This is a genomic window from Pectobacterium betavasculorum (assembly GCF_000749845.1).
GTDB classification, from domain to species: Bacteria; Pseudomonadota; Gammaproteobacteria; order Enterobacterales; family Enterobacteriaceae; genus Pectobacterium; species Pectobacterium betavasculorum.
In genome coordinates, this window is sequence record NZ_JQHM01000003.1 from 346,029 (window position 1) to 403,699 (window position 57,671).

At 51.4% G+C, this 57,671-nt stretch carries 52 protein-coding genes and 2 pseudogenes (2 of these 54 cut by a window edge); 29 read left to right on the forward strand and 25 right to left on the reverse strand.

The genetic code is table 11. The annotated features are described in order from the left end of the window. Positions 1-977, reverse strand: the 5' portion of a protein-coding gene (locus KP22_RS11570; RefSeq protein WP_039324382.1) for an MFS transporter. Its footprint begins 232 nt before the window's first position; only the first 977 of its 1,209 coding nucleotides appear in the window; its start codon is at positions 975-977; its stop codon lies beyond the left edge, outside the window. Positions 978-1,080: 103 nt separating this feature from the next. Here KP22_RS11570 and KP22_RS11575 point away from each other — a divergent pair, with 103 nt between their 5' ends. After that, a complete protein-coding gene (locus KP22_RS11575) occupies positions 1,081-1,998 on the forward strand; it encodes a LysR family transcriptional regulator (protein ID WP_039324385.1) in 918 nt (305 codons plus the stop codon). A 192-nt stretch (positions 1,999-2,190) separates the two neighbouring features. On the opposite strand, the gene KP22_RS11580 is transcribed toward KP22_RS11575, so the two are convergent. The 7 genes from KP22_RS11580 to KP22_RS11610 all read right to left on the reverse strand — a co-directional run bounded on the left by KP22_RS11580 (position 2,191) and on the right by KP22_RS11610 (position 6,949). Then, positions 2,191-2,454: a type II toxin-antitoxin system ParD family antitoxin gene (locus KP22_RS11580; RefSeq protein WP_231566886.1), complete on the reverse strand. Its 264-nt coding sequence runs from the start codon at positions 2,452-2,454 to the stop codon at positions 2,191-2,193. A gap of 227 nt (positions 2,455-2,681) precedes the next feature. Continuing rightward, entirely contained in the window at positions 2,682-3,821 is a 1,140-nt protein-coding gene (hemW, locus tag KP22_RS11585; protein ID WP_039306540.1) for a radical SAM family heme chaperone HemW, read from the reverse strand. Then, positions 3,814-4,407, reverse strand: a complete 594-nt coding sequence (gene rdgB, locus KP22_RS11590) for an RdgB/HAM1 family non-canonical purine NTP pyrophosphatase (protein ID WP_039324388.1) — start codon at positions 4,405-4,407, stop codon at positions 3,814-3,816. The genes hemW and rdgB overlap by 8 nt, the downstream gene beginning before the upstream one ends. Before the next feature lie 17 nt (positions 4,408-4,424). Beyond that, the gene (yggU, locus tag KP22_RS11595; protein WP_039306544.1) at positions 4,425-4,715 is read right to left on the reverse strand and encodes a DUF167 family protein YggU; all 291 of its coding nucleotides are present in this window, start codon (positions 4,713-4,715) and stop codon (positions 4,425-4,427) included. After that, complete coding sequence (locus tag KP22_RS11600; RefSeq protein ID WP_010295003.1) at positions 4,712-5,266, reverse strand: YggT family protein; 555 nt, start codon at positions 5,264-5,266, stop codon at positions 4,712-4,714. Before KP22_RS11600 ends, yggU begins: the two co-directional genes overlap by 4 nt. A 50-nt stretch (positions 5,267-5,316) precedes the next feature. Then, a complete protein-coding gene (gene proC, locus KP22_RS11605; RefSeq protein WP_039306759.1) occupies positions 5,317-6,138 on the reverse strand; it encodes a pyrroline-5-carboxylate reductase in 822 nt (273 codons plus the stop codon). Positions 6,139-6,235: 97 nt separating this feature from the next. Next, positions 6,236-6,949: a YggS family pyridoxal phosphate-dependent enzyme gene (locus KP22_RS11610; RefSeq protein WP_039306545.1), complete on the reverse strand. Its 714-nt coding sequence runs from the start codon at positions 6,947-6,949 to the stop codon at positions 6,236-6,238. 21 nt (positions 6,950-6,970) lie between these two features. Between KP22_RS11610 and KP22_RS11615 the strand changes: the two genes are divergently transcribed. Further along, positions 6,971-7,987: a type IV pilus twitching motility protein PilT gene (locus KP22_RS11615; protein ID WP_039324391.1), complete on the forward strand. Its 1,017-nt coding sequence runs from the start codon at positions 6,971-6,973 to the stop codon at positions 7,985-7,987. On the opposite strand, the gene KP22_RS11620 is transcribed toward KP22_RS11615, so the two are convergent. Together KP22_RS11620 and KP22_RS22765 are read right to left on the reverse strand one after the other, a co-directional pair. Continuing rightward, positions 7,956-9,788 (reverse strand): sensor domain-containing diguanylate cyclase, encoded by a 1,833-nt coding sequence (locus KP22_RS11620; protein WP_039306548.1) that lies wholly within the window; start codon positions 9,786-9,788, stop codon positions 7,956-7,958. The two genes, KP22_RS11615 and KP22_RS11620, sit on opposite strands and share 32 nt — an antisense overlap. A 521-nt stretch (positions 9,789-10,309) precedes the next feature. Continuing rightward, positions 10,310-10,486 (reverse strand): annotated as a pseudogene (locus KP22_RS22765) (methyl-accepting chemotaxis protein); the annotation flags it as partial. On the opposite strand from KP22_RS22765, the gene KP22_RS22890 reads away from it, so the two are divergent. From KP22_RS22890 to KP22_RS11645, 5 genes are all read left to right on the forward strand, one after another. Next, on the forward strand, positions 10,421-10,552 hold the full coding sequence (locus KP22_RS22890) for a hypothetical protein (protein ID WP_280513137.1): 132 nt from the start codon (positions 10,421-10,423) through the stop codon (positions 10,550-10,552). The pseudogene KP22_RS22765 and the gene KP22_RS22890 overlap by 66 nt on opposite strands. Positions 10,553-10,877: 325 nt before the next feature. After that, entirely contained in the window at positions 10,878-11,303 is a 426-nt protein-coding gene (nsrR, locus tag KP22_RS11630; RefSeq protein ID WP_005974824.1) for a nitric oxide-sensing transcriptional repressor NsrR, read from the forward strand. A 41-nt stretch (positions 11,304-11,344) separates the two neighbouring features. Continuing rightward, positions 11,345-13,801, forward strand: a complete 2,457-nt coding sequence (gene rnr, locus KP22_RS11635; protein WP_039306549.1) for a ribonuclease R — start codon at positions 11,345-11,347, stop codon at positions 13,799-13,801. A gap of 100 nt (positions 13,802-13,901) precedes the next feature. Further along, entirely contained in the window at positions 13,902-14,636 is a 735-nt protein-coding gene (gene rlmB / locus KP22_RS11640; RefSeq protein WP_039324399.1) for a 23S rRNA (guanosine(2251)-2'-O)-methyltransferase RlmB, read from the forward strand. A gap of 23 nt (positions 14,637-14,659) precedes the next feature. Then, positions 14,660-15,058: a DUF350 domain-containing protein gene (locus tag KP22_RS11645; RefSeq protein ID WP_039306553.1), complete on the forward strand. Its 399-nt coding sequence runs from the start codon at positions 14,660-14,662 to the stop codon at positions 15,056-15,058. A gap of 63 nt (positions 15,059-15,121) precedes the next feature. Here KP22_RS11645 and bsmA read toward each other — a convergent pair whose 3' ends face one another. Further along, the gene (bsmA, locus tag KP22_RS11650; protein ID WP_039306555.1) at positions 15,122-15,430 is read right to left on the reverse strand and encodes a biofilm peroxide resistance protein BsmA; all 309 of its coding nucleotides are present in this window, start codon (positions 15,428-15,430) and stop codon (positions 15,122-15,124) included. A 197-nt stretch (positions 15,431-15,627) separates the two neighbouring features. Next, a pseudogene (locus KP22_RS22775) lies at positions 15,628-15,827 on the reverse strand (RNA ligase RtcB family protein); the annotation flags it as partial. A gap of 374 nt (positions 15,828-16,201) precedes the next feature. On the opposite strand from KP22_RS22775, the gene yjfP reads away from it, so the two are divergent. The 6 genes from yjfP (at position 16,202) to KP22_RS11675 (ending at position 19,072) form a co-directional block, all read left to right on the forward strand. Next, a complete protein-coding gene (yjfP, locus tag KP22_RS11655; protein ID WP_039324401.1) occupies positions 16,202-16,954 on the forward strand; it encodes an esterase in 753 nt (250 codons plus the stop codon). Positions 16,955-17,135: 181 nt separating this feature from the next. Then, positions 17,136-17,528 (forward strand): 30S ribosomal protein S6, encoded by a 393-nt coding sequence (rpsF, locus tag KP22_RS11660; protein WP_005974793.1) that lies wholly within the window; start codon positions 17,136-17,138, stop codon positions 17,526-17,528. 5 nt (positions 17,529-17,533) lie between these two features. Beyond that, positions 17,534-17,854, forward strand: a complete 321-nt coding sequence (gene priB / locus KP22_RS21735) for a primosomal replication protein N (protein WP_015841576.1) — start codon at positions 17,534-17,536, stop codon at positions 17,852-17,854. Positions 17,855-17,858: 4 nt separating this feature from the next. Then, complete coding sequence (gene rpsR, locus KP22_RS11665; protein ID WP_005974788.1) at positions 17,859-18,086, forward strand: 30S ribosomal protein S18; 228 nt, start codon at positions 17,859-17,861, stop codon at positions 18,084-18,086. A 41-nt stretch (positions 18,087-18,127) separates the two neighbouring features. Next, the gene (gene rplI, locus KP22_RS11670; protein ID WP_039306559.1) at positions 18,128-18,580 is read left to right on the forward strand and encodes a 50S ribosomal protein L9; all 453 of its coding nucleotides are present in this window, start codon (positions 18,128-18,130) and stop codon (positions 18,578-18,580) included. Positions 18,581-18,709: 129 nt separating this feature from the next. Continuing rightward, entirely contained in the window at positions 18,710-19,072 is a 363-nt protein-coding gene (locus KP22_RS11675) for a DUF488 domain-containing protein (protein WP_039306562.1), read from the forward strand. On the opposite strand, the gene KP22_RS11680 is transcribed toward KP22_RS11675, so the two are convergent. After that, the gene (locus tag KP22_RS11680) at positions 19,069-19,782 is read right to left on the reverse strand and encodes a LysM-like peptidoglycan-binding domain-containing protein (protein WP_039306564.1); all 714 of its coding nucleotides are present in this window, start codon (positions 19,780-19,782) and stop codon (positions 19,069-19,071) included. The genes KP22_RS11675 and KP22_RS11680 overlap by 4 nt on opposite strands. A 401-nt stretch (positions 19,783-20,183) precedes the next feature. Between KP22_RS11680 and bamJ the strand changes: the two genes are divergently transcribed. Beyond that, on the forward strand, positions 20,184-20,804 hold the full coding sequence (bamJ, locus tag KP22_RS11685) for a BamJ family beta-barrel-assembly machinery protein (RefSeq protein ID WP_039306565.1): 621 nt from the start codon (positions 20,184-20,186) through the stop codon (positions 20,802-20,804). Between the two features lie 89 nt (positions 20,805-20,893). On the opposite strand, the gene ytfE is transcribed toward bamJ, so the two are convergent. After that, complete coding sequence (gene ytfE / locus KP22_RS11690) at positions 20,894-21,559, reverse strand: iron-sulfur cluster repair protein YtfE (RefSeq protein ID WP_039306566.1); 666 nt, start codon at positions 21,557-21,559, stop codon at positions 20,894-20,896. Between the two features lie 102 nt (positions 21,560-21,661). After that, on the reverse strand, positions 21,662-23,329 hold the full coding sequence (gene ipdC / locus KP22_RS11695) for an indolepyruvate decarboxylase (protein ID WP_039324403.1): 1,668 nt from the start codon (positions 23,327-23,329) through the stop codon (positions 21,662-21,664). 294 nt (positions 23,330-23,623) lie between these two features. Between ipdC and KP22_RS11700 the strand changes: the two genes are divergently transcribed. Then, positions 23,624-24,046, forward strand: a complete 423-nt coding sequence (locus KP22_RS11700; RefSeq protein WP_039306569.1) for a DUF2502 domain-containing protein — start codon at positions 23,624-23,626, stop codon at positions 24,044-24,046. Between the two features lie 171 nt (positions 24,047-24,217). Here the strand turns inward: KP22_RS11700 and KP22_RS11705 are convergent, their stop codons facing one another. After that, positions 24,218-26,170 (reverse strand): bifunctional 2',3'-cyclic-nucleotide 2'-phosphodiesterase/3'-nucleotidase, encoded by a 1,953-nt coding sequence (locus KP22_RS11705; protein ID WP_039324406.1) that lies wholly within the window; start codon positions 26,168-26,170, stop codon positions 24,218-24,220. Positions 26,171-26,498: 328 nt separating this feature from the next. On the opposite strand from KP22_RS11705, the gene cysQ reads away from it, so the two are divergent. After that, positions 26,499-27,239 carry a 3'(2'),5'-bisphosphate nucleotidase CysQ gene (gene cysQ, locus KP22_RS11710; protein WP_039306575.1) on the forward strand — a complete coding sequence of 247 codons (741 nt, stop codon included), beginning with the start codon at positions 26,499-26,501 and terminating at the stop codon, positions 27,237-27,239. A 4-nt stretch (positions 27,240-27,243) separates the two neighbouring features. Here cysQ and KP22_RS11715 read toward each other — a convergent pair whose 3' ends face one another. Further along, entirely contained in the window at positions 27,244-27,822 is a 579-nt protein-coding gene (locus tag KP22_RS11715; protein ID WP_039324409.1) for a YtfJ family protein, read from the reverse strand. A gap of 348 nt (positions 27,823-28,170) precedes the next feature. Here KP22_RS11715 and KP22_RS11720 point away from each other — a divergent pair, with 348 nt between their 5' ends. Continuing rightward, positions 28,171-28,377, forward strand: a complete 207-nt coding sequence (locus tag KP22_RS11720) for a DUF1107 domain-containing protein (protein ID WP_005974755.1) — start codon at positions 28,171-28,173, stop codon at positions 28,375-28,377. A gap of 64 nt (positions 28,378-28,441) precedes the next feature. Here the strand turns inward: KP22_RS11720 and paeA are convergent, their stop codons facing one another. Both paeA and msrA read right to left on the reverse strand, forming a co-directional pair. Next, a complete protein-coding gene (gene paeA, locus KP22_RS11725; protein ID WP_039306579.1) occupies positions 28,442-29,767 on the reverse strand; it encodes a polyamine export protein PaeA in 1,326 nt (441 codons plus the stop codon). 170 nt (positions 29,768-29,937) lie between these two features. Next, positions 29,938-30,576 carry a peptide-methionine (S)-S-oxide reductase MsrA gene (msrA, locus tag KP22_RS11730; RefSeq protein WP_039324411.1) on the reverse strand — a complete coding sequence of 213 codons (639 nt, stop codon included), beginning with the start codon at positions 30,574-30,576 and terminating at the stop codon, positions 29,938-29,940. A gap of 476 nt (positions 30,577-31,052) precedes the next feature. Here msrA and tamA point away from each other — a divergent pair, with 476 nt between their 5' ends. From tamA to KP22_RS11745, 3 genes are read left to right on the forward strand one after another with little or no spacing between them, the layout of a single operon-like run. After that, positions 31,053-32,768, forward strand: coding sequence for an autotransporter assembly complex protein TamA (tamA, locus tag KP22_RS11735; protein WP_039306762.1), 1,716 nt, complete (start codon positions 31,053-31,055; stop codon positions 32,766-32,768). Continuing rightward, positions 32,765-36,802, forward strand: a complete 4,038-nt coding sequence (tamB, locus tag KP22_RS11740) for an autotransporter assembly complex protein TamB (protein ID WP_039324413.1) — start codon at positions 32,765-32,767, stop codon at positions 36,800-36,802. The genes tamA and tamB overlap by 4 nt, the downstream gene beginning before the upstream one ends. Positions 36,803-36,804: 2 nt before the next feature. Next, positions 36,805-37,155 carry a gamma-glutamylcyclotransferase family protein gene (locus tag KP22_RS11745; protein ID WP_039306588.1) on the forward strand — a complete coding sequence of 117 codons (351 nt, stop codon included), beginning with the start codon at positions 36,805-36,807 and terminating at the stop codon, positions 37,153-37,155. Between the two features lie 131 nt (positions 37,156-37,286). On the opposite strand, the gene ppa is transcribed toward KP22_RS11745, so the two are convergent. After that, positions 37,287-37,817, reverse strand: a complete 531-nt coding sequence (ppa, locus tag KP22_RS11750) for an inorganic diphosphatase (RefSeq protein WP_039306591.1) — start codon at positions 37,815-37,817, stop codon at positions 37,287-37,289. Between the two features lie 248 nt (positions 37,818-38,065). Here ppa and KP22_RS11755 point away from each other — a divergent pair, with 248 nt between their 5' ends. Beyond that, entirely contained in the window at positions 38,066-39,652 is a 1,587-nt protein-coding gene (locus KP22_RS11755) for a methyl-accepting chemotaxis protein (protein ID WP_039306594.1), read from the forward strand. Positions 39,653-39,946: 294 nt separating this feature from the next. Here KP22_RS11755 and plsY read toward each other — a convergent pair whose 3' ends face one another. Beyond that, on the reverse strand, positions 39,947-40,582 hold the full coding sequence (gene plsY, locus KP22_RS11760) for a glycerol-3-phosphate 1-O-acyltransferase PlsY (protein WP_039306597.1): 636 nt from the start codon (positions 40,580-40,582) through the stop codon (positions 39,947-39,949). A gap of 107 nt (positions 40,583-40,689) precedes the next feature. On the opposite strand from plsY, the gene folB reads away from it, so the two are divergent. Together folB and bacA are read left to right on the forward strand one after the other, a co-directional pair. Continuing rightward, entirely contained in the window at positions 40,690-41,043 is a 354-nt protein-coding gene (gene folB / locus KP22_RS11765) for a bifunctional dihydroneopterin aldolase/7,8-dihydroneopterin epimerase (protein ID WP_039306599.1), read from the forward strand. Between the two features lie 349 nt (positions 41,044-41,392). Then, positions 41,393-42,211: an undecaprenyl-diphosphate phosphatase gene (gene bacA / locus KP22_RS11770; RefSeq protein WP_039306601.1), complete on the forward strand. Its 819-nt coding sequence runs from the start codon at positions 41,393-41,395 to the stop codon at positions 42,209-42,211. Between the two features lie 46 nt (positions 42,212-42,257). Here bacA and KP22_RS11775 read toward each other — a convergent pair whose 3' ends face one another. Beyond that, positions 42,258-43,502 (reverse strand): multifunctional CCA addition/repair protein, encoded by a 1,245-nt coding sequence (locus tag KP22_RS11775; RefSeq protein ID WP_039306603.1) that lies wholly within the window; start codon positions 43,500-43,502, stop codon positions 42,258-42,260. Between the two features lie 108 nt (positions 43,503-43,610). Then, positions 43,611-44,231, reverse strand: a complete 621-nt coding sequence (locus KP22_RS11780; protein WP_039306607.1) for a TIGR04211 family SH3 domain-containing protein — start codon at positions 44,229-44,231, stop codon at positions 43,611-43,613. Positions 44,232-44,551: 320 nt separating this feature from the next. On the opposite strand from KP22_RS11780, the gene KP22_RS11785 reads away from it, so the two are divergent. The 5 genes from KP22_RS11785 to KP22_RS11805 all read left to right on the forward strand — a co-directional run bounded on the left by KP22_RS11785 (position 44,552) and on the right by KP22_RS11805 (position 52,873). Next, the gene (locus tag KP22_RS11785; protein WP_039324415.1) at positions 44,552-45,889 is read left to right on the forward strand and encodes a CYTH domain-containing protein; all 1,338 of its coding nucleotides are present in this window, start codon (positions 44,552-44,554) and stop codon (positions 45,887-45,889) included. Between the two features lie 52 nt (positions 45,890-45,941). Then, positions 45,942-48,797 (forward strand): bifunctional [glutamate--ammonia ligase]-adenylyl-L-tyrosine phosphorylase/[glutamate--ammonia-ligase] adenylyltransferase, encoded by a 2,856-nt coding sequence (glnE, locus tag KP22_RS11790; protein WP_039324418.1) that lies wholly within the window; start codon positions 45,942-45,944, stop codon positions 48,795-48,797. A gap of 114 nt (positions 48,798-48,911) precedes the next feature. Next, on the forward strand, positions 48,912-50,348 hold the full coding sequence (hldE, locus tag KP22_RS11795) for a bifunctional D-glycero-beta-D-manno-heptose-7-phosphate kinase/D-glycero-beta-D-manno-heptose 1-phosphate adenylyltransferase HldE (RefSeq protein ID WP_039306616.1): 1,437 nt from the start codon (positions 48,912-48,914) through the stop codon (positions 50,346-50,348). 136 nt (positions 50,349-50,484) lie between these two features. Beyond that, positions 50,485-52,557 (forward strand): NAD-dependent DNA ligase LigA, encoded by a 2,073-nt coding sequence (gene ligA, locus KP22_RS11800; protein ID WP_072012576.1) that lies wholly within the window; start codon positions 50,485-50,487, stop codon positions 52,555-52,557. A 100-nt stretch (positions 52,558-52,657) separates the two neighbouring features. Then, entirely contained in the window at positions 52,658-52,873 is a 216-nt protein-coding gene (locus tag KP22_RS11805) for a DUF3820 family protein (RefSeq protein WP_039306618.1), read from the forward strand. A gap of 120 nt (positions 52,874-52,993) precedes the next feature. On the opposite strand, the gene KP22_RS11810 is transcribed toward KP22_RS11805, so the two are convergent. After that, positions 52,994-54,529 carry a methyl-accepting chemotaxis protein gene (locus tag KP22_RS11810; protein ID WP_039324473.1) on the reverse strand — a complete coding sequence of 512 codons (1,536 nt, stop codon included), beginning with the start codon at positions 54,527-54,529 and terminating at the stop codon, positions 52,994-52,996. 663 nt (positions 54,530-55,192) lie between these two features. Beyond that, positions 55,193-56,767, reverse strand: a complete 1,575-nt coding sequence (garD, locus tag KP22_RS11815; protein ID WP_039306621.1) for a galactarate dehydratase — start codon at positions 56,765-56,767, stop codon at positions 55,193-55,195. A 541-nt stretch (positions 56,768-57,308) separates the two neighbouring features. On the opposite strand from garD, the gene KP22_RS11820 reads away from it, so the two are divergent. After that, positions 57,309-57,671, forward strand: the beginning of a protein-coding gene (locus tag KP22_RS11820; protein WP_039306624.1) for an MFS transporter. It continues 987 nt past the right edge of the window; the window shows 363 of its 1,350 coding nt (coding positions 1-363); its start codon is at positions 57,309-57,311; its stop codon lies off the right edge, out of view.

Below are 57,671 nucleotides of genomic sequence, written 5' to 3' on the forward strand. Positions count from 1 at the left end.
TCATCCTCAGGATACTGGACAGCAACCGACGAAGCGGAAACAAGTCGGCTATATGAGGCTCCAAGAAATAAGCTTATAAATAGAACGGCATTATGATAGCCCATTGCCGGAATCAGCAAACTTGCTATAAAGAATAGCGTTGAAATTGTTGCCAACATCAGAGCAGATAAATGCGATGTCAGAACACCTGTTATTTTTGTAGACAGATAACCTGCAATTCCCCCACTTAAGAACAATAAGGGTAATAGGTTTTGTTGTGCTCCCATATACTGCAACATTAATGGAGTCAAAATGGGAATAATGAGCATTGGACTAAATTGTACCAGTGCAGTACAAGAGGCGAAAAGTAAGGTTTGAGCATCAATAGATAGTTTGGCTTTCACGCCTGATTGAACCGTATCCTTGGGAATAATAAATACTATCAACGGTAAAGACAGCAGGCAAAGTGAACTGATTAACCACAGCGCAGTATGCCAACCATAGTGTGTGCACAAAAATAATATAGCTGGCATTCCGACGATACTTACCATCGAAAATGATGCAATCACCGTTGCCAGTATTTTTCCTCGCAAGTTTGCTGGGGCACAATTTATCAAAATACTCGTACCCACACCCATTGTCGTACCACCAACCAATCCTGCGCAAAATCGTAGTACCAGAAGCGTGCCAAAATGAGTAGTGAGTGTGGACAAAAATGTTAGTGCTCCCAGGAGCACCATATTCTTGATCAAGAATTGTTTTTTATTAAACAGGTCGATCCAATAAAAAGCAACAATTCCAGAAAGGACAGCACCCAGTGTGTACATACCAGAGACATAACCAGAAAATGATACAGGAACCGAAAACTCGTCTGCCATAAAAGCAAAAACAGGCGTTAACGCCATGTACTCCAGCGCATTAGTGAACTGGATAAAAGCCATTACAATAGCTATCCGCATGAGGGCTTTATGATTAAACGTTTGTGTGACCAGTGGCATAGCAAGCAACCTGTGGATGAAAGATATCCGAGTTTAATCGATATCAATGGCGCGCATTACATGGTAAAAATGGTGCTCATTATTATCATATATGGGATAGTTGATGCGTCCGGCTCTTGATTTTAATACCCTGAAAGTGTTCACGGCTGTGGTTGAAAGAGAAAGTTTTGTTGGGGCATCGAAAGTCCTTGAAATGCCGGCATCAAATGTTAGTCGTTGTATTTCTCAGTTAGAAGAAAAATTGAATCTTCAGCTCATTGAGCGCAGCACTCGACATATGAAACTCACCCAAGCGGGGCACTTACTCTATACCCGAGCGAAGCCATTACTGGAGGCGCTTGAGCAAACTGAGACAGAATTAACGTTGCGGCAAATGCAACTCAAGGGCCCATTACGTATCTGTATTCCCAATGAAATAGGTCCTGCATTGCTGGGTTCTGTTGTTGCCGATTTTGCCTGTCAGTACCCGGATCTGGAGATCAGCTGTGTCACAAATTTGTCTGGTTTCGAATCCCTGCGGGATGATCTGGATTTAGCTATCATTATTACCCGTGGTCAGATGGATGACAGTGACTACATAGCCCGTCATCTGGTGACTATTCCTTGCACCATTGTTGCAGCCCCCTCCGTTATTCAGCGTTATGGCACCCCTTCTCATATCCAGCAATTTGAAGAATTACCCTGTATTACAACGGTAAGTGCACTGAAAGGCGCTCCCTGGCAGTTTGTCAATACAAAGGGGGGATTCGAGATAATTAAGGTTAAAGGGCATTATCGGGTAAATAGCGGAGAGATGGCAGGACGGGCTGCGGTATCAGGTGTCGGTTTTGCCATTCTATCGAAACAAGCCTGCCAACCCTACATTGACGATGGACGGTTAATCGAGGTTGAGTTTGAACAATCGGTAGCCCCATTACAATTGTTCGCAATTTATTCAGATCGGAGTTACTTGCCCGCCAAAACAAGATCGCTCATTGATTTCATACATCAGAAATTGAGCAATATATCCTTAGCAACATAAAGCAGCATTGAATCGCCACAGAGAGTACAGTTGTCACAATGAATCCCTACTTAACACAAAACGCCCGCTGTTCGCTCATTACGGCCTGTCAAATTTGATTGTGCTCTGTCCCGAAAATTGTTGTGCCTAATAGCGATAAACGCGTGTTCGTTGGCTTCCAGATCGCGCTGTGCTTGAGGTGTTAGCTTGGTTTTATCGGGTGGCTATTCGCGTTCTGTTTCTGATTTTTCGCAAGAACTCATCTTTATCCCACTCCTGTGGTTCTCCGCTGTTTTTCCCTTCAGCGATTAAGTGGCGCAGCGTTTGTAGATCTGACTCTGCCTGTTTTTCCCGTAGCATTCTCAGCGCTTCCCGAATAACTTCACTTTGCGTGCGGTAATCGCCTGATTCCACCAGCGATGCCACGTAATGGCGAAGTTCATCGCCAAGGTCAATTGTCATGGTTCTGGCCATCATGCCTCCGGTTCTCAGATGTAAGATTTATTCTTATCATAAGCGAGTAGCGTACTTAAAGATGAAATCGTCTCCTAGCGTCTAGTACAAGGAAAAAGGATTTCCGCACCGCGTACAAGCGGCGTTTGATGGGAAAGGGAGTCGGTTCGCAATAAGCGTTGTAAGACGAAAAATAGGAAGAGAAAGCGGTGGGCTGGTTTACCAGAGAAAAAAAGCCCACTGAATTGTTGCTACTCTTCCGCCAAAAACAGCTCCAGCAGAGAGTTCAGAAACAGTTTACCGTGTTCGGTGATTTGCCAGTGGGTTGCGGTTTCCGTGAGGTAGCCTTGTGCCAACGCCTGATTCAACTGCGGGCGAATGCTGTGCTCTTCCAGACCGGTGTACGCCGTGAAATTCGCACGTGGGGCGGCTTCCAGCAGGCGAAAGCGGTTCATGAAAAACTCAAAAGGCCGATCGTCGTTGGCGACATCGTGCTGCTTATCCATATACGTGCCCTGCATATAGCCACGCGGATGGCGGACTTTTACTGTGCGCAGGATGCGGCCATCGCTGAAAGTCAGCTTGCCGTGTGCCCCACAGCCAATCCCCAGATAGTCACCGAAGCGCCAGTAATTCAGATTGTGCTGGCACTGGTAGCCCGGTTTGGCATAGGCGGAGGTTTCATATTGCTCATAACCCGCTGCGCTCAGTAGCGCGTGACCCTGCTCGTAGATGTCCCACAGTGCATCATCGTCCGGCAGTGTAGGCGGGCGCGAGCTAAACAGGGTGTTGGGCTCGATGGTCAACTGATACCACGATAAATGCGGCGGGTTGAGCGCAATGGCCTGACGCAGATCGTCCAGCGCTTCGTCTAGCGATTGATCCGGCAGGCCGTGCATCAGATCCAGATTAAAGCTGCGCAATTTCAGACCGGTCGCTAGCTGTGCCGCGCGTTTCGCCTCATCCGGGCCGTGAATACGCCCAAGACGCGTCAGCTTTTGCGGATCGAAACTCTGCACGCCGATGGAGATACGGTTAATCCCCGCGCGCTGATAACCGCTAAAACGGTCGGCTTCGACTGTTCCGGGATTGGCTTCCATCGTAATTTCAGCATCTGGCGTTAACGGGATTCGCGCCCGAACACCATCGAGCAGCGCCTGCATCGCTTCCGCGCTTAGCAGGCTAGGCGTTCCGCCGCCGATAAAAATCGAGTGCAGTGTGCGGCCCCCCGCCAGCGGCAAATCGGCATCCAGATCCGCCAACAGATGATCGACATATTCCTGATGCGGCACATCGCCTTTCAACGCATGCGAGTTGAAGTCGCAATACGGGCATTTCTGTACGCACCACGGAATATGAATGTACAGGCTGAGCGGGGGAAGCTTAAGCATTGCGTAGCGTTTCCAACAGCAGGCGTAGTGCCTGACCACGATGGGACTGCGCGTTCTTCTCTTCACGCGTTAATTCTGCCGCCGTTTTACCCAGCTCAGGGACGAAGAAGATAGGATCATAACCAAAGCCACCGCTGCCAGAGGCTTGGTGTGTCAGCACACCCTGCCAACTGCCGTGGCAGACAATCGGTGTCGGGTCTTCAGCATGGCGCAGATACACCAGCACGCAATGGAAGCTGGAGCGGCGTTGTTCATCCGGTACATCTTTTACTGTTAGCAGTAGCTTATCCAGATTTTGCTGGTCGCTGGCCTCTGCGCCCGCGTAGCGTGCCGAGTAAATGCCTGGTGCGCCGCCCAGCGCATCGACAGCCAGCCCTGAGTCATCGGCAATGGCCGGTAACCCGGTGATTTGCGCCGCATGACGTGCTTTCAGGATGGCATTTTCGATGAAGGTCAGGCCCGTTTCTTCGGCAGAATCCACGCCCAGCTCGGTTTGAGCCACAATATCCAGACCGAAATCGGCCAGCAAGCTGGCGAGCTCGCGCACTTTACCGGGGTTTCCGGTAGCCAAAACCACTTTTTGCATCGTCTTGTCCTGCGTATTTATTCAATGAATTCCGCGACGTCAGCCGGGATGTGCTGCGGATGGGTAATTCTAATCTGTTTATGGCGCCCGAGTTCTCCTTTTTCAATCACAACCAGACTCTTGGCGACTTTAAACTGTTTGGCGAGGAATTTGGTTAGATGGGCATTGGCTTGCCCATCAACCGGTGGAGCGGTGATGGCGACTTTCAATTCGTCGCCATGCAAACCCACGATCTGATCGCGGCTGGCTTTCGGCTGAATATAGAGCCGAATCACCAGTGCATCGCCGTGGCGGGTAATTGCACTCACAGCAGGAACCACAGCCCCGGAAACAGGTCCATGCCCAGATAGTTGAGCATATACAGAATCAGAATGACGGCCATGGCAGAGAAATCAATGCCGCCCATAACAGGAATAATGCGGCGGAGCGGTGCCATTAGCGGCTCGGTCAACTGATGCAGCAGATACTCAATGGGGCTACGACCCTGGCTGACCCAGCTCATGATGGAACGGATAATGATGACCCAGAAGACCAGATAGCCAGCGGATTTAATCAGCGAAATGAGCCCGACCAGCAGGTTCATCGGGCTAAGGGAAATCGCGCCAACCTGAATCAACAGCAGTAACGGATATTTGATCGTCGTAAGGATAAAGGCCAGCAGCAATGAGGCGCTGTCAATCGGCCCCAGCGACGGCAGAATCCGGCGCAACGGCCCGACAATTGGCTGGGTGATTTTGACGACAAACTGCGACAGTGGATTATAGAAATCACTGCGTGACCACTGCATCCAAATGCGTAGCAGCAGGACCATTACATAAAGGTCGACCAGCGTTTTGACCAGAAAAGTCAGGGTGAGCATAAGTACGTCTTTTCCTTAATAAGATAAAGAATCGGGGATGCCGCTTTTGATTAAAAAAGCGTTTCCATTTCCTGTGCGCGAGCAATTGCCGCCTGCATGGCCTCGGCCACGGTTTGCGTCAAGTGCTGTTCATTAAACACTCGCAGGGCTTCTGCCGTGGTGCCGCCCTTGGAGGTGACATTTTCTCGCAGCGCCGACAGTGGTGTATCGGGATTGGCTTCAACCAGCGCGGCAGCGCCCGAGGCGGCCTGTTGCACCAGCAGGCGAGCGGTTTCCTGATCGAACCCTTGGCGAATGGCTTCCTGCTGCATCGCTTCCATAAACAGGAAGAAATAGGCCGGTGCGCTTCCCGCTGCGGCGATCACGCTATTAATACCTTGCTCACTATCCACCCAGCAAATTTTACCGACGCTTTGCATCAGCTGTGCGGTGAAGTCTTTATCGGCCTGACTGACGGACGCGGAGGCATACATTCCGCTCATCCCTTTTCCGACCAGAGACGGTGTATTGGGCATAATGCGCACGATATTTAGCGGCTCACCCAGCAGCGCCTGAAAACGGGCGATGTTGATTCCCGCTGCAATCGAGAGCACTAGCTTACCCGCGAAATTGACCTGTTGATGTAACGGTTCACAAACTGTCGCCATCATTTGCGGTTTGACGGCCAGAACAATGACGTCTGCTTCCTGAGCGCAGCGTGCATTATCTGCGCTGCTGATGACGCCATATTGTGCAGCCAGCGCATCGCGGTTTTTACCAGAAGGCGCGCAAACGCTGATGTGTTGAGCGGGATAACCGCCGTTGACCAACCCGGCGATAATGGCCTGCGCCATATTTCCGGCACCAATAAACGCTATTTTACGTTGTTGCATCTGCATTATCGCTGATCACCTGTTCCGTTTGTATTCTGTCTAAAGATGACGTGCTGTTCAGGGCGTGCCTGCTGTTTATGCGCTCTTGACTGACTGCTTATGCTTTTGGGGATGAATAGTCTCGCGCGCCAAAGACTGCCGTACCGATGCGCACCAGCGTGCTGCCTGCGGTAATCGCCGCACGCATGTCATCCGTCATCCCCATAGAGAGTGTATCAATATGCGGATAATTTACTGACAATGTTTGGAACAGTGCTGTCATTTGTTTAAACACAGCAAGCTGCCGCTCGTGATCGGTTTCCGGTGCCGGAATAGCCATTAACCCGCGCAGGCGCAGGTTAGGCAAGGCGGCGACGCTGGCGGCGAGTTCCGTAAGTTCATCCACCATAATGCCGGATTTACTCTGTTCGTTGCTGATATTAATCTGCAACAGAACATTTAATGGCGGCAACGTGACCGGGCGTTGTTCACTCAGACGCTGCGCGATACGCAGGCGATCCACGGTGTGAAACCAGTCAAAATTCTCAGCCACCAGTCGACTTTTATTGGACTGTAATGGGCCGATAAAGTGCCATTCCAACGGCGTGTCCGATTGGTTTTCCTGGAAATAATGAATCTTCTCCACGCCTTCCTGGACATAATTTTCGCCGAACGCACGCTGACCTGCCGCGATAGCTTCTTCGATCGCGCTCACAGGTTTGGTTTTACTGACTGCAAGTAGCGTAATTTCTTCTGGTGCCCGTGCGCATTGCTGCGCGGTGGCTGCGATTTGCTGCCGGATGTCCTGTAGATTCTGCTGGATTGTCGTCATGGTTATTCAGGAGGTTAATCTATGGAATTGGATGAATGGGTGGTGCGTAGTGTAAAACATAATGCCTCGGATCTGCACCTTTGTAGCGGGCATCCACCAGTGTTACGTGTGGATGGGCGGCTACAGCCTGAAAATACCTTACCATGTTTAACGCCGAAGCAGGTGGCACAATGGTGCGATGCCTGGCTAGAACCGACTCAGCAAGAGCAGCTACGGCTGGTAGGGCAGGTAGACGGCGCGTTAATGTTGCCAGGCGGCCAGCGCCTGCGGGTAAATGTGTTTCGCCAGCGAGAGGGGTTGTCTGCGGCTTTACGCATTATCCCGTCCGTTCAGCCTTCATTGGATGAATTACATGCTCCACCCGTGCTCTCGACGCTACTGGAGAAACCGAACGGGCTGATCTTGATTACCGGCGCGACGGGCAGCGGTAAATCCACGACGCTGGCGGCGATGGTCGGGGCGTTAAACGACAGCAGCGATCGCCACGTGATTACGCTGGAGGATCCGATCGAGTTTATTCATGTCAGCCGACGTTGCCTGATTCAACAGCGGGAGATCGGTGCGCACAGTGCTTCTTTTGCGCAGGCGCTACGGGCGGCATTGCGGGAAGATCCTGATGTCATTCTGCTGGGGGAATTGCGCGATACGGAGACGATTCGGCTGGCGCTGACAGCAGCGGAAACGGGCCACTTGGTGCTATCAACGCTACATACGCGCAGTGCATCACAGGCGGTCGACCGTTTGATTGATGTCTTTCCCGGAGAAGAGAAAGCCTATGTTCGCAGTCAGTTAGCAACCTGTTTGCAGGCGGTGGCAACGCAAAAGCTATTGCCCGCAGCGCAAGGTGGTCGCATCGCACTTTATGAAGTGCTGACCGCCACAGCGGCAGTCAGCAACCTGATTCGTGAGGGAAAAACGCACCAGCTTCCTGGCCTGATTCAAACCGGAGCCGGTGCGGGGATGCAAACGTTCGAACAAAGCTACCAGCAGCGCTGTCGGGATAGGCTTATTTCACACAGTTGCGCCCTTGCCGTTTAGCTGCGTAGAGATTTTCATCGGCTAACTGAATCCAGTCTTCAACGGAAGCAAGATCGGAACGGTAAGCCGCGATCCCTGCACTGATCGTGAAATGCAGATTCTGGCGATCGTATTCCAGCGTATGTTGCTCAATCGCTTTACGAATACGCTCGATAGCCATGACGGCGGTTTGATAAGGGACATCTTTTAGCAGGATGATGAATTCCTCTCCCCCAATACGGGCGACCAGATCTTCCTGACGTAATGACATACGCATCAGCATCGCCAGCTCTTTGAGAACGGCATCGCCAGCCAGATGGCCGAATTGGTCATTAATGCTTTTGAATAAATCGATATCGATAATCGCCAGACAGCTTTTATCTGCGTGCGGGCTTTGCTGCCTGAGTTGGAAAAACGCGCGGGCTTGCTCGAAGAAACTGCTGCGATTCGGCAGTCCAGTGAGAAAATCATGGCCTGCGTTAAAGCGGAGAGACGCTTCTATCTGCGTGCGTTCATCCTCAAGTGAACGTGCGTGAATAATGATACCGAGTGTTTTTACCAGCGGTGCCAGTAGCTCGATCATTGTTTGATCGTAACCTTCCTGACGGTTGGCTAGTGCGATCATCCCGATTGCTTTGCCGTTGTGGGTGATAGGAATGCCGAGCAGGGAATACAGCGCAGGATGTATGGGGGGAAGATCCCGACCAGCCTTTTGCCTCAATAGATTATTGGTGCACACCACCGTGTTGTGAGTCACTACATGGCCAAACAGGTTATCAAGTTTACGCAGCCTCAGGCCGCCGTGAGTTCTGCGCTGGTGTCTGTACCAGATTAGGGTTTCTTCATCCCAGGCAAGGTTGGAAATCGCAGGAAGATAGAGCGACTGGCCGTCTTCATCTTCCTGCAACGTGGCGATAAAACCGAAGTTGCTGTTGGTCACGTCAAGCAATCGTTCAAAGACTTTATCGCAGGCTGAAGGCAGATTATGGTCGAGCAGAAAGCTGTCATGAACGGATAGCAGGATATCGAGAATGATGCCTTGCTGATGGGCTTTCTTTTCGGTTTCGACATTTTGTGTGATGTTGTGGGCATATTTAATGATTTTTCTCACATTCCCTTCACTATCCATGACCGGACTGTAAGTTGCCTGTATCCAGAATGAATGGTTTCCTTTACCCAGTCGGTGGAAGCGCCCGCTGACAGGGTGGCCGCGATGCAAGGTTTCCCAAAATGTTTGATAGTCGGCCTGTTCGGTATAAATGGGATCGCAGAGTGATTTGTGATGCAGACCGAGAATTTCCTTTGCTTCATAGCCTGTCAGTATCAGGTAGTGTTTATTAACGTGGGTGATATAGCCGTCTTTATCAAATTCGATCACGCCTTGCGCATTTTCAATCGCATCCAGCTGTGCCCGATGTTCCGACATCAGACGCTTTTCCTGAGTAATATCAAGCGCCAGTTTTATTACACCAATTCGACGACCGGAATGATCAATAATGGGCGTATAAGCGGCGTGGAGCCAAATGATGTCTCCTTTTTGGGTTTTTCGTTGAAATTCCCCCGCATTAATATTTCCTTTGATGACATCGTGCCAGAAATGATCATGTTTTTGACGTTGTGCTTCTGGCAGAAAAAGTGTGTGACTTTTCTGAATAATGTCTTCTTTTTTATAGCCCAGCATTTTGCAAAAAAGAGGATTGGCTTCAATTAGCTTCCCTGCCAGGTCGAATTCGGCGATGGCATAGACGGAATCGAGCGCGTGTAGTTTGGCTTCATTGTCAAACCTGGTAATCAAATCAACATCAACTGACTGATTATTCATGTTTATCTCTGCCTATATTCTTTCTGTCTTTACCCTTGATTCGCTGTTGTCAGAGGCATTCGTTTTACCATGATGCCGTCTGCGGTGGTATCGGGTGATTGGCGGTCCCCCTTTTTCTGTGCGCTGAAATCAATGGGCTGAATTAATAAAATAGCGTGATATTAATTAATGTAATAAATATATTATAAATAAGTAATTAATGGTCTGAAACGCATAGCTAATGCTAGCAATAAGGGCTTTGTCTTTTTATTCAAAATGTTGATGAGATTATTCTGGTCACATTTATGCCGAAACCCTATTTATATGCTTATGTATAAAAACAGAGAATAGCGGTAAAAAAATAATACTCAAATTATTTGAAAGTATAACGTGTGAAATGGGTTTTTTTTAAAGTACTTTTCTGCCTGCTCTCATTATTTATTCGGCTTTTTAGGAGATGCACGAGAAAAGAAACGGGAAACGGGAGCTATTCTGCGTCATGCTGGTGGTCAGTATGGGAGTTGACCACCAGCGGTGCAAGATTAGGAAAGGCGAGGCTCTACCTGAAACAGCGCCATGGACCGCATCAACTGTTGAGGCTGTTGCTCTAACGATTGCGTGGTCGCGGATGAGGCTTTGATGAGTTGCGCATTGTGCTGAGCCACTTTGTCAATCTGCGTGAAGGCGACGTTCACCAGCTCGATACCGCGATGCTGTTTTGGCTGGTCAAATTCGTTCCCGACGAATTTGTCCTTCTCTTGTCGCGTTACGATGCTGATCGCTGAGCATCGCCCTAAAGAGCCAACGCGTTGCGTTGTTCAAAACGTTAACGTTTTGTCCTGCAACTCGAATTACTTGGGGGTATAGATTTGGTGGGTGCAACGAAAGAGAATACGTTATCTGTGTTGCGGTGAGATAAAATTAAAAAGATATGGCAGATGTAAAAGGGGGGAGTGAGCAGGATACGGCCCGACAACCTCTCGTAACGCAAAGGGTATAAATAATTAGCCGTAGTGTTTGTGCCTGGTTTATTATCTGACAATAGCGTTGGTTTTTCAGGGGCGAACTCAATGCGCCTGTCAATGATACCCAGAGGTATCCGAGGTTTATGTGCAGTTAACAAGTTTTACGGATTATGGCTTGCGGGCGCTGATTTACATGGCGTCACTGCCGAGCGGGAAAATGACCAGCATTTCGGAGGTAACGGAAGTGTATGGCGTGTCTCGTAATCATATGGTCAAAATTATCAATCAACTTAGTCGTGCTGGGTTGGTGATGGCCGTGCGCGGTAAGAATGGCGGTATCCGCCTCGGAAAACCGGCAGAAACAATCCGAATTGGCGATGTCGTGCGCGAGTTGGAACCGCTCACGTTGGTCAACTGTAGCCATGAGTTTTGCCACATTACGCCAGCCTGTCGCTTGAAACAGGTGCTTCAACAGGCGGTACAAAATTTCCTGCATGAGCTGGATCAATACACGCTGGCTGATATGGTCAAAGAAAACCCGCCGCTTTATAAATTATTGTTGGTTGAATGAATTTCGTTCAGCCTCCTGCTGATGACAACGGAGGAACCACAATGTCACAAGATCCATTCCTGGAACGAGAAGCAGAAAAATACGAATCCCCCATCCCCAGTCGTGAATATATTTTGGCGCACATCGCCAAGCGCGATACCCCGATTAGCCGGGAAGAATTAGCCGCCGATCTGCAATTAACCGGAGAAGAAGCCCTCGAAGCGCTGCGCCGTCGTCTGCGTGCAATGGAGCGTGACGGTCAGCTTATTTTTACCCGCCGCCAATGCTATGCGTTGCCGGAGAAGCTCGATTTGCTGCGTGGCACGGTGATTGGTCACCGCGATGGCTTCGGCTTCCTGCGTGTAGAAGGCCGTAAAGACGATCTTTATCTGTCGGCTGAAGAGATGAAACGGGCGATTCACGGCGATGTGGTGCTGGCACAGCCGCTGGGTGCCGATCGTAAAGGTCGTCGCGAAGGGCGCATTGTACGCGTGCTGGAACCACGTACCGGACAAATTGTCGGCCGCTATTTTGTCGATGCCGGTGTCGGGTTCGTGGTACCGGATGATAGCCGCCTGAGCTTTGATATCCTAATCCCGAAAGAAGAAATTAACGGTGCTCGCATGGGCTTCGTTGTGGTGGTTGAACTGACGCAACGTGCAACGCGCCGCACGAAAGCGGTCGGTAAGATTGTCGAGATCCTCGGTGACAACATGGGCACCGGGCTGGCGGTAGATATCGCCCTGCGTACCCACGATATTCCGCACACCTGGCCATCGCAAGTGGAAGAGCAGGTGAAGGATCTTTCCGAAGAGGTGCCGGAAGCCGCGAAAAAAGGCCGTGTGGATCTGCGTAAGCTGCCGCTGGTCACGATTGACGGCGAAGATGCCCGCGATTTCGATGACGCCGTGTACTGTGAGCAGAAACGTGGCGGTGGCTGGCGCTTATGGGTTGCGATTGCGGACGTGAGTTATTACGTTCGGCCGAATACGCCGCTCGACCATGAAGCGCGGGCGCGTGGCACGTCGGTATATTTCCCGTCGCAGGTGGTACCGATGCTGCCGGAAGTGTTGTCGAACGGATTGTGTTCGCTCAACCCGCAGGTCGATCGCCTGTGCATGGTCTGTGAAATGACCGTCTCCTCGCAGGGCAAGCTGTCGTCTTACAAGTTTTATGAAGCGGTGATGAGCTCACACGCGCGTCTGACCTACACCAAGGTGTGGAATATTCTGCAAGGCGATGCTGAGCTACGTGAGCACTACAAGCCGCTGGTGGGCGGGCTGGAAGAGCTACACCACATGTACAAAGCGCTTGAACATGCGCGTGAAGTACGTGGCGGCATCGCGTTTGAAACCGAAGAAGCGAAGTTTATTTTCAATGCCGAACGCCGTATCGACCGTGTGGAAGCGGTGGTGCGTAACGATGCGCACAAGCTGATTGAAGAGTGCATGATTCTGGCGAATATCTCCGCTGCGAAATTTGTGGAGAAGAACGAAGAGCCCGCACTGTTCCGCGTACACGATCAACCGAGCGAAGACCATGTATTAGCCCTGCGCAGCGTGCTGGGCGAGCTGGGTCTGACGCTGAAAGGCGGAATGAAGCCACAGCCGAAAGATTACGCAGAATTGATGAATGAGTTGGCTGACCGTCCCGATCGGGAAATGCTGCAAACTATGCTGCTGCGTTCAATGAAACAGGCGATTTATGACCCGGAAAACCGGGGACACTTCGGACTGGCATTAACGTCTTACGGCCACTTCACGTCGCCAATTCGTCGTTATCCTGACCTGTCGCTGCACCGTGCTATTAAGTATCTGTTGAGCGACCGTCATGAGCGCTGGACGTCAACGGGCGGCTGGCATAGCGACATTAACGAGATGCTACAGCTAGGCATGCACTGCTCGATGACGGAGCGTCGTGCGGATGAAGCAACGCGTGACGTCGCGGATTGGCTGAAGTGCGACTTTATGCAGGATCACGTTGGCGAAGTCTTTACGGGGATTATCGCCAGTGTGACCGGTTTTGGTTTCTTCGTGCGCCTGAAAGATCTGTTTATCGATGGGCTGGTGCATGTTTCCACGCTGGATAATGACTACTATCGCTACGATAATATCGGTCAGCGACTGATTGGCGAATCGCGTGGGCAGGTTTATCGCCTGGGGGATGAAGTGGAAATCCGCGTTGAAGCCGTGCATATGGACGAGCGCAACATTGATTTTGCGTTGATCTCCAGTACTCGTAAGGTGCGCGGTGAAGGTAAAACGGCACGTGATCGTACGAAGAAGCCAGATTCGCGTGAGGCTAAGCCAAGCCGACGCCGTCGTAGCCCAAGCAAAGCTGCCGCAAACTTTGAGCCGGATGCCGCATTCCGCAAAGAAGGCGATCGCAACGCGACGTCGGATAAACCAAAAGTGAAGCCGAAAAAGAACCGCGATAAAGCGCAAAAGAACGCGGAAAAAACGCGTAAAATCGCCGCTGCTACCAAGGCTAAACGCGCGAAGAAAAAGTCCGCTGAGTAAGGTTAGCTAACCCCACGTCTCCTCGGTGAAGAGGGGACGTGGGTAACCTCTATCTCTAATGAACAGGTTCTGCCTGTTATGGTTAATTTGAAGAGTATTAATGAGCGAAATTATTTACGGTATCCACGCGGTTAAGGCACTGCTTGAGCGTGATCCACAGCGTTTTCTGGAAGTCTTTGTTCTGAAGGGACGTGACGATCGTCGCCTTCAACCCGTCATTGCCGAGCTGGAAGCACAGGGCATCGTTATTCAAGTGGCCAATCGGCAATGGCTGGATAAGCAGGCTGAAGACGCGGTGCATCAGGGGATCGTAGCGAAGGTCAAAGAAGGGCGGAAATATCAGGAAAACGATCTGCCTGCTATGTTAGACCATCTTGAAACGCCTTTCCTGTTGATATTGGACGGCGTGACCGATCCACATAACCTGGGCGCTTGCCTGCGTAATGCGGATGGCGCCGGCGTACATGCGGTGATTGTGCCGCGCGATCGTTCTGCGCAGTTGAATGCGACGGTGAAGAAAGTGGCCTGTGGCGCGGCAGAAACCGTACCGGTTATCTGCGTGACCAATCTGGCTCGTACGATGCGCCTGTTGCAGGAGCGTAATATCTGGATCGTCGGCACGGCGGGTGAAGCGGATCATACACTGTACCAAAGTAAACTGATCGGGCCGTTGGCGCTGGTGATGGGCGCGGAAGGGGAAGGGATGCGTCGTCTGACCCGTGAGCACTGTGACGAATTAATCAGCATTCCGATGGCGGGCAGCGTGACTTCATTGAATGTGTCTGTTGCTACTGGCGTGTGTTTGTTTGAAGCCGTTCGCCAGCGTGGCGGATGAATTTTATCTATTAAGAGGAACTTATGCCGATACTCAATGCGTTGTTAGCGTTTGCATCCTATTTCTTTATCGGGTTTGCCATGGTGCTAGCCTTTTTATTTATCTACACCCGCGTTACGCCGCATGATGAATGGGCGTTAATTAAAAAAAACAACGGCACAGCAGCGATTGGGTTTGGTGGGGCGTTGATTGGCTATGTGATCCCACTTTCCAGTGCGGCGATTAATTCGGTGAGTCTGGTGGATTACATCACCTGGGGTGCGGTTGCGCTGGTGGTCCAATTGCTGATCTATTTTGCTGTGCGTCTGTATATGCCGCGTCTCAGCCAGCATATCCAGAATAACGATATTGCCTCTGGTGCCTTCCTTTGTGCCGCTTCGCTTAGCGGTGGGATCCTGAATGCGGCGTGTATGTCGTATTAATCTGTCTCAGCATGATGATACCGGGAATCTTCCCGGTATTTTTTTACATTATATCCTGCGGATTCAACGATACAGCACGGCTCGTGCGGACCACAAACCAGGGAGTGTTGCGGCCTCGGATTTCAGTACAATCACATAATAGTGCGCGCCAGAGGTATCAGCTTTTTGTTGAATGGCTCGCTCTGCGTCGTCCCCATTCCCGCGTACGGTAGCGGAGATCGTACCCATTTTTTCTAACTGGCTGGTTTGCGCGTAACGAATTTCGAGTGCGTGCTCCGCAGGTGGAGGTGCCGCGACAGGCTTCCCTTGTATGAGCTGACAGCCAGACAGTATCAGTATTAAAGGTAAGAAAAGTATCCGCACGATATTCATCGCTTCAGCCAGATAGGAATAGGTAGCGAGAGTGTATCGCTATCATTGGGATGACGGCACTCTCTTTAGTAAGAGGGAAACTAACAGCAGGCAATGAGATGCCCACCCGTTAGTTGAGGTTAACGCGAGGTGACTGGCGTAAAATCTTCGCCCTTGAAAACTTTTACCGGATTGCTGCGTTCTATCTGATGATGGAACGCCGGATAGAAGCGCTGTTGTGAAAAAAGCGGCACCGATGGGGTAACCACGACCCGGATGCAAATCTGGCATACCGGCCACACGTACCATATCGGGAAGTTGTGATGTAATTTGGAGCTGTTGCTTTATCTTCAATCCAGGTATTTTCCGTCGCGATCACACTGACGCGCGCCGAAATCGAGCGAATAGCATTGCCTATAGATCATCCTGCTGATCAATTTAAAAATAGGGTGAGGCAGGCTACAACTGGGGGGATAACGCAAAGCGGAAAAGAATGCGGAATTATCCCGAGGTGTCCTGCAAAGAATCAGAGTAATTGTTGTCATGATGTCGTCTCCTTTGTCAGTGGGGTGGGGGAAACGCCGGCATAATACTCAAGTGATGGCCACAGCGTAATACGCTTGTCTTGCGGGAAGTATGCCTTTACCTATCCGCAACGGCACTATGTTTCAATGTGCAATCACAAAGTACAAATATTCATTTCTGTTATTTGCATTGAACAACGTTATTTTTGTGTTTTCATAGAATAAAGAATGAGCTCAGATGAGGTGACTCGTATCTAAGGAGGGGCTGATGGTTGAAATGTCACTGGATAAACTCGGCAGCGGTATTGAAGCGATCCACGCGGCGCCTGTGGGAAGAAGGGAACAGCCTCTACCGACGATTTTTTTCTACCATGGTTACATGTCGTCTAAAGAGGTGTACTCGTATTTTGGCTATGCGCTGGCTCAGGCTGGGTTTCGGGTGATTTTGACCGATGCGGCAATGCATGGTGCAAGATATGACGGGGATGAAGCGCACCGGCTGCGTCATTTCTGGGACATTCTGCAATCGAACATTGGAGAACTTCCTGGCTATGTCGAGGAATATCGGCAGCGCGGCCTGATCGACGGCGAACGTGTTGGCGTTTGCGGTGCGTCGCTTGGGGGAATGAGCGCGCTCGGGTGCATGGCTCGCTATCCCTGGATTACTGCGGTGGCTGCATTTATGGGCTCCGGCTATTTCTCCACGTTGTCATCAACGCTATTTCCTCCGGTTCCGGCCGATCGTGAGGAAAATAAGGCGGTATTGCAGGCATTAGCGACCAAACTGGCTGATTATGATGTCATCACGCGTCTGGATGCGCTGTCCAATCGGCCGCTGCTTGTGTGGCATGGCGAGGCGGATGATGTCGTGCCAGCGGCAGAAAGTGCACGTCTCCATCAGGCACTACAGGCGCGCGGTACACTCGCCAATCTGACGTTTCTGACCGAGCCGGGTGTGGCGCATCGTATTACGCCGACGGCGTTGCAGGCGGGAGCTGATTTCTTCAAGCGGACGCTGTAATTCCACGTTGATTCTGTAAATATCACAACGTAGAAAACTCCTGTGTTTCTTCCTTGTGTTCTTTAATGTCGGGCACTATACTTACGCGTCATTTTTTCAGCCGCACACATACACGTTCCTTGCCTCCACGGGCCGCGGTTGACCCAGACAGGAGGCTGAATAATCCGTAAGGAGCAATTCGATGCGTCATTACGAAATCGTATTTATGGTTCATCCTGACCAGAGCGAACAGGTTCCGGGCATGATCGAGCGCTACACTGCTACCATCACTGGTGCGCAGGGCACGATCCACCGTCTGGAAGACTGGGGCCGCCGTCAGCTGGCTTACCCGATCAACAAACTGCACAAAGCTCACTACGTTCTGCTGAACGTTGAAGCGCCGCAGGAAGCGATCGATGAGCTGGAAACAAACTTCCGCTTTAACGATGCCGTTATCCGCAGCATGGTTATGCGCGTTAAGCACGCGGTAACTGAAGCATCTCCAATGGTGAAAGCGAAAGACGAACGCCGTGAGCGTCGTGAAGATTTCGCTGAAGCTGGCGATGATGTGGATGCAGGGGATTCTGAAGAGTAATTGTTGTGGTGACGGTGAATCGTCTGGTGTTGTCCGGCACAGTGTGTAAGACGCCCATTCGTAAAGTCAGTCCGTCAGGTATTCCTCACTGTCAGTTTGTGCTTGAGCACCGCTCGACACAGGAGGAAGCCGGATTAAGTCGGCAAGCATGGTGTCGTATGCCCGTGATTGTCAGTGGACTCTCGTCACAAGCAGTTACCCACAGTATAACGGTCGGCACGCAACTTACCGTGCATGGATTCATTAGCTGCCATCAAGGGCGCAATGGTCTGAGCAAGATAGTGTTACATGCCGAGCAGATTGAATTGATAGATTCTGGAGACTAGCCACATGGCACGTTATTTCCGTCGTCGCAAATTCTGCCGTTTCACCGCGGAAGGCGTTGTAGAGATTGATTATAAAGATATCGCTACGCTGAAAAACTATATCACTGAAAGCGGCAAGATTGTTCCGAGCCGTATCACCGGTACTCGTGCAAAATACCAGCGTCAGCTGGCCCGCGCTATCAAGCGTGCGCGTTACTTGTCTTTGTTGCCGTACACTGATCGTCATCAGTAATCGGCCACTGTCCATTAACGAGACTTTGAGAGGATAAAGTAATGCAAGTTATTCTGCTTGATAAAGTAGCAAACCTGGGCAGCCTGGGTGATCAGGTAAACGTTAAAGCGGGCTATGCTCGTAACTTCCTGGTGCCACAGGGCAAAGCTGTCCCGGCAACCAAGAAAAACGTTGAGTTCTTCGAAGCACGGCGTGCTGAACTGGAAGCCAAACTGGCTGACGTTCTGGCTGCTGCTGAAGCTCGCGCTGCCAAGATCAAAGAACTGGGTAGCGTTACCATCGCGTCTAAAGCAGGCGACGAAGGTAAACTGTTTGGTTCCATCGGTACTCGCGATATCGCTGATGCGGTAACGGCTGCCGGTGTTGACATTGCTAAGAGCGACGTTCGCCTGCCGAACGGCGTTCTGCGTACTCTGGGTGAGCACGTAGTAAGCTTCCAGGTACACAGCGATGTCTTTGCTGAACTGAATGTCGTTGTTGTTGCTGAAGCGTAATTCACCTTTATCGTTGAATTAACACTTTAGTTAACATGTGAAACGCTGGCCTTGTGCCAGCGTTTTGCATTTTAGGGATCGGGAAATGACCTATCATTACCTATACCTAAAAAGCAGGCCGGAGGCCGCATGTCTGACTTGATTCATCTCACCCGTGTTTATGACGCTCACGCCCCTTTCTCTTCCCCCACTTTTCTGATTGACCGTCTGTGGCCGCGTGGGATCAGCAAAGCGCGTCTGGAGGGCGTTGAGTGGTTTAAAGACATCGCGCCGAGCAACGAGTTGCGGAAATGGTTTCACGCCGAACCTGAACGCTGGTCGGAATTTGTGGATTATTATCGTAATGAGTTAACGCAGGGCTCGGCGTGCGGCAGGCTGTTGGCGTTACTTGAACAGAAGCAGGCAATCACGCTGCTTTATGGCAGCAAAGACGCGCAGCACAACCATGCTATCGTCCTGCGCGACTTTCTATTGGAACGACTGGCTTGTTAGCGTGTGCGGGTGAACGCGCCATCCGCACCGCGGGTGAACCGAATCGTCTGGTTTGCCGTCGTTTCGATTTCCAGCTCCGCGATCATGCCTTGTGCATTCAACTGTAATTTGACTTCCTGACCCGCCCGTAAATTGCTGAGTGGCTTATCCCTGCCTTCCACTTGTGCCATAGCGAACACATCGCTGACGGGCAGATTATTATCACGAAAGAGCTGCGCCAGTGTTTGCCCCGCGGCGATCTCATACTGCCGCCATGGCGCGGATGACTGCGTCGGAGGCGGGGGCGTGACAGACTGATGCTGTGGTGTTGAAGGCTGGTTTTCAATAATCACGGCCTGCATCGCCGCTTGATTATCCGCCTGGGTAAGAGGAACCGGTGTGGTATGGGCTGGCTGCGAATGTTGCGCACTGTAAGGCCAGAGCAGCACGATCAACAGCAGAGCGATGACGATTAAAATCCAGCGACGATGGAGGGGAGGCAACGGTTCCATCCAATGGTAGCCGTCAGGCAGATGCCAGACTTTTCGTAGCGAGACACCAATACGCTCACGCAGGGAAGGGGGAGACTGACGCTCCTGCTCTTCGTGCTCCTCGTCGTTTTCTACCGCTACAGCATTTGAGGGCTGCCGCTGGATAATTCGCTGGCAGAAGCGTACTAGCGTTTGATAATCCCAGGTGGTTTTCCGCTTCCTGGGCGCAATTCTGCCCATGGTGACCTCTCTTACTACAATTCAGAATAAAAACAGTCAGAATAAAAACATCAGCATAAAGAACAGTGCCAGTGTAAAAACTGCATCAGATAAAAATGATGCGATTACCATGCTATACCAAACCACGCTAGACCAGTAACCAGGCCGCGTCGGCATAAAAACCGTATCAGGATAATAACGCAATCCAGTATACCGATAATCTGCATTAACTGACCAGTTAACGCGTTGATGATTAAGGCAAGCCGTACGCCAGAAACATCAGAACTATCAGTATAGGCCAGCTTCCCGTAATGGTTTGGCTGGCGTGCGGTTAACGTGATTACCTGCACACAGGATTTTACCCCAATCCCTGTCGCTGTTATGCTGCGCTTTCAGTTTTTTACAGATTAAAAGGAACATCCATGACAACTCCTTCTTTTGATAGCGTCGAAGCGCAGGCAAGTTACGGCATCGGCTTACAAGTTGGTCAACAGTTACAGGAATCAGGTCTTGAAGGTCTGATCCCAGAAGCTCTGCTTGCGGGTCTGCGCGATGCGCTGGAAGGTAATGCGCCAGCGGTGCCTGTGGATGTGGTTCATCGTGCGCTGCGTGAAATTCATGAGCGTGCTGATGCGGTGCGTCGCGATCGTCAGCAAGAGCTGGCGGTAGAAGGCCAACAGTTCCTGGCTGAAAACGCACAAAAAGAAGGAGTGAACAGCACGGAATCTGGTTTGCAATTCCGCGTGTTGACTCAGGGTGAAGGTGCGATCCCGGCTCGTCAGGATCGTGTGCGTGTACATTATACTGGTCGCCTGACTGACGGCAGCGTGTTTGATAGCTCCGTACAGCGTGGGCAACCTGCTGAATTCCCGGTAAGCGGCGTGATCCCAGGCTGGATTGAGGCGTTAACGCTGATGCCGGTCGGTTCCAAATGGGAGCTCTATATTCCACATAATCTGGCGTATGGTGAACGTGGTGCGGGTGCTTCCATTCCGCCGTTCAGCGCACTGATTTTTGAAGTGGAACTGCTGGAAATTCTGTAAGTTACAGACAGAAAAAGGCGCTCATTGAGCGCCTTTGTTGTTTTTACTGAATGGTTTTACTGACTTTCTTATTTGTTATCGAAACGACATTACTCACCGCGCAGCGCACGTGGGAACAGCAAATTATTTTCCAGATGGATGTGTTCCATCAGATCGGTAATGAATTCGTTGATACCAGAATACAGTGCACGCCAGGTGTTGCAGGCACCTTCCGGCGGTATGACGCCGTTGGTCAGCTCTTTAATCACTTCCACATCACGCCCGGCGTCATCGTGCTCATGCTCCATCACTGAAATCGGTGCGGCAGCATTCGCGCCCATTCCCTGACCGATCATTGGGAAGAGAATACGCTCTTCTTTCATCATGTGCTGAGACAGCTCGTTATAGATGGTGGTCAGTTGATTTGCGAGACCGTGCGGACAGTCTGCTTTGTCTTGATGCACGCGCTCGACTTTTTTTGCCATCAGAATCAGTTCCGGCAGTTGTTCACGGTGGCGGTCATGAAAACGGGGGATGATGTGCGCGATAATGTCAGCCAGCGGTGCTTCACGCCAGTCTCGTGCGTCAGAAGGCTGTGCGGCTAGTCTTTCTAACTGCGCTTCCAGCTCATCGATATTCAGATCTTTTTTGCCCGCAGCGCGGCTTAGCGTTTGTTTTCCGCCGCAGCAGAAATCCAGATTCAGTTCACGAAAGAGTTTGGTTGCGCGCGGAATAGCGATAGCCAGCTCACCCAGAGATTGATCGCGGTATGCCATGATGATGCCTCTCAACGAATGCAGTTTATAAATTGTATTTTAAATGCATCTTTAATCGTTGAATATACCGCTTACGAGGTAGGCGGTAAAAAGTATGCCGTTCTACTGCACGGTATTGCGGGTCTCAAGCGACTGCGCGATGGTGTGTAAGAGCGCGGGAATATCCATTCTCGGCAATACCACCTCAATGAGCGAGAAGCGAGACGCGGCGTTCACCTGCTCAAGCACCTGCGCGAGTGCTGCCGGTGAGCACACCTGTTCACAGAGTATCTCGTTTTCATCCGCGCCCAGCGCGGCGGGAAGCTGTGTCCAGTTCCAGGCCGCAATATCGTTATAGCGCTGTTCCGGCCCGTGAATAGCGCGTTCGACGGTGTAGCCTTGGTTATTCAGCACCATAATGACCATATTCAAGCGATCCCGAATGATAGAACCGAGCTCTTGTACAGTGAGCTGAAGCGAACCATCGCCGATCAACAGAACCACGCGTCTTTCTGGTTCGGCAATCTGTGCGCCGAATGCGGCTGGTAAAGAATAGCCTATCGATCCCCACAGCGGTTGGACGATGAAATGACAACCCGCAGGTAGCCGGAGCATCGCGGCACCAAAACAAGAGGTACCTTGATCGGTCACGAGGATATCGTCAGGGCGGAGGAAACGTTGCATCTGTTGCCAAAATTCGCGCTGGCTGAGTGCGCTTTTATATTCCGATTGCGGTAAAGCCGGAGGCGTAATGATGCGGTGATCCCAACGGGCAGCGAGTGTCTCGGTGATTTTTTCCAGCGCTGCTACAGCGTCTGACATCGGAATGGAGGGGAAAACCTGATTCCCTACGCGAGCCAACGTTGGCTGAATATCGATATTTTTTTCGATCGGAATCTGATGGCTAAAACCGCTGGTGGTCGTATCGGTATAGCGAACGCCGATACTGATTATGGCATCGGCATCTTCAATGTTCGCTCGGATCGCTTCGTGACTGCCACCGCCTGAGTAGGTTCCGGTAAAACTACGGTGCTGTTCGTTTAGCGTACCTTTGCCCATCAGCAAGGTGGCGTGGGGAAGCGGTGTTTTATCAAGCCAGTGCTGAATTTGCCTCGCGACGCTAAAGCGCTGAGCCAGAAAATCTGCCAGCAACGAGACTGATTTTGCCTGACTCAGCATATGAGTGGCTGCGGTGGTAAAGGCGTGTAGTGAATCATCAGAGCGTAATGGTTCAGGGATAACGAGCGGATAGGGGCGTGCGCTGACAGATGCTGCCGCTACGTCCACTGGCAGAAACAGGTATACCGGTTTCTGTTGGGCGAGCGCTTCTCCAATGACTCTGTCGATCTCTACGGTTGCGTTTTCGGCGGTGAGGCTGGCTTGGGCAACGGTGACTTCTGCCGCCATGCGGGAAAAGTGGTGAAAGTCACCGTCTCCCAATGTGTGATGGAGTAATTCGCCATTACGCTGCGAAGCGAGACAGGGCACAGCGGCAATATGAATGACGGGTAGGCATTCCGCGTAGCTGCCTGCAATACCGTTAATCGCACTGAGTTCACCGACGCCGAAGGTGGTGAGCAGCGCCGCAGCCTGGCGACATCGCGCATAGCCATCGGCGGCGTAGGCTGCGTTTAACTCGTTCGCGCAGCCAACCCATGTAATATCTGGGTTCCTAATGACATGATCGAGAAAATGTAGGTTGTAATCACCCGGTACGCCAAAGAGATGCTGGATACCGATCTGTGTCAGGCGATCCAGTAAATAATCGCCTACCGTATAGTTTTTGCTCATTGCTGTTCCCTCTATGAATATGAATGACGGATGTTCTAAGATTAAGTATTAGCCTTAAGGTGAATGTTTCTAATATTTATTCCCTATGGCTAATACTTGACTCTGTGATTTTTGGGGTTTTTATATTAAATTTATTAATGAATAAATGACGCGCTGATGAATAGCGTGCATGAGCGTTAGCGAAACGTTAAGAACGGTAAAATCAGGAAAATGCGTATTTATCTGATAGTGGCACCCAGGAATTCCCGGTATATCTTTGCCAGGCCGCAGTCGCGGTGAGCAAGGAGTTAGCCTATGTTTAAGCCACTCATCATCAGTACGCTGTTTGTGGGAATGTTTGCGATAATGCCGGTAGCAGAAGCGGATGGTATCAGTATTGATTTGATGCCTGGAGTGACTCTGAATATCGGCGATCGTGACAGGCGAGGTAATTACTGGGATGGCTATGACTGGCGCAGCGAGCGCTGGTGGCAGGAGCACCGGGGTTACCACCGTGGTGAACGTAATCGACACGGTTACTATTGGGATGGCTGGCGCTGGCGCGATGCCCGATGGTGGCGTGAGAGCCAGCGCGACAGACGTGATTATGACAAGCGCCGTTTTGATCGCCCTCGTTACGTTGACGATCGCGGTCCGCGTCGCGGTGATTGGGATAGACGTGGACATGAGCGAGGAAATGGAGACTATCGCAATGGGCGAGGGTCTTTCCGCGACTAGCCAGATAAAAAATGCGCCGCGCTATCCCTGGCGCGGACGCTTTACTCTTCTATTCCGTTACTCTCGTTTTCATTCAGTAAATAGGTTTGTCAATGGTCTGAGCGCCGCGAAAGGGCGGCGCTTTTCAGGCTCCCACCAAAGCAGGAGCCTGCGCTAAATAGCGTTTAACACTTATTTAGCGTGTTGCAGGTCGAGGCGGTAAACCGCAAAGCCCGTTTCATCATTACCGAGGGATGTCATTGGATACTGCGCTTTCTCTTTAATGAACGCGGTGGCTTTCTCTGACGGTGATGTTTCAAAGCGGATGTCCAGCGGTGTATCGCTGACGATAGGTGCCAGATGCCAGTTGTTGTCCGCCTGCGGCTTCACTTCTCCCGACTTTTGCGTTTCTGCACTGATGTAAGCCGCCAGCACGGAACGGTTTTCATCCGGCGATGCAAAGGCCACATACTTTTCACCCGTACCGGCAAATTTCTCGCCGTAGGCGCGATAGTTATTGGTGGCGATCAGGAAGGTTGCTTTGGGATCGATCGGTTTGCCGTTAAACGTGAGCGCTTTGATACGGCGCGATTTATCGTTGATTAACGCGCACTCGCTGTCATAGCGGGCAGGTTGCGTGACATCAATCTGATAACTGACGCCATCGATCACGTCGAAGTTATAGGTACGGAAGCCGTCCCAGTTGAGTAGGAATTGCGGTTCACGCTTGCTCGGATCGATTTGTCTGAACTGACCCGCAGAGCACTCCAGCCACTCCTGTACCTGCTGTCCGTTGACTTTCACCACCACCAGCGTATTCGGGTAGAGGTACAAATCGGCGGCGTTGCGAAAAGTGAGCTGGCCTTTTTCTACTTCAACATAGCTGGACGGATCGTTTTTGCGTCCACCGGCTTTAAACGGCGCAGCGGCAGAAAGTACTGGCAGATCGGCCAGATCGGGATCGCCCTGAATAAAGTGCTCAACATAGGCACGCTGAGCGTTGTTGACGATCTGCACGGTTGGATCGTCCTGAATCAGCGACAGGTAGCTATACATGTTGTCAGCAGATTTACCGATTGGCTTGCTGACGAACTCGCGCGTGTCCTTATGCGCAGCGGAGAGCACTTTCACCAGCTTGTCGTCTTCCGCAGCCAGTGATTTCTTCTGCGCTTTGTCATAGATTGGTCTGGCTTCTGCTTTCGCATGTTCCACCTTCCACGCGCCGCTGTCGTTATTCAGCGTGAAATCGACGACGCCGAGATGGTCACCCCACTGTCCCGGCATTACGGCAGGCACGCCGTTAAGCGTTCCCTGTTTGATATCCGCGCCTTTGATGTTGGCAAAGTCACTGCTGGGGAAAACGGCGTGAGCATGGCCGAACATGATGGCATCAACCCCAGGAATTTGGCTGAGGTAATAAACAGAGTTTTCTGCCATGGCTTTATACGGTTCGGCGGACAGGCCGGAGTGGGGGATAACAATCACCAGATCGGCACCTTGTTTACGCATTTCCGGCACCCATTTTTTGGCACTCTCCGTGATGTCTTCCACGGTGACTTTTCCCGTCAGATTGGCTTTATCCCATACCATCACTTGCGGTGGGACGAAGCCAATATAGCCGATGCGCAGGGTATGCTGTTTGCCATCGCGATCTTTAACCGATTTGTTTTCAATGTGATAAGGCGTAAACAGCGGTGTACCTGTTTTGGCATCCAGCACGTTAGCATTCACATACGGGAATTTCGCGCCTGACAGCGCCTTGTGCAGATAGTCCAAGCCATAGTTGAATTCGTGGTTACCGATATTGCCGACGGAATAATCCAGCGTGTTCATCGCCTGATAAACCGGGTGTACATCGCCAGCCTTTAGTCCCTTTGCTGCCATGTAGTCGCCTAGCGGACTGCCTTGGATCAAATCGCCGTTATCGACCAGCACGCTGTTGGTGGCCTGTTCGCGCGCGGCGTGAATCAGGCTGGCGGTGCGTACCAGACCAAATTTATCGGTTGGCGTATCCTTGTAGTAATCGAAATCCATCATATTGCTGTGCAGATCGGTGGTTTCCAATACCCGTAAATCAACGGTAGCGGCATGAACGGTCGTGGCGACCAGCGTAGCAAGCAGGCTGAGTGCCAGTGAATGCTTCATTGCGTAACTCCTTGTGCGGTAATTGTCGACGCGTGAGGCGATCGGGGTGTCTTTCATATCATGATGAAGTTAAAGTGATTATCGTCTCTAAATTCTGAGGATGACATCTGTAATGGCGATAATCGTAGATTGCCTCACAGATGTATACCCGTAATACTTCAAGCTGCATGTGCGTTGGCTGCGTTCACTCACCCGAATCACTTACTTGAGTAAGCTCATCGGGATTCCCTCTCTTGCCGCCTTCCTGCAACTCGAATTATTTGGGGTATATAATGAATGACAGAGATGAAGTCTGCATTACGCGCAACCGATAACGACGAGGTAGATTATGCTAGAACCTATTTGCCAACTGGCCCGTGACGCCGGTGCTGCTATTATGCAGGTTTACGATGGCCAGCATCCTGTGGATGTTGCGCACAAGGAAGATGATTCGCCAGTGACCGCCGCCGATCTGGCGGCTCATCGCGTCATTAAGAACGGGCTGGCGGCAGAGTTTCCTGATATTCCTTTGCTGTCAGAGGAGGATCCGCCTGAGTGGGAGGTTCGACGGCACTGGCAGCGCTATTGGCTGGTCGATCCACTGGATGGTACTAAAGAGTTCCTCAACCGCAACGGCGAATTTACGGTCAATATTGCGCTGATCGAAAACGGCCAGGCCGTGCTAGGGGTGGTTTATGTGCCAGTCACGGGCGTGATGTATTCCGCGGCGGATGGCAAAGCCTGGAAAGAAGAAAACGGCCAGCGTCGGCAAATTTCGGTGAAGCAGGCGCATCCACCGCTGGTGGTGGTCAGCCGCTCTCATGCCGATAGTGAACTAAAAGATTATCTTAGCCAACTGGGCGAGCATCAGACGGTGGCAATCGGGTCATCGCTAAAATTTTGTCTGGTGGCAGAAGGCGGCGCGCAGCTTTACCCCCGCTTCGGGCCAACTAACATTTGGGATACGGCGGCGGGCCATGCGGTGGCGGTAGCCGCCGGGGCACAGATTCACGATTGGCAGGGGCAACCTCTGTCTTATACGCCACGTGAATCCTTCCTCAACCCCGGTTTTCGCGTTTCCCTGTTCTAGCCCGTTATTTCTCTTCCAGCAACTGACGCAGCAGGGACATGACCTGCTGCACGTCTTGCCCGCTCAACGCGCCATCTTTCACGAAACGGATTTTCCCTTGTTTGTCGAGCACCGTGATAGCCGAGCTTTGCGGCTGTAACTGCCAGGCTTTGCGCACGTTGCCGTTGCTATCGACAATAAATTGCGACCACGGAAAGGCTTTCTTATTGTCCTCTAGGCTACTGCGCACAAACATGCTGGTGCCGATGATGGAATCGTCGGTATTCACGATTGTCGTCGTTTGGTAATAATCATGCGGTAGGTTAGCGGCCTTCAGCGCGGAGATGAGGGGATCATTCATCTCCTTTGCCGAGGTGCGGCCAGCGATGTGTTGTATCACCCGAACTTTTCCGGGCAATTGCGCGCTGTTCCAGTTTTTATAACTAAACTGATTATTAAGGTACTGAAGTTCTCCTCTGTCCGCGACACCGACCGGTGGAACCGATTGGTTGAGTACCAGCGTATGTGCCGAGGCGGGGAGCGAAATAAGCCCCAATAAGGGAGTGATAGAGAGCGCGAGGAGCAGGTGGCGTATTTTTATCATGGTGTTTCCTTCAGTGTGGGTGGCCTGATGCGATGTCTATTATGAAAAATGTCAGGCCATGGAGTAAGCGTAGATTCAGGAAACTGGTCTGTCCTGCTGCGTGATAAAACGGTTTGTGCCCGAGTGCACAAAACCCTTATTTTTGAAGGTTTATACTGATGATTAAGGGTTTACTTAAACACTGTTCTGTAAAAATCTGTAAAAGCAGTTAAGAATACTGAATAGTGGGGAACTAAATGCCGTTTTACAGTACTAACTAGCAGTATCCGTTATCTCATTAGCGCTCCAGAACCTCAGCCATGTTGGCAAAAGGGTGAGCGTAGAAAAATAAAACGGGAGAGTAAAACGATGAGGATTTTCGAACGTTACAATCCTTTGAAAGTCGCCAAATATGTGAAAACTCTGTTTCGCGGGCGGCTGTACATAAAAGGGGTTGGTGCTTTTGAGTTCGACTACGGCAAAATTCTATTGCCAAAGAAACAGGATAAGCAGCATCTTCTGGTGATGTCCGAAGTGAATCGCCAGGTCATCCGGCTTCAAGCTGAGATGGGATAAGCGATAAAGAAACGGCCCATAGCGGGCCGTTCTGGTTTGTTAGCATGCTTTGCCAGAGTAACGGTTAGTCTGTGCTATCAACCTTCGTGCTTGATGCGATAATCGGACGATCTTCCAGACGTGTCACCAGCAACTGATCAATCTTGTAGCTGTCGATATCCACCACCTCAAATTTATAGCCTGAGAAGCGCACGGCATCGGTACGTTTCGGGATTTTCCGTAGCGTATACATCATGAATCCGCCGATGGTTTCGTAGTTGCCGGAGTGTGGGAAATCATCAATATTCAGCGCTCGCATCACGTCTTCTATTGGCGTACCGCCTTCAACCAGCCATGAATTCTCATCACGCGCCACAATCTGCTCTTCCATTCCCTGACCGACGAGATCGCCCATCAGTGTCGTCATCACATCATTAAGGGTGATGATGCCGACGATCAGCGCGTATTCGTTCAGGATCACCGCGAAATCTTCGCCCGCTGTTTTGAAACTTTCCAACGCTTCGGACAGCGTCAGCGTATCCGGTACGATCAGCGCTGGACGAATCTGCACGCCGCTGCTCAGCGTCAGGCTCTGGTTTCCCAGCACTCTAATTAGCAGGTCTTTGGAATCCACGTAGCCGACGATCTGATCAATCGTGCCATCGCAAACCAGAAACTTTGAGTGTGGCTGCTGGGCAATTTTTTCCTTAATGCTGTCTTCGTGCTCGCGCAGATCGAAGTAAACCACACTTTCACGCGAGGTCATGGAAGAAGGCACGGTGCGGGATTCCAGCTCAAACACGTTCTCGATCAGTTCATGTTCCTGCTTACGCAGTACGCCAGCTAGCGCACCGGCTTCCACCACAGCGTAAATGTCATCGGACGTGATGTCATCCTTACGCACCATCGGCAGCTTGAGCAGGCGAAAAATGACGTTAGCCAAGCCATTAAATACCCAGACCAGTGGGCGGAAAAGGAACAGGCAGAAGCGCATGGGGTTGATTATGCGGACCGCTACGGTTTCCGGCGCAATCATACCAATGCGTTTCGGGGTGAGATCGCCAAACAGAATGAACAGGCTAGTGACAAGGACAAATGAGCAGATGAAACTGACTTTATCTGCGGATTCGGGTGACATAAAGCGTTCAAACAGTATGGAGAAGGTAGGAGAAAAGGCCGCATCGCCGATGATACCAGCCAGAATAGCGACAGCGTTGACGCCAATTTGAATCACGGTAAAGAAGATGCCCGGCGTTTCCTGCAACTTGAGCACCAGATTGGCGTTGATATTTCCCTCATCAGCCATCAGTTTGAGTTTAATTTTACGAGACGCCGCCAGCGAGATCTCCGACATCGAGAAAAACGCACTGATGGCAATAAGAAAAAGAATCAGTAATAGACTGTTTAACATAGTTTTTACTTTAGGTAAGTTTTCGCATGAGCCGAGATTGACGCAGCGATCCTCAGAAAGGTGAACACATAAAAGTGAACACATTATGATCATTATTGAAGGTCAAAACCGGGCGAGGATTGGCCCGGTTCGGGGCATTATAGCAGGAGCGGTGAAATTACCGCCAGTGGTCAACGCTGAGGTGGCAGACAGACACCGATGCCGCCTAACCCACAGTAGCCGTTCGGGTTCTTGTACAGGTATTGTTGGTGCTCGTCTTCCGCATAATAGAACGGGCCGGCAGACTCGATTTCTGTGCTGATGGCGCGACCGTCGCCGTTATCTCTCATCGCCAACTGAAAGCGCTGAAGACTCTCCTGCGCGGCCTGTTCCTGCTCGGGTGTGAGTGTGTAAATGGCTGAGCGATACTGGCTACCGATATCACCGCCCTGACGCATGCCCTGCGCGGGGTCGTGATTTTCCCAGAACAGTTGCAGCAACTGACCGTAGCTGATAATCGCAGGGTCAAAAACGACACGTACTGCTTCGGCGTGGTCGGTTTGCCCACTGCACACTTCACGGTAGGTCGGATTGGGCGTGTAGCCACCGATATAACCCGCCGCGGTGCTGTAGATGCCCGGCTGTTGCCAGAACAAACGCTCTGCGCCCCAGAAGCAGCCCATCGCAAAAATAGCGACAGACATGTGGTCTGGCACATGCGTCATGGAATGTTCATGCACGACATGCAGCCTGGCGACCGGCATGGGGGTGGTACGCCCCGGTAAAGCATCGGATTGCGTAATCCGATGCGTCTTATCAATCGAATTCATCACGTTGTTAACTCCAGCCAGACTGGGTAAATAACCCGCTTTCATGGAAAGCATAACCAAGAAGACTCGGGCTGTCTTTATATCTTAATGGTGTTTAATGTTAAGGTAATGTTCATCTGTAATGCAGCACTTTGATTTTTACAGGTGAAAATCTATTTTTAAGATAGAAAATTAGTATTTATCACTAATATCATGCAAAGTTGATTGGAGATTTCAGCGCTACGTGACGGATTGTCAGGTAAGCGTACAAAAACTGCCGTCAACGCGGCAGGCGAAGTAATAAAAGCCATGCTATAGGTTTTAGGCGACAGATCGATTTATCAGGGAGCTCAGTGACTATTTTCATTGCAAAAAGACGTTTCACTTCAAAGAACAGTCTCATTGGAAAAAAAAGCGTTACCGGGCAAAAAGGCATAGCAGGACAAAAAAGCAGTTTTGCTGGCTACGGTGCGCCACGATACCGTTTTCTTGGCCTGATGTGCGCTCTGCTCATGCTGTCTCCGGAGAGTCAGGCGGCGAATGTGCGTCTGCAAGTCATGGGGCTTGAAGGGCCGCTACAAAAAAATGTGCGAGCACGTTTATCCACGATTGCGGTCGATGAGGTTAATGCCGACGGACGCTTCCGCTCGCGCGTCGATGAAGCAATCCGTCAGGGGTTGCGTGCGCTCGGCTATTACGATCCCCAGATTGGTTTTGAATTCCGGCCTGCGGTTAATGGCGGACGTCCTGTTTTGATTGCCACGGTTACGCCCGGTGAACCGGTAAAAATTGCCGGAGTGAACATTACCCTGCGCGGTGGTGCGCACGACGATAAAGACTATCAACAACTGGTTAAAGACGATCGCCCCGAAATGGGTTCTGTGTTAAATCATAGTGATTATGATCGCTTTAAAAGTGGTTTGAACGGTTTGTCGCTACGTAAAGGCTATTTCGATGCGCGCTTTCAGCAAAGCCAGCTCGGTGTGATGCGGGAAGAGAGAGAGGCATTTTGGGATATCGATTTTGATAGCGGGGAACGTTATCGCTTCGGCGCCGTTCATTTTCAGGGGGCACAAATCCGTGATGACTATTTGCAAAATCTGGTGCCGTTTCATGAGGGCGATGCTTATACCAGCGAGGATCTCGGTGAGTTAAACCGCCGTCTGTCCGCGACGGGGTGGTTTAATTCTGTTGTCGTGTCGCCCAATTTCGAACAGTCAAAAAGCAGCAAAATTTTGCCGCTGGATGCAGTGGTGACGCCGCGGACTCGCAATCGCATTGAAACCGGGGTGGGGTATGCCACGGATGTTGGCCCACGTTTTAAAACCACGTGGAATAAGCCTTGGGTGAATTCACGAGGCCATAGTCTGGAAAGTAGCCTGAGCGTGTCTGCGCCAGAGCAATCACTCGACTTTAGCTACAAAATCCCCTTGCTGAAGAACCCGCTTGAGCAGTATTACCTGTTGCAAGGCGGTTTTAAACGCGAAGATCTCAACGATACCAAATCCGATGGTACGACGCTAAACGTCGCTCGCTACTGGGATCTCTCCAGCGGCTGGCAACGGGCGATTAACCTGCGTTGGAGTCTCGATCACTTTACTCAAGCGAGCGTGACGGATACCACGATGCTGATCTATCCAGGCGTCAGTATTAACCGAACTCGTCAACGCGGCGGGTTGATGCCGGTATGGGGTGATACGCAGCGTTACTCTATCGATATTTCCGACACGACCTGGGGGTCGGACATCGATTTTGCCGTGGTTCAGGCGCAGAACGTCTGGATTCGCACGCTGGCGGATAAACACCGCTTTGTTGCGCGTGGCAATCTGGGCTGGATTGAGACTAATAATTTCTCCCGTGTCCCTCCCTCACTGCGTTTCTTTGCCGGTGGCGATCGCAGCATCCGTGGGTATAAATACAAATCTATTTCGCCTCGCGACAGCGACGGCAAACTGATCGGTGCGTCCAAGCTGGCGACCGGTTCGCTAGAATACCAATACAATGTGACGGGAAAATGGTGGGGCGCGGTTTTTGTTGATTCAGGTGAAGCAGTGAATGATATCAAACAGAGTAACTTCAAGACCGGCACGGGCGTTGGTGTACGCTGGGCCTCGCCGATTGGCCCAGTGAAACTCGATGTTGCCATGCCGATCGGCGATGAAGAGAAGAAGAACGATGTTCAGTTCTATATCGCACTGGGACCTGAATTATGATGGATGATAAAAACGAAAAGAGAGCACAGGATCCGGTGACAGAGGAAAACGTCACGCAGGATAACGCGCCGACAACGCCGGCGCGGCAAGGGCGCTGGTGGAAAAAGATAGGTATTGGGATCGTCGCCTTCTTATTGCTGCTCGTTATTGGGTTGGGGCTACTGGTGGGAACCACGCCGGGCCTGCATCTGTTGCTTAATACCGCCGCGCGTGTGGTGCCGGGACTCGACATTGCCAGCGTGAGCGGTGGTTGGCGCGATCTAACGCTGAAAAATGTCAGCTACGAAATGCCGGGCGTGACGGTAAAGAGTGATGAATTTCATTTGTCGCTCGCGCTGGGATGTTTACGCAAAAGCCAGTTGTGCATTAATGATCTCTCGGCGAACCGCATTGATGTCGTTGTGGATACCAAAGCCCTGCCAGCGGCGGCTGAACCACCACCGCCCTCAGAGCCAGTCACCGAAATCTCAGCTCCTTTCCCTATTTCTCTGCGTCAATTGGTGCTCAACAGTGTTCAGGTTACCGTTGATGACACAGCGATTTCTCTGGGTGAATTCCGTACGGGAATGCAGTGGGAAGGACGTGCGCTGACGCTGTTGCCGACCAAAATTAGTGCGCTGTTGGTGGCCTTGCCGAAAACCCCTGTAGACGTACTGGAAGATGGCAAAGTGACGGCGGCAGAAATGGCATCTGTCATCAAAGAAACGGCGGCGAACGTACGTGAGGCGGCGGAGCAAGGCTCTTCGCAAACGCTTCAAATCGATAAAGTGCTAGAGGCAAATAACACGGTCGCGTCAGCCACGGCGACAACACCCATACCGACAGCATCGACGCCAAAAACGGATAGCACATCTGACAAGCCAGCAGAGCCTGAGCAGCCACTGGGTGAGCGCCTGAGCGAATTGTTCTCTAAACCGCTGCTGCCAGATTTGCCACAGTTCACGTTGCCGCTGGATCTGAACATCGTTGAAATTCATGGCGAACAACTGCGGCTGACGGGCGATCAGGATATTTTGATTAATAACCTGTTCGTGCAGGCATCGACTCAACAACAGCATTTGCGTTTGGACAAGCTGATCGTGCAATCGCCACAGGGCGGACTGAATGTGCACGGCGAGGCGACGCTTAGTGATAACTGGCCCGTCTCGCTGACGGCGAACGGCGTGTTGAACGTCGATCCCCTTAAGGGCGAAAAGCTGAAACTGTCGGTCGACGGCGGCCTGCGCGAACAGCTGAATGTGGCGTTGAATCTCTCGGGGCCGCAGCGTGCGCAGTTAGATCTACAAACTCAACTGGCGGAAGCCGGACTGCCGCTGGCATTAACGCTGAAAACCGAGCGCGTGCGCTGGCCTCTGACGGGAGCAACACAGTATCAGGCTAGCAACGTCAGGCTGCGTTTTAATGGCAAAGCGACCGACTATGCGCTGTCGCTGCGCGGCGATCTCAGCGGTGCGGACATTCCCCCCGCGACGCTGTTGCTGGATGGAAAAGGCAACGAGCAGCAGTTTACACTGAGTCGCTTGCGGCTGGCAGTGTTGCAGGGCAACGCCGATCTGAGTGCGCTTATTGATTGGAGTAAAGCGATCAGCTGGCGCAGTGAGTTGCTGTTGAACGGGATCAACACCGCGAAACAGTGGCCCGAATGGCCTGCGAAAATAGACGGAAAAATGACGACTCGCGGTAGCGTCTATGGCGGTAGCTGGCAATTGCAGGTGCCTGAACTGCGTCTGGACGGTAACGTGAAAGCGAATAAGCTCACGGCCAGAGGTGAACTGCGCGGTAACGCGGCGGGCCAGTGGACAATACCTGGGCTGAATCTGGCGTTAGGTCGTAACCAATTGAACGTTAAAGGCGACCTGAGCGACAAATGGCAGTTGGATGCGGACATCAATGCACCGTCTTTGGATGGTATGTTGCCCGGCCTGGCGGGGCGAGTCATCGGCACACTAAAACTACGCGGCAATCTGAGTGAACCGCAGATGTTAGCGGATATCACGGCTTCCGGGCTGCGCTGGCAGGCTATCACGATTAGCCGGGTGAAGGTGGAAGGCGATGTACGCTCTGAGCAGCAGATTCAGGGCAAACTTGAGGTGCGTCTTGACGAGCTGAAGCAAGATGGCCTGAATATTAGACTGTTAACGCTGGATGCCAGCGGTAATGAGAAACAGCACCAGCTCCGGCTGAACATGCAGGGTGAACCAGTCGCAGGGCAGTTAGCGCTCTCAGGCAGCTTCGATCGTCAGGAGCAACGCTGGCGTGGCACGCTCAACAATACCCGCTTCGACACCCCTGTGGGGGAATGGCGTCTGACGCAGGATATGGCGCTGGATTACCAGAATACGCAACAGAAAATCACGATTGGAACGCACTGCTGGCGTAATCCGAACGCAGAACTTTGTGTACCGAAAGCAATTGAGGCTGGGCCGAGCGGACAGGCGAGTGTTCGACTAAACCGTTTCGATCTTGCCATGTTGAAACCTTTTCTGACGGAAGATACGGTGCTGGCCGGGACGTTCACCGGCGGGGCTGATGTCAGCTGGCAGGCGGGACAAGGTTTACCGCAGGCGAAGGTATCGCTGGTAGGGAACGGCATAAGCGTTCGCCAACAAGTTCAGGGCAATACGCTGCCGATTGATTTCGACACCTTTACGCTGAATGCCGGGCTCGATCGTGGTCGGGCACAGCTTGGTTGGCTGATGGCGATTCGGGAAAATGGGCGCTTCAGTGGTGATATTCAAGTGACCGATCCACAAGGGCGACGCAATCTCGGTGGCAGCGTCACGATCAACAATATTTCACTGGCGTTGCTTAACCCTGCGTTGAGTAAAGGAGAAAAAGTCGCAGGGATACTGAAGGCGAACCTGCGTCTCGCGGGCGATGTCGCTCGCCCTCAGTTATTCGGCCAAATGGTGCTGGAACGGCTGGATATTGATGGCAACTGGATGCCCGTTGACCTGATCAATGGGCGATTGGCGGTGAACTTCAGCGGGATGTCGTCAACGTTGCAAGGTTTCCTGAAAACGGACAACGGGCAGTTGAACCTCGGTGGCAACGCGGACTGGTCGCGGCCTGATGCCTGGCGGGCGCGAATTGCCGCGAAAGGCCAGAAGTTGCGGGTAACGATTCCGCCTATGGCGCGATTAGATGTTTCACCGGATATTGTTTTCGAGGCCACGCCGCAGCTGTTTGCGTTAAACGGATCGGTCAGTATTCCGTGGGCGCGTATTGTCGTCAATGACATGCCAGAAAGTGCGGTGGCCGTGTCATCCGACGAGGTTATGCTAGATGCCCAGCGCCAGCCGTTGAAGCAAGCCAGCGCTGCGATCCCGATTAATAGCAATCTGATGATTCGCGTTGGTAATGATGTTCGGCTGGAAGCATTCGGATTGGCTGCTCGTCTACAGGGCGATCTAAAAATGGTTCAGGACGAGCGCGGACTGGGGCTGAACGGGCAGATCGATATTCCGTCCGGCCGCTTTAAAGCCTATGGGCAGGATTTGATCGTTCGTAAAGGGCTGATTTTGTTCTCCGGTCCGCCGGATCAGCCGATCCTGAATATCGAAGCCGTTCGTAACCCTGACAACACGGCTGATGATGTTACCGCGGGGGTGCGCGTCACCGGCATGGCCGCCACGCCTAAGCTGGAAGTGTTCTCCGATCCGACCATGTCGCAGCAGGAAGCGCTTTCTTATCTGTTGCGTGGGGAAGGTTTGGACAGCGGTGGAGCAGATAGCGCGGCAATGACCTCAATGTTAGTTGGTTTAGGGGTTGCGCAAAGTGGTCAAGTTGTGGGTAAAATCGGCGAGGCCTTTGGCGTAAGTAATTTAGCTCTGGATACACAGGGGGTTGGCGATAATTCTCAGGTTGTCGTCAGCGGCTACGTCCTTCCGGGTCTGCAAGTGAAATATGGTGTTGGCATATTCGATTCTTTGGCAACGTTAACGCTGCGCTATCGTCTGATGCCAAAGCTATACTTGGAAGCGGTGTCTGGTGTCAGCCAGGCACTAGATGTGCTCTATCAGTTTGAGTTCTAGCGATGCGAATTATTGTTTACGGCAGTTTACGACGCAAACAGGGAAATAGTCATTGGATGACGAATGCGCAATGGTTAGGGGATTGTCAGCTCGCGGGGTTTGAGCTGTACGATCTCGGCCATTATCCGGCAGTCGTACCCGGTAATGGAGAAATCCATTGTGAGGTCTATCGTATTAGTTCGTCGATTCTGACGGAATTGGATGCCCTAAAACGGGATGGTCACGAATACCAACGTGAGTTGATTCCTACCCCTCTGGGCAATGCATGGATCTATTTGTACAAACACTCTGTTGTAGGGTTAACGCGTATTGCCAGCGGCGATTGGCTGACGCGCAATGAAGAAGATGCTTGAGGCCGAGTCCAATCAAGTGATTATCTCCAGAAGTAAAAATCCACCTCTTGAAGAGGTGGTTTAAAGCTGACAATAAAAACACCGCATAAAGCGGTGTTTTTGATCGTACGGAATATAGGCTCGCGTAGCGCTTATTTGTTTTTCGCGCGCTCGAAAGAAGCAACGATTTCAGTTTTTGCCGCCGCAGCGTTATCCCAACCTTCAACTTTTACCCATTTACCTTTTTCCAAATCTTTGTAGTGTTCAAAGAAGTGGCCGATCTGTGCACGCAGCAGTTCAGGCAGGTCGTTGACGTCTTTAATGTGATCGTATTCTTTGGTCAGTTTGCTGTGCGGAACGGCAACCAGCTTGGCATCTTCGCCTGCTTCGTCGCTCATTTTCAGCACGCCAACAGGACGGCAGCGGATTACTGAGCCAGGCTGCAACGGATATGGGGTTGGAACCAGTACGTCAACCGGGTCGCCATCCAGAGACAGCGTGTGGTTGATGTAGCCATAGTTGCATGGGTAGAACATAGCTGTAGACATGAAACGGTCTACAAACAGCGCACCGGTATCTTTATCAATTTCATATTTGATGGGATCGGCATTCGCGGGAATTTCAATCACTACATAGATATCTTCTGGCAGATCTTTACCTGCTGGAACATCGTTCAGACTCATGTCAGTTTCCTTCTCTTAAAACCTGAAATAGCGTGGCCGTCATTATAGCCAAAAAGCGTTTAATGTCCCTGACTTTTAGCGCACTGAGGTGCCATACGTTAGCGTGAGCAGTTTAAGTAATAATACTTTCATTACTAAAGTTTCTTTAAAGAAAGCAGGCTTGCTACCGATAGGAGCATGATCGAGATCACGTTATGTGGAGCATTTCTCCGCATTTACTTACTAGTTGTAATCCTAGGGAAACGAAAATGTTAAGAAACATCACAATCAAGACGAGCTTGATTGCTTTGTTAGGAACGATGGTACTGCTTTTATTGCTGGTTTGCGGAATTGGCATCACTTCAATCAATCAGGGAATCACTTCGCTTACGACAATCGACAAGATTCAGGGCAAAGAGGTCACCGCGCTGGCTGGGAGCTATACCGCCTCGCTGCGTGCAAGAACAGGGGCTGCTCTGGCTGCTCGTCAGATGGAAAACGGACTGACCGATCTTGCAAATGCATCTGTAGCACGAGCGGAAGCCTATACGGCGCTCTCCCATAAAGAAATGGCGCGCTTTCTTTCCTACGGCACCGTAACGGAGCGCGGTGCCAAAATGGCCGCAGAGGTTAAAAGCAACTACGAGCAATACATGAATCTTGGCGTTCAGCCAATGGTTGATGCGCTGAAACGCGGCGATGTGGCTGCTTATTACGTGTTATTGCAAGACGTACTACCACCGCTGAGCGTTAAGATGGATAAGGTAGCGAATGAGTTCCGCGACTTTGGGCTGGACGTTGGGGAAAATATGCTCACAGAAGCAGAACGCTTTGCGTTTGAACGTCTGGTGATCATCGGTATTGTTTGTGTTGTCGTTCTGCTGCTGGTATTGGCTGCCTGGATTGCACTGAAGCGTTCCATTTTGTCTCCGCTTGAAGAGACTGTCGCCCAGTTGGAATTTATTGCCCATGGCGATCTAACCCAGCGTATTGACGATGGCGGCAATAATGAAATTGGCCGCCTGATTCAAGCGATGAAGGCAATGCAGCATTCGTTGGCAACTGCCGTTGGCCGCGTCCGCGATGCGGGGATGCAGATTGACGTTGGTACTCGCGAACTCTCATCCGGTAATACTCATCTGGCTGCTCGCACGGAAGAGTCGGCATCATCGCTGGAAGAAACCGCAGCCAGTATGGAGCAGTTGACCGCTACGGTAACGCTAAACGCGGAGAGTGCGGAACAAGCCCATACGCTGGCGCAAAATGTGTCTGATATTGCCACTAAAGGCAGCGAGACGGTGGGGGGCATGATTGAGAAAATGCAGATGATCTCCAGCAGCTCCGCACGTATTGGCGATATTCTGGCAGTGATTGACGGCATCGCGTTCCAGACCAATATTTTGGCGCTGAATGCGGCAGTTGAAGCCGCGCGGGCGGGTGAGCAGGGGCGTGGCTTTGCTGTTGTTGCAGGGGAGGTCCGTAATCTGGCGCAGCGCAGTGCGCAATCGGCGAAAGAGATCAAAACGCTGATGGAAGAATCTCAGAGCCGCGTCAGTGAAGGTACTGTTATGGCAAAAATGGCGGGCGAAACGATGAATGACGTTTCTGATGCTGTGGCACGAGTGACGTCGCTAATGCGTGAAATCTCAACGGCAACGCGTGAGCAGAGCAATGGTATTGGGCAGGTGAACCTGGCGGTATCGCAGATGGATGAAGTCGCACAGCAAAATGCGTCTCTGGTCGAAGAGTCTGCGGCCGCTACACGCTCATTAGAGGATCAGGCGCGTCTGTTAGCAGAAAGCATGGCACAGTTTAAAGTGCAGTCGCAGGCGTTTGCCGCCATCGGCCGATTCTAATTCCCCCTTCATACTTCAAGCTGCATGTGCGTTGGCTTTGTTACTCGGCCAACTTATGGCCTCGCCCTAAAGGGCCGCCGCAAGCGGCGTTCAAATCAGCTAGAAGCTGATTTGTCGCTCACCCCAGTCACTTACTTGAGTAAGCTCCTGGGGATTAATGGACCTCATAAATGGGGTCCACCCTTCGGGCCAGCGCTAGCGTTGTTCAAAACGTTAACGTTTTGTCACGCAACTCGAATTATTTAGGGGTATCTTTCATAAAAAAATTCCCGTGAAAACGGGAATTTTTTTGTCTTATTCTTCGGAGGACGTCTGTTCGTCTTCCGGTTTTTTCTTCTTGCGCAACTTATCCCAGATTTTACTTTCCTGTCCGCGCCATAGGCGTTGGATATTGTCGTGGTGACGCATCAGTATCAGGCAAGAGAGCATCGCGACGGGGAAGGTAAATTGTGGTTTGAACCACCAGACATAAAACGGTGCGATGAGCGCACTAACAATGGCGCCGAGCGAGGAATAGCCGCTCAACAATACGGTCAGTAGCCAGGTACCCGTCATCAGACCCGTCAGATCCCAACCGATTGGGGCAATAGCGCCAAGGGCTGTTGCCACGCCTTTACCCCCGCGAAAGTGGAAAAAGACGGGATAAATGTGTCCGAGGCAGGCAGCGATGGCGGTTAACCCGAGGTACAACGGCGTAACACCCAACGCATAAGCGGCCCAGACAGGCAGCATACCTTTCAGTATGTCAAAGACCAAGACGGTTGCAGCGGCCGCTTTGCCGCCAATACGCAATACGTTAGTGGCTCCAGGATTCCCAGAACCATGCTGACGCGGATCGGGCAGCCCAGTAATTTTGCAGAACAAAATTGCACTGGAAACAGAGCCACACAGATACGCGATTAACATCATACCAAGCGCGGTAACACTCATAACGCCATTCCGTTTAATAAGGGTCGTTTTACTCTTCTCATCTGTGGATAATACGCATATTCCGTCGGAAGTGGTATCCGACAGCAACAAAAACAGAGAACGGCGTGATGGATATCGTATTTATTGAAGAACTTACCGTAATCACTACGATTGGTGTTTACGATTGGGAACAGACTATCCAGCAGAAACTGGTGTTCGATATCGAAATGGGCTGGGATAACCGTCAGGCCGCGGCCAGTGACGATGTTAATGATTGTCTGAGCTATGCTGATGTCAGTGATGCGGTGATGGCCCATGTGGCAAACCAGCGCTTTGCTCTGGTGGAGCGTGTTGCTGAAGAAGTCGCACACATGCTGATGCAGCGCTTCTCGATTCCCTGGCTGCGGATCAAGCTTAGCAAGCCGGGTGCAGTCGCGCAGGCTCGTCAGGTTGGCGTCATTATTGAGCGGGGTGCGCGATAAATCTGATTTAACAGAATAAATACTGATTTACGTGCAACTAAACCGTAACCCAAATAGTCTATAAGCCAGTTATACCCGTCATACTTCAAGCTGCATGTACGTTGGTGCGTTACTCGGCTCACTTACGTGGACCTCGCTCCGTAGGAGCCGCTGCAAGTAGCGTCAAATCTGCCAGAGGCAGATTTGACGCTCACCCGAATCACTTACTTGAGTAAGCTCATCGGGGTTCTTTCTCTTGCCGCCTGCATGCAACTCGAATTATTTAGGGGGTGGTAGCGGCTCGCGAAAGTACGCAGCCGCTTTTTTATGGGCTGTATTTTCGTTTTTTATTTGAGGCAAGGATTTTTAGATGACTGACCTGCATTCATTGCTAACCGCATTTATTCTTGGCGTGGTCGAAGGACTGACCGAGTTTTTGCCCGTATCGTCTACGGGGCATATGATTATTGTTGGTCATTGGTTAGGGTTTGTTGATGAGAAAGCCAAGACGTTTGAAGTTATCATCCAGCTTGGTTCGATTCTTGCGGTTGTCGTCATGTTCTGGCGTCGCCTTTTTGGCCTGATTGGGATTCACTTCGGTGAAGTGGCTCACGAGGGGCATACGGCTGGCCGACTGAAGTTGACGCACATCCTGCTGGCGATGATTCCCGCAGTGGTGCTTGGGCTGATTTTCCATGACGTAATCAAATCATTGTTTTATCCCCAGAACGTGATGTACGCGCTGGTCGTCGGGGGTTTCCTGCTGTTAGCGGCTGAATGGCTCAAGCCTAAAAAACCGCGCGCTGTTGGGCTGGATGATATTACGCATCGTCAGGCGTTTATGATTGGCTGTTTTCAATGTCTGGCGCTGTGGCCAGGTTTTTCACGTTCGGGGGCGACGATTTCCGGTGGAATGCTGATGGGAGTAAGCCGCTATGCGGCCTCTGAGTTCTCTTTTATTCTGGCGGTTCCCATGATGATGGGCGCGACCGTTCTGGATTTGTACAAAAGCTGGCATTTCCTGTCGTTGGCCGATGTGCCGATGTTTGCCGTTGGTTTCGTGACGGCGTTTATCGTGGCACTGATTGCGATTAAAACCTTCCTGAAAATCATCAAACGTATCTCGTTTGTACCGTTCGCGATTTATCGTTTTATCGTCGCGGGCGTGGTTTACATGGTGTTTATGTAAGACTGAGTGCTATGCAAAGAGGCCACGCTCATGCGTGGCCTCTTTTTTAGGACGTACTTGATACATCAGGCTGTTGTGCTTTCCAGTCTGCCAGTGCATGAATTCGGCGGCGAGCTAGTTCATTGCGCACATCAATGCCTGTAAAGCCGTCGGCGACGACGCTTGCACTGCTGACCTGACTGGCGACGCGGAAGGCTTCACGCAGGTAATCGCCCTGTGGATAAGGATTCTCTTCAAAACCGGCTCTGCCTCTGGCATCGGCTTCGCTAGTCAGCGCTAACTGTTCCAGGCGCTGTGGCTTGCGCCAGACGTCAATCGCATCAAATAGCTTCAGCAAGGTTTTGGGTTGCAGCACCTGCACGGTATGAACCAGGTCATGATATTCCGCAACTAGCTTCGCCAAATCACGAAGCGGATTAGGCACGCGCAGGCGCACGCACAGTGCTTCAACCAACTTGACGCCTGCCGGGCCGTGACCAAGATGACGCGGCCATAGTTCAGGTGGCGTTAGCCCTTTTCCTAAATCGTGGCACAGCGTAGCAAAGCGTACGTCAATCTCAGGGCTGAGGCGTGCGGCCATCGCCACCGTCATCATGGTATGAATGCCAGTATCGATTTCCGGGTGCCATTTGGCAGGGGCAGGTACGCCATACAGATTATCGATTTCAGGGAACAGTACGGCTAGTGCACCGCAGTCACGCAACACCTGAAAATAGACATCCGGCGACGAGGTGCCGAGTGCTTTTTCCGTCTCTTTCCAGACGCGTTCTGGCGTCAGGTAGGCCAGTTCGCCTTCATGCGCCATTTTTTGCATTAGCGCCATGGTTTCTTCTGCAATCTGGAAACCGAGATGAGCAAAACGCGCGGCAAAACGGGCAACACGCAGCACCCGTAACGGATCTTCGCTGAACGCGTCGGAAACGTGGCGCAGTACGCGATTCTCGAGATCGCGACGGCCGTGATAAGGATCGATCAGAGCGCCACGCTCGGTACGAGCAATGGCATTGATAGTCAAATCTCGGCGGAGCAAATCTTGCTCTAACGTGACATCTGGTTCGGCGTGACAGACAAATCCGGTGTAGCCTTTGCCGGATTTACGTTCGGTACGCGCGAGGGCGTATTCATCGCGGCTGACGGGGTGTAAGAAGACGGGAAAATCTTTTCCGACCTGTTGGTAGCCCTGCGCAAGCAGATGCTCTGGCGTAGCGCCGACCACCACCCAATCTTTCTCAGTGACGGGTAAACCCAGCAGGCTGTCCCGAACAGCGCCGCCGACAAGGTAAATCTTCAACGTCGGGCTCCTGAATAAATAACCAATACTTCACTGCATACTACCATCTTTGCGTCGCTACGTTGGCTGCAAAGAAAAATGCCTGCAAGAAGCAGGCACGTATTCCGGTTAGCTCATCCAACGGTCATTTTTCTTTTTGCGAGGAATGATATGTGGCAACAGCAGACCCAGCAACAAGCCTATGCCAGCAACGCCGCCGCCATACATAAACCACTGTAGAATGATGGTGCGTTGCTTATCGTCAAGTTGGACATTTGCCGCGCTGACTTTCTTCTGTGCGACGATAAGCTGATTTTTCAGATCCTGATTTTCCTGACGTAACCCGTTGATAACGCTATCACTTGCAGCGACTTTCTGCTGCATGTCAGCAGTACGCTGGTTCCAGGTCTGATCGATATTATTCAGCTTGTCAGTCAGGTCTTTTACCTGTTTTTCCAGCTCCGGCACCCGCGTGCGCAGGCTCGGTGTATTGCTAAGCTGGTCGAGAGGAATCCAGGTAGTTCGGTTTTTGTCATCACGGATCTGCGCATAACCCGCGTTTTCATTAACGCTGAGTAACGTGACCTCTGCACCCGCATTCAGTGTGCCGACGATACGATATTGATTGCCAGGGCCGCTGTGGACATACGTCAATAACTCATCGGAAATGTAGCGTTTTTCTTCCGCTTGTGCGGTCCAGCTCAGTGTGAGAGAAAATAAAGTAAAACAGAGTAAGCCTAATTTCTGCATAAGATCATCATGTTGCGTTAATGGTGGTCCGATAGTAGAGGCTTAAGTCTGACGAGGCAACGTATAAACCGAAATGAGAACAGTCTTAGAACCTACCGATTAGGGCCATTTCACACAAGTAACGCCTACTGGGATAGGTTCTTAGAAGGTGGTGGGCGGCGTGTTTAAGCGAGGAAAGCTGTGTCGCTAATGGCAGGTTTGCATAAGAAATGCGCGCTTGTTCGCAGGTGAAAAAGAGTGTGTGCGGTAAGGGTAGTAAGGTGAAGTAAAATGTTATTTACTGACATGATAATGAACGCAGTCTTGGTGTTGTGAATGCTATGAGTGAAGAAATTGAGCTGAAATTTATTGTTCATCCCGACAGCGTTGAATCGCTGCTGACGCAACTGTCTGAATGGGAAAGTGATTATAGCCAGTATGAGCACATGCGTGCTCAGCGCCTGAGCAATATCTATTATGAAACGGCGGATAATTACTTGCGCCGCAATGGCATCGGCCTGCGTATTCGTGGCGAGAATGAACGCTACGAGATGACGGCGAAAACGGCTGGTAAGGTGATTGGCGGGCTGCATCAACACCCAGAATATAACATTGAGCTTGAGAAGGCCGAGCTGGATCTCAGCCTGTTTCCGGCGGAAGTCTGGCCGGAAGATTGCGATATTGACGTGCTGCAATCATCGGTTAACCCGCTGTTTAGCACCGATTTTACGCGTGAAAAGTGGGTGTTTACTTACTACCAAAGCGTGATTGAGGTTGCGCTAGATCGTGGTGAAATTCGTGCTGGGGATCTGAGTGAACCGCTGTGCGAACTGGAGATGGAGCTTAAGATTGGGCAGACCACCCATCTGCTGGAGCTGGCAAAGGAAATCGCGGAGTTTGGTGGTATGCGGCAGGGCAGCCTGAGTAAGGCGGCGCGCGGGTATCATCTGGCTAAAGGCAACCCGGTTCGCGAGTGTCTTCCTCTCAATCGATTGGTTGTGGATCCAAAAACCAATATCGATCAGGCCATCCGCGCGGCGCTGGAACTAGGGTTGAGTCATTGGCAATACCATGAAGAACTTTGGGCTAGAGGGGATTCCTCTGCGCGTGACGCTCTGCCACAGGCTAGCGCACTGATGCGTGAAATGCTGGTGCTGGTCGGCGGCGTCGTGTTACGCAAGGTCACCACGCTTTTTCGCTCTGCACTTGCTACTCTGGAAAGCCGGATACAAAGCCCCGATGGCGCTGAGGTGTGTTACCGAGCCGACTACCTGCAAAGTAAGTTGGTACTAACTTCCTGGCTGGTTGAATCTGGCTGGTGTGACTATATGGATAAGAAAGATCGCATTAAGCTACAGGGTTCGTTCAAACGCTTTGCCGACATTATGCTCAGCCGTAGCACGGCTGAGTTGAAAAGTGCTTTCTCTTCTCAATTGACGGAAGCGCAGTACGAACAGCAAATCCCCCGCTTGCAACGTAATCTCTACGCTTTTCTTCTCTTATCCGGAGCCTATCCGACGGAGCAAGTGGAAGCCTACGTCGAACACTGGCAGACACTGCTGCGGGAAATTGAGCGGATTGCGACTGGGCAGGCTCCCTCTGTGTATCTGGAAACCTATCGTAAAACCGTGTTGACCCTGCCTCCGTTCTGGCTGCATAGCGGCGGACCCTCACAGTAACCGTTAACTGCCGCTTGTCAGTGAAGATAGGCGGCGCATCAAGGGAACCCCCATGTCGATACTTCCTTTGCCCGCTTTACCTGTGCTTCTGATGGAACAATCTCAGCGTGCGTTGTCGCGTTTGCGAGAGGCTGCGCCTGATGAACCGATAACAGACAGCGACGCGGCTGTTCTTGCATTGAGTGATTTTGTCAGCGATGCGCTTGCGCTGCATCCTGACTGGTGGCAGGGGATTCATCAGCAGCCGCCACAGCCCGAAGAGTGGCAGCACTACGCCGACTGGTTGAGTCACGCATTGGCCGATGTTAAGGATGAAAATACGTTGATGGTGACCTTGCGTCAGTTTCGCCGCCATATGCTGACGCGGATTGCGTGGTCGCAGGCGCTGCAAACCAGTACCACGGAGCACACGCTGCGCCAACTCAGTGAACTGGCCGAAGTGGTGATTGTGGCGGCCAGAAGCTGGCTATATCAGGCCTGCTGTCGTGAGTGGGGTACACCTTGCAATGCTCAGGGTGTGGCTCAGCCTCTACTGATTCTGGGTATGGGAAAATTGGGTGGGGGAGAGCTTAACTTCTCTTCGGACATCGACCTGATCTTCGTCTATCCCGAAAATGGTCATACGCAAGGCGGGCGGCGCGAGCTGGATAACGCGCAGTTCTTCACACGTCTGGGGCAGCGGCTTATTAAGGTGCTGGATCAGCCAACCGTCGATGGCTTTGTTTACCGTGTGGACATGCGGCTACGCCCCTTTGGCGACAGTGGTCCACTGGTGCTCAGTTTCGCGGCCATGGAGGATTATTATCAGGAACAGGGGCGCGATTGGGAGCGCTACGCGATGGTTAAGGCGCGCCTGATGGGAGGAATGGACGATGCGTACAGTCAGGAACTACGTAGTACGCTGAAGCCCTTCGTCTTTCGTCGCTATATTGATTTTAGCGTGATTCAGTCCTTGCGAAATATGAAGAGCATGATTGCTCGCGAAGTACGTCGTCGTGATTTGCGTAACAACATTAAGTTAGGCGCTGGTGGGATTCGTGAAATCGAATTTATCACGCAGGTTTTCCAACTGATTCGCGGTGGGCGTGAACCGGGGCTACAGGGGCGTTCACTGCTGCCTACGCTCCAGCATGTGGGAACCTTGGGGTTATTAACTCCGCAGCAGGTGCTCGATCTCAGTACTTCTTATCTGTTTCTGCGCCGTCTGGAAAACCTGTTGCAGGCGATTGCCGATGAGCAGACGCAAACGCTGCCGAGTGATGAACTGAATCAACAACGACTAGCATGGGGGATGGGTCTCGACAGCTGGGACACGCTGCAATCCATGTTGTCACAGCATATGCAGGCGGTGCGCCACGTATTTGATGACCTGATTGGCGATGATGCGCCGGACAACAATGATATCCCCGAACATAGCAGCTATAGCAGCCTATGGCATGACACGCTGGATGATGGTGAACTGGCTCCGCTGACGCCGCATCTTACGGAATCCGTGCGTGAAAAACTGATGCGGACGATTGTGGAATTTCGCCACGATGTGGCGAAACGCACAATAGGGCCGCGTGGGCGGGATGTACTGGATCAGCTCATGCCGTGTTTGCTCGCGGAAGTTTGTGCTCGTCAGGAGGCGGATACAGTGTTGTCTCGCCTGACCCCACTGCTATTGGGGATCGTCACTCGAACTACCTATCTCGAACTGTTACTAGAGTCTCGTGCTGCTCTGGCTCAGTTGATTCGTCTGTGTGTGGCTTCGCCGATGGTTGCCAGCCAACTGGCGCGTTATCCCCTTCTGCTGGATGAATTGCTGGATGCATCAACGCTGTATCATCCGACGGCACCGGGCGCATATGTTGATGAGTTGCGTCAGTATTTGATGCGCGTCCCTGAGGAAGATGAAGAACAACAGTTGGAAGCCGTTCGCCAGTTCAAGCAGTCACAACAGCTACGCATCGCCGCAGGAGATATTGGTGGCGTACTGCCGGTGATGAAAGTGAGCGATCACTTAACGTATTTAGCGGAAGCGATTATCGCGGCAGTGGTTCAGCAGGCGTGGGCACAGATGGTGGAGCGTTATGGCCAACCATCCCACTTGCAGCATCGTGAAGGCCGTGGTTTTGCCGTCATTGCCTATGGCAAGCTCGGGGGCTGGGAACTGGGTTATAGCTCCGATCTGGATTTGGTGTTCTTGTTGGATTGCCCATCGGACGTGATGACGGATGGCGAGCGCAGTATTGATGGTCGCCAGTTTTATCTGCGCCTTGCTCAGCGTGTGATGCATCTGTTTAGTACCCGCACGTCATCGGGCATTCTGTATGAAGTGGATGCCCGTTTGCGGCCATCGGGCGCGGCTGGCATGTTGGTAAGCACGGTTGAAGCGTTTGATGATTATCAGCGTAATGAGGCATGGACGTGGGAACATCAGGCGCTGGTGCGCGCGCGTATGGTGTACGGCGAAAGTGGCGTGCAGCAGACATTTGAGTCTATCCGCCGCAGTATCCTCTGTGCAGAGCGTGATGCGGATACTTTGCGAACCGAAGTGCGGGAAATGCGGGAAAAAATGCGTCAGCATTTAGCGAACAAGGACAAATCACTCTTTGATATCAAAACGGATGCGGGCGGCATTACGGATATCGAATTTATCGCCCAGTATCTGGTGCTGCGCTACGCCGCTGAGGAACCGCGTTTGACTCGTTGGTCAGATAATGTGCGTATTCTGGAGCTGATGGCACAGTATGGCGTGATGGATGAGAGCGAAGCCAACGCGCTCAAGCTGGCCTACGTTACGATGCGCAATGAACTGCACCATCTGGCTTTGCAGGAACTGTCCGGACGGGTTAGCAAGGATCGGTTTGTGGCGGAGCGTGAGCAGGTGTTGGTGAGTTGGAATAAATGGCTGATGGGCGTGTAAATTCCCCAATATATGTGGTCAAACGCTCAGCGAAGATATTCGGAGCGGTGACGTGTAATCATAGTGCCTATGATATTATTACGCGCATTATGCGAAATAAGCCTGGAGTAGAGGATGAAAGTGACGCTGCCTGATTTCCGTCAAGCGGGTGTGTTAGTGGTTGGTGATGTCATGCTGGATCGTTACTGGTATGGGCCAACCAGCCGAATTTCACCAGAGGCGCCGGTGCCTGTGGTCAAGGTTGATACGATCGAAGAGCGTCCAGGTGGCGCGGCGAATGTCGCAATGAACATCGCAGCATTAGGGGCGGGATCGCGTCTGGTAGGGCTGACGGGGGTTGATGATGCTGCACGTGCACTGAACGCCAAACTTGGCGAAGTGAATGTGAAGTGTGACTTTGTCTCTGTTCCTACGCACCCGACGATCACCAAGCTGCGCGTACTGTCACGCAATCAACAGCTGATTAGACTGGATTTTGAAGAGGGTTTTGAGGGGATTGATCCTCAACCTATCATCGAGCGTATCCAACAGGCACTGCCGAAAATTGGCGCGTTGGTGCTGTCTGACTATGCAAAAGGCGCATTAGCACATGTACAAACCATGATTCAGACGGCAAAAGCGGCTGGCGTTCCAGTACTGATCGACCCGAAAGGTACGGATTTTTCCCGTTACCGCGGTGCGACGCTGCTGACACCGAACCTGTCTGAATTTGAAGCGGTCGCTGGACGTTGTAAAACGGAAGAAGAACTGGTTGAGCGCGGTATGCAGTTGGTGGCCGATTACGATCTGTCCGCGCTACTGATCACTCGTTCCGAACAAGGAATGACGCTGCTACAGCCGGGTAAACCACCACTGCATTTGCCGACGCAAGCGCAGGAAGTGTATGACGTGACCGGTGCTGGCGATACCGTAATTGGTATTCTGGCTGCTGCGCTGGCGGCGGGGAATCCGCTGGAAGAAGCCTGCTTCCTGGCAAATGCCGCCGCAGGCGTTGTTGTTGGTAAGTTGGGAACATCAACGGTCACGCCGATTGAGTTGGAAAATGCTATCCGTGGCCGTGCCGACACCGGATTTGGCGTAATGACCGAAGAACAGTTGAAACAGGCCGTTGAGCTGGCGCGTCAGCGTGGCGAAAAAATTGTGATGACCAACGGCTGCTTCGATATTCTACATGCAGGGCATGTGTCCTATCTGGCAAATGCCCGCAGACTTGGCGATCGGTTAATTGTTGCGGTCAACAGCGATGCCTCAACTAAACGCCTGAAGGGGCCGACTCGACCGGTAAACCCGTTGCCGCAGCGGATGATCGTGCTGGGTGCGCTGGAAGCTGTCGACTGGGTTGTGCCGTTTGAAGAAGATACGCCGCAGCGCCTGATTGCCAGCATTCTGCCGGACATTTTGGTGAAAGGCGGAGACTACCAGCCACATGAAATCGCCGGTAGTGAAGAGGTCTGGGCCAACGGCGGTGAAGTGAAAGTCCTGAACTTTGAGGACGGTTGCTCCACGACAAATATCATCAACACGATTAAAGCCAGCACGTCTCAATCTTAAACGAAATAAAACTGACGGCGCTCGAACTGTTTCGAGGCCGTTCAGGCCGCAAGCTAATGATTCTCGCCCTGCCTACCACGGGCGAGAATCATAAAAATCATGACGCCGACAGGGCGACACGTCAGATAAAACAGGTATGAAACCAGTGAAGAAAGAACCAGCCGAAGTGAATGTGGCCGCACTGCGGGCAGCGGAGTTGCGCCGGGTCTTACGCGATCACGAATACAAATATCACGTTGAAGATGCACCTGAAATTCCTGATATCGAATATGACAAACTCATGCAGGAACTGAAGGCGTTAGAAGCCGAGCACCCAGAACTGGTGACGAGTGATTCTCCTACGCAGCGCGTTGGTGCGGCACCACTGGCCGCATTTGAACAGGTTCGCCATGAAGTGCCGATGCTATCGCTGGATAACGTATTTGATGAAGAAAGCTATCTGGCTTTCAGCAAACGAATTGGTGACAGGCTGAAGAACGGTGACGATCTGACATTCTGCTGTGAATTGAAACTGGATGGTTTGGCTGTCAGCCTGTTGTATGAGGATGGCGTTCTGGTACAGGCGGCCACGCGCGGAGATGGCACGACTGGGGAAAATATCACCAGTAACATCCGTACCGTTGGGGCTATCCCATTGCGCCTTGAAGGTGACAATATTCCGCGCCGTGTTGAAGTCCGCGGCGAAGTGTTTATGAAACACAGCGGCTTTGAGAAGTTAAACGAAGAGGCTCGCCGTACAGGAAGTAAAGTCTTTGCCAACCCGCGTAACGCCGCTGCTGGATCGCTGCGCCAGCTCGATCCACGCATTACGGCTAAACGCCCGCTGACCTTCTTCTGCTATGGCGTTGGCCTGTTGGAAGGCGGTGAACTGCCCGCGAGCCACTGGGAGCGGTTGATGCAGTTCAAGGCGTGGGGGCTGCCAGTTAGCGACAGAGTTAAGCTATGCACCGGTCCGGCCGAGGTACTCGATTTTTATCGTCATATTGAACAGACGCGCAGTGCGTTAGGTTTTGATATTGATGGCGTCGTTGTCAAAGTTGATTCGCTGGCATTACAGGAACGATTAGGGTTCGTTGCCCGTGCGCCTCGCTGGGCGGTGGCATTTAAATTCCCCGCGCAGGAACAACTGACCTGGGTGCGCGATGTCGAGTTTCAGGTTGGGCGGACGGGAGCGATTACTCCCGTTGCGCGTCTGGAACCGGTCGCCGTGGCGGGTGTAATCGTTAGTAACGCGACGTTGCATAATGCCGATGAAATTGAGCGGCTAGGTTTGCAGATTGGCGATCGCGTGATTGTGCGTCGGGCGGGGGATGTGATCCCTCAGATCGTCGGCATCGTGGAATCTGAACGGCCCGAAACGGTGCAACCGATCGTTTTCCCTGCGGCTTGCCCTGTATGTGGATCTGACGTTGAACGAGTGGAAGGGGAAGCTGTCACGCGTTGTACCGGTGGCTTGATCTGTGGTGCCCAGCGTAAAGAAGCGCTGAAGCATTTTGTCTCTCGTCGTGCGCTGGATGTTGAGGGCATGGGAGACAAGATCATCGATCAACTGGTGGAAAAAGAGTACGTCAAAACACCAGCCGATCTATTTCGCCTGAGCGCTGGGATCATGACGGGGCTGGATCGCATGGGGCCGAAGTCCGCGATGAACTTGGTCAATGCGCTGGAAAAAGCGAAAAGCACCACGCTGGCGCGTTTCCTGTATGCGTTGGGAATTCGTGATGTTGGCGAATCGACGGCTGCCAATCTGGCTGCCCATTTTGGTTCGCTGGAGGCGCTTTTTGCTGCCGATGAAGACGCGCTGCTGGAGGTGCCGGATGTCGGTAAAGTCGTTGCCGCGCATGTGCGTCACTTCCTTGAGGAAGAGCACAACCAAACCGTGATCCGCGAACTGACCGATCCCGCTGGCATCAACATCCACTGGCCCGACGTTCAGGTCGTCAATGCCGAAGAGATCGACAGCCCATTTGCGGGGAAAACGGTGGTATTGACCGGATCGCTGAGTGTTTTGTCCCGTGATGAAGCCAAAGATCGGCTAACGGCGTTAGGGGCAAAAGTGAGCGGCAGCGTTTCGAAGAAAACCAATATGGTGATTGCCGGTGAAGCCGCAGGTTCTAAACTGGCGAAGGCGCAAGAATTAGGAATTACAGTAATCGATGAGGCGGAAATGATCCGTCTATTGGATAATCACGGTGACGTAAGATCGTGATAGGAGAAACACGGGATGAGGTTTCCAAATGGGGCCTCGCCTCATGGTCGCTCTGTGTATCTCGAACCTGAAACGACGAAGCTATTGGGAGTGAAGGCGGGTGGAAAAAGAAGACCTGATAGAGATTGCCAGGATGCAGATGCCTTTTGGTAAATATAAAGGGCGGGTGCTGATCGATTTACCGGAAGAGTACCTGCTGTGGTTTTCCCGCAAGGATGAATTTCCTCAGGGGCGTTTAGGGGAATTGATGCAAATTACGCTGGCAATCAAGATAGAGGGTCTGCAAGGTTTGGTAACGCCACTGAAAAAACGCTGATTGTCGCATTTCGCCCTGATTTTTTACAGGCAGTACCGCGAACGTCTGCGGTATTGCCTATAAGTTCATCGGAGTTATTTCCTTACTCTCTTGCCAGAGATATTGATGAAATGATGTCAGTTAACTGCCGTACACGTTAATCGCGCTGTGCAGTCGCCTTGCCTGAAGGTTTAGCCCTTCAGCGGCTTCTGTTGAATGCGTAACCATGTCGGTGTTGCGCTGCGTCATTTGTTCTATCTGTGCGATAGAGGTATTGATCAGGCCGAGTGCTGAGGTTTGTTCATGCGTTGCGTTGCTGATCTCTTTGATCATCGTGGAGACCTGCAAGACTTCATCAACAATGTCGCTGATATGTTTGCCCGCGTTTTCGACCATCGTGCTGCCCTGTTTCACACTTTCTACGTTGGCGTCGATCAACGTTTTAATCTCTTTGGCCGCAGAGGCGGAATGCTGTGCCAGATTACGGACCTCGGCAGCCACCACGGCAAACCCTCGTCCTTGTACGCCAGCGCGGGCGGCTTCAACCGCTGCGTTTAACGCAAGGATATTGGTCTGGAAGGCAATGCTGTCTATCACGCCAATGATATCAACGATTTTATCGCTGGCGCTGGAGATGGAATCCATCATGCCGATGGTTTCCTTCATAATATTGCCACCTTTAAGGGCGGTACTGCTGGCGGCCTGTGCCATGGTTGTGGCTTGTGCCGCTGTTTCTGCACTTTGCTGCACGGCAACGGTGATTTCTTCAATGGCGGCGGCGGTTTGTTGCAGATTCGCCGATGTTTCTTCTGTTCGGGTATTCAGATCGACATTGTTTTTTGCCAGTTTATGGCTGACGCTGGTGATGCCCTTGACCTGCGTACTCACGTCATCGACAAGCGAGTGTAGGTTCAAGCCAAACTGGTTAACGGAGCGTAGCAACAGGCCAATTTCGTCTACTCGATTGAGATGGATATGCTTTACTTTACGGCCAGATACCACATGCTGAGCCTGCTTCAGTATCATCCTGATTGGCTGTGCAATTTGCTTTTGCAGAAACTGATCCATGATGACGATGAGTAGTAGCGTCAGTGCCAGCAGCCACAGTGGATTCATGCCACTGAAAGCACACAGTGCAGGGATGAGCCCCATAGCCAGTACCGTGATACGCAAGCGCCAGCGAACGGATAATTTCTGCAAGATTGACAGCGGAGAAAAGAGCCCGGTGCGAACGACCAGCCCTTTATAGAACTTGCGGCTACCCGCCTGTTTCTTTTGCACGGCGCTATATAGCATTTCGGCCGCTTTTATTTCTTCGGCATTGGGCGTGTTACGTACCGAGATATAGCCCGCAAGCTGCTCTTGCTGGTAAACCGGTGTCACGTTGGCGCGAACCCAGTAATGGTCGCCGTTGTTACGACGATTTTTAACTAATCCAGTCCAGCTATCACCTTGTTTCAGCGTAAACCACATGTCGGCATAGGCTTCAACGGGCATGTCTGGATGGCGCACAATATTGTGAGGCTGGTTGATGAGTTGCTCTTCAGAAAAACCGCTAACCTTAATGAAGGCAGAGTTGGCATAGGTAATGTGGCTGTGAATATTTGTTGTGGACATCAATATGGTGTCCATGTCTAACAGATACTCCTGCTGTGTGACAGGTGTATTCAATCTCATTAGAAACCCCGGCGTACGCATCCCGCTCAGTTTCCAGGTTCAGCCATGCTGGCTGCTTTTCTCGCCCCAGCCGCTCTGGTTATTCCAGTGGCTGAAACGTTACAGGGCTGCCGCGTGACGATACGTGAAATCTGTCAGGCATATTGCTGTGTAAATAATCAAATTATTCAAATAGGTATACTGAAATTTTTTGGGTGTCTTACTCGCTTAATAAAATAATACCCTGCATCATTTATAATGAGCGGATTATTGACCCTATATTGTGCGTGATGGCATTTTGTAACTATATGTTTGTAACAAATAATTCATCAGTGTTAGCACGCTTTTTCAGCATGCATAAATTTATGATGAGCACGATTACCTGTCAATTGATTCATTTTATTGGCAATAAATAATCAGAGAAAAAATGATTAAAAATAAGTGGGGAGCACATAGCGGATTGACTGAAAATGTGTCTTGGATGGGAGTAAATGACAATAGGAAGAATTTATTGTTAACTTCTTTTTATTTTTTCTTTGCGTTAATGAAATTAAATGTTACTGCGTTGATGTTTGTTGTTTTAATTACTGCCTTTTCTCTATTTTTATTGAGGCTGAATTTATTGTAGATCAAATAATGCCATCCGCAGGCCAGATAATGGCTCTGGCCTGCGGAAAAAGATAATCAGGTTACCGGGGCCGGGTTGAAAACGGCGAGGGCGTTATGAAGCCCCCATTGATCGGACCAGGTTTTTTTCTTTCCGCTGGCGATATCTAAAATGAAGTGAAAAAGCTGCCAGCCAACGTCTTCGATTGTCGCCTCTCCGGTAGCGATTGTACCCGCATCAATATCCATCAGGTCGTGCCAGCGGTTTGCCAACGCTGTACGGGTCGCCATTTTGATCACGGGTACGGCAAGTAGGCCATAAGGCGTGCCGCGACCGGTGGTGAATACCTGTACGGTGATGCCGGAAGCGAGCTGCTGGGTTCCACACACAAAGTCGCTGGCTGGCGTTGCCGCATAAATCAACCCGCGTTTGGTAGGGCGCTGACCGGGGGACAGAACTTCGACAATCGCGCTGGTGCCAGATTTGGCGATGGATCCGAGCGCTTTTTCCACCACGTTCGCAAGGCCACCTTTTTTGTTGCCCGGCGATGGATTGGCGCTACGATCGGTCTGGCCGCTGTCGAGGTAGTTATCGTACCAGGCCATCTCTTCCAACAGACGTTTACCGACCTCTTCGTTGATGACGCGCGGTGTTAACAGATGAATGGCGTCGCGCACTTCGGTTACTTCAGAGAACATGACGGTTGCGCCGCAGCGTACCAGCAGGTCGGAGGCAAAACCAACGGCTGGATTTGCGGTGACGCCAGAGAAAGCATCGCTACCGCCACACTGCATGCCGACAACCAATTCTGATGCCGGACAGGTTTCGCGCTGACGTTTGTTCAGTCGTTGCAGGTGCTTATCTGCCATCATCAAAATGTCATCCACCATCGAGCGGAAACCAACGTGGTGTTCATCCTGCAAGCGGACAATACTGGTGTCTTCGAGAGAGATGACCTGTACATCTGGCGTTCCTTCCAGCAGGCGCTCAGGCTGTAATTTTTCACATCCCAGACCTACTATCAGTATTTCGCCGCCAAAATTCGGGTTCAGCGCCAGATTGTGAATAGTGCGGATGGGAACGACCGCGGCAGGGGCATTGATTGCCACGCCACAGCCATAGAGATGATTGAGCGCGACCACACCATCCACATTGGGATACTTGGGTAATAAATCTCGTTCGATAATTTTGACAACATAGTCGACTACACCCGCGACGCAGTGCACGCTGGTGGTAATACCCAACAGATTTTTCGTACCTACGCTGCCATCGGCGTTGCGGTAGCCCTCAAAGGTGTAGCCTTCCAGCGCAGGAAGAGAAGGCGGAATTTTGGTCGCCAGCGGCAGGGTGTCCAGTGCAGGTGCCTGAGGTAATTCGACCAGAGATTCATCAATCCAACTACCTTTGGCAATATCGCGCAGCGCATAGCCAATAATTTCGCCATAGCGGATGATTGCACCTGATTTGGCGATATCAACAAGAGCAACTTTATGACCCTGTGGAACATGTTCAATTAATTCCAGATTATCATTAAACCGGATTCCGGCACGTAAGCCATTATTATTAACAACAATGGCAACATTATCAGAATCGTGAACCTTAATATAAAGTGGCTGCTCTTGTGCAGCATTACTTTCTGATTTATCTGACATGATGCAAGCCTTTATTATTTGTTTATCAGAAACGCTGTGGTAGCTATTACCACACTATTACTTCATTGCTCGCTAATGAGTATACGTGAGGTTCACTTCTCGTACATTATGCAATTGACCTAAGCCAGCGCTTTTTGTTTCTGATTTATCGGGCGAAGGACCAGTTTTTGGTGAGTTTGATCACATTCTGTCTGCGCACTGTTTTTAGGACGGAAATGAAAATAATGTGTATGAATGTAAAAAGAGAATAACGGCGCTTTTCGTGAAACACCTCGCACTATATAGGGCAAGTGCACCAACATATTCCAAAGTACATTTTTAATGTTGTGCTTTTATCTAGTGAGCGGCTGGCTGGTAAAAATTATAATGTTTCTGCGAGTTGAAGATGTCAGCTAATTACTCTGATGCTATATAGCCTGGCTATTCGCAAAAAAAATAAAAATGGAAATTTAACTATCCACTGATCTTCATTCTGATAACCCTACACGTTATCTGTTATTCGGAATGAATGAGCGAACCGCGATTGAAGCAGGAGTTCATCATGAATACAGTAAGCTCAGCAGCTGGCGCGATACAAAAGAGAACAAACGCCCGCTACTGGATTGTCGTGATGTTGTTTATTGTCACGTCATTTAACTATGGCGACCGCGCCACATTGTCCATTGCTGGCTCTGCTATGTCCAAAGAGATTGGGTTGGATGCGGTAGGGATGGGATATATTTTCTCTGCGTTCTCCTGGGCATACGTTATTGGTCAAATACCCGGAGGCTGGCTGCTCGATCGCTTTGGCTCAAAGAAAGTCTATTTCTACAGTATTTTCACCTGGTCGATTTTTACCTTATTACAAGGCTTTGTCGATATATTCAGCGGTGCGGGCATCGTCATTTCTCTGTTCCTCTTGCGC

Bases quoted from the DNA above. Each gene is read 5' to 3' on its own strand.
- KP22_RS11575 (WP_039324385.1), top strand. From the start codon at position 1,081: ATGCGTCCGGCTCTTGATTTTAATACCCTGAAAGTGTTCACGGCTGTG.
- KP22_RS11580 (WP_231566886.1), bottom strand. From the start codon at position 2,454: ATGATGGCCAGAACCATGACAATTGACCTTGGCGATGAACTTCGCCAT.
- hemW (WP_039306540.1), bottom strand. From the start codon at position 3,821: ATGCTTAAGCTTCCCCCGCTCAGCCTGTACATTCATATTCCGTGGTGC.
- rdgB (WP_039324388.1), bottom strand. From the start codon at position 4,407: ATGCAAAAAGTGGTTTTGGCTACCGGAAACCCCGGTAAAGTGCGCGAG.
- KP22_RS11600 (WP_010295003.1), bottom strand. From the start codon at position 5,266: ATGCTCACCCTGACTTTTCTGGTCAAAACGCTGGTCGACCTTTATGTA.
- proC (WP_039306759.1), bottom strand. From the start codon at position 6,138: ATGCAACAACGTAAAATAGCGTTTATTGGTGCCGGAAATATGGCGCAG.
- KP22_RS11610 (WP_039306545.1), bottom strand. From the start codon at position 6,949: ATGACGACAATCCAGCAGAATCTACAGGACATCCGGCAGCAAATCGCA.
- KP22_RS11615 (WP_039324391.1), top strand. From the start codon at position 6,971: ATGGAATTGGATGAATGGGTGGTGCGTAGTGTAAAACATAATGCCTCG.
- KP22_RS11620 (WP_039306548.1), bottom strand. From the start codon at position 9,788: ATGAATAATCAGTCAGTTGATGTTGATTTGATTACCAGGTTTGACAAT.
- rnr (WP_039306549.1), top strand. From the start codon at position 11,345: ATGTCACAAGATCCATTCCTGGAACGAGAAGCAGAAAAATACGAATCC.
- rlmB (WP_039324399.1), top strand. From the start codon at position 13,902: ATGAGCGAAATTATTTACGGTATCCACGCGGTTAAGGCACTGCTTGAG.
- KP22_RS11645 (WP_039306553.1), top strand. From the start codon at position 14,660: ATGCCGATACTCAATGCGTTGTTAGCGTTTGCATCCTATTTCTTTATC.
- bsmA (WP_039306555.1), bottom strand. From the start codon at position 15,430: ATGAATATCGTGCGGATACTTTTCTTACCTTTAATACTGATACTGTCT.
- yjfP (WP_039324401.1), top strand. From the start codon at position 16,202: ATGGTTGAAATGTCACTGGATAAACTCGGCAGCGGTATTGAAGCGATC.
- rpsF (WP_005974793.1), top strand. From the start codon at position 17,136: ATGCGTCATTACGAAATCGTATTTATGGTTCATCCTGACCAGAGCGAA.
- rpsR (WP_005974788.1), top strand. From the start codon at position 17,859: ATGGCACGTTATTTCCGTCGTCGCAAATTCTGCCGTTTCACCGCGGAA.
- rplI (WP_039306559.1), top strand. From the start codon at position 18,128: ATGCAAGTTATTCTGCTTGATAAAGTAGCAAACCTGGGCAGCCTGGGT.
- KP22_RS11675 (WP_039306562.1), top strand. From the start codon at position 18,710: ATGTCTGACTTGATTCATCTCACCCGTGTTTATGACGCTCACGCCCCT.
- KP22_RS11680 (WP_039306564.1), bottom strand. From the start codon at position 19,782: ATGGGCAGAATTGCGCCCAGGAAGCGGAAAACCACCTGGGATTATCAA.
- bamJ (WP_039306565.1), top strand. From the start codon at position 20,184: ATGACAACTCCTTCTTTTGATAGCGTCGAAGCGCAGGCAAGTTACGGC.
- ytfE (WP_039306566.1), bottom strand. From the start codon at position 21,559: ATGGCATACCGCGATCAATCTCTGGGTGAGCTGGCTATCGCTATTCCG.
- ipdC (WP_039324403.1), bottom strand. From the start codon at position 23,329: ATGAGCAAAAACTATACGGTAGGCGATTATTTACTGGATCGCCTGACA.
- KP22_RS11700 (WP_039306569.1), top strand. From the start codon at position 23,624: ATGTTTAAGCCACTCATCATCAGTACGCTGTTTGTGGGAATGTTTGCG.
- KP22_RS11705 (WP_039324406.1), bottom strand. From the start codon at position 26,170: ATGAAGCATTCACTGGCACTCAGCCTGCTTGCTACGCTGGTCGCCACG.
- cysQ (WP_039306575.1), top strand. From the start codon at position 26,499: ATGCTAGAACCTATTTGCCAACTGGCCCGTGACGCCGGTGCTGCTATT.
- KP22_RS11715 (WP_039324409.1), bottom strand. From the start codon at position 27,822: ATGATAAAAATACGCCACCTGCTCCTCGCGCTCTCTATCACTCCCTTA.
- KP22_RS11720 (WP_005974755.1), top strand. From the start codon at position 28,171: ATGAGGATTTTCGAACGTTACAATCCTTTGAAAGTCGCCAAATATGTG.
- paeA (WP_039306579.1), bottom strand. From the start codon at position 29,767: ATGTTAAACAGTCTATTACTGATTCTTTTTCTTATTGCCATCAGTGCG.
- msrA (WP_039324411.1), bottom strand. From the start codon at position 30,576: ATGAATTCGATTGATAAGACGCATCGGATTACGCAATCCGATGCTTTA.
- tamA (WP_039306762.1), top strand. From the start codon at position 31,053: ATGTGCGCTCTGCTCATGCTGTCTCCGGAGAGTCAGGCGGCGAATGTG.
- tamB (WP_039324413.1), top strand. From the start codon at position 32,765: ATGATGGATGATAAAAACGAAAAGAGAGCACAGGATCCGGTGACAGAG.
- KP22_RS11745 (WP_039306588.1), top strand. From the start codon at position 36,805: ATGCGAATTATTGTTTACGGCAGTTTACGACGCAAACAGGGAAATAGT.
- ppa (WP_039306591.1), bottom strand. From the start codon at position 37,817: ATGAGTCTGAACGATGTTCCAGCAGGTAAAGATCTGCCAGAAGATATC.
- KP22_RS11755 (WP_039306594.1), top strand. From the start codon at position 38,066: ATGTTAAGAAACATCACAATCAAGACGAGCTTGATTGCTTTGTTAGGA.
- plsY (WP_039306597.1), bottom strand. From the start codon at position 40,582: ATGAGTGTTACCGCGCTTGGTATGATGTTAATCGCGTATCTGTGTGGC.
- folB (WP_039306599.1), top strand. From the start codon at position 40,690: ATGGATATCGTATTTATTGAAGAACTTACCGTAATCACTACGATTGGT.
- bacA (WP_039306601.1), top strand. From the start codon at position 41,393: ATGACTGACCTGCATTCATTGCTAACCGCATTTATTCTTGGCGTGGTC.
- KP22_RS11780 (WP_039306607.1), bottom strand. From the start codon at position 44,231: ATGCAGAAATTAGGCTTACTCTGTTTTACTTTATTTTCTCTCACACTG.
- KP22_RS11785 (WP_039324415.1), top strand. From the start codon at position 44,552: ATGAGTGAAGAAATTGAGCTGAAATTTATTGTTCATCCCGACAGCGTT.
- glnE (WP_039324418.1), top strand. From the start codon at position 45,942: ATGTCGATACTTCCTTTGCCCGCTTTACCTGTGCTTCTGATGGAACAA.
- hldE (WP_039306616.1), top strand. From the start codon at position 48,912: ATGAAAGTGACGCTGCCTGATTTCCGTCAAGCGGGTGTGTTAGTGGTT.
- ligA (WP_072012576.1), top strand. From the start codon at position 50,485: ATGAAACCAGTGAAGAAAGAACCAGCCGAAGTGAATGTGGCCGCACTG.
- KP22_RS11810 (WP_039324473.1), bottom strand. From the start codon at position 54,529: ATGAGATTGAATACACCTGTCACACAGCAGGAGTATCTGTTAGACATG.
- garD (WP_039306621.1), bottom strand. From the start codon at position 56,767: ATGTCAGATAAATCAGAAAGTAATGCTGCACAAGAGCAGCCACTTTAT.